Genomic DNA, 46,116 nt, shown 5'->3' with positions numbered 1-46,116 from the left:
ACTTATATTCATTACTACAATCACAAAAGAATTAAAACAAAACTAAAAGGATTGTCCCCTGTGCAATACAGAGTTCAATCCTTAGTAGCTGCTTAATATATTTGTCTAATTTTTTGGGTTCAGTTCATTACTGGCAGTCCTTTTTTGGTAGTTTTAGAAATTAAATTATAACATATTAATATACAAATTATAAATATACTTTTACAAAAGATACTATAAGTTTTTTATAATTCTTGATTTCTCAATTTCCATTGCATACTGAATTTTCCTGTAAGTATTAATAACTACCATTAAAATTATCAATCCACTAGATTATTAGAAAAAACTGGTTATCTACATAATTGTTTGGTAAAATATAGATATAATTTAAGAGGGTAAAGTTAATATAGATCAACTAAGTAATGCTAAGAAAATGTTTTATTGCATAAAAAAAGGCTCCATTGCTGGAGCACTCAAAATAAACAAACGAATTAAAACAAGAAACAGACAATTTAACTATATAGATAAAACATAAATAAATCTATATATATGTAAAAATGCATATAAAAACTCTATTTATTGATGCTATAATAGATTTACTCGATGATTGTTATATTTTTTTATGGTTTTTAAGCAATAAATACCTTCTTAACACCAAGTGTACAAGAAAAGAAGACATCTTAAGTGATGTCTTCTTTTCTTATATAATAACAACACAATAAAATTAAGATGGTTCAAGTGGGAGGAAGGCACCTTTGGGTATCTTTTCTTTGTCAAATTTGCCTAATAGGTGCAGCACCACATTGCTATCAAGTTAAAAATTTTTTCACCCAAAACAAAAAAACGAGCTGAATTCACATAAATAACTATGGAAGAAAACAAAAACTTGGGATTAAAGAACTTGTGATGTATGACTATATTGGCTGTTTTTATCCAGAAGGATACATGAATCCTGATTATACATTTGTATTTAATCATGAGGATATTGAAGGAATTATATTTGTAGGTTTTATAGATGAGGAAGAAGAGGCATTTGTAGGATTGCTTAATTGAATAGGATCTAGAAACAGGTAATCTTCAAATTTTGATAAAACTAGCAATCTCCACGCCGAAATTGGTTAAATTATAAGGGGGAAAAGCTGGTCACGAAAATGATGAAGAGATTACTATTTTCAAATCAGTTGGTTTGGCTGTAGTAGATATTATCGTTGCGAATTATTTGTATGAGAAAGTAGTGGAGCGCGGGACGGGATTGAGTTTTGAGGGACTGCCTTTTGGTGGTCTTTTTTGCATAAAATCTTGTAAAGTAAGAAAAAGTTGAATATTAATATTCTAATATTCAATAGAAAGATAAAATGTTTTAAAGTTCAAAATAATACGTTATAATATATTTAGTAAAATTAACCAATTTATATTTTGCTCATTATGTATTAAAGGGGAAATGAAAATGGCTGGACAAATTCGTATGTCACCAGAGGAGCTTAAATCAAAAGCAGCTCAATATGGACAAGGTGCAAATCAAATTGAGGACATTTTAAGTCAACTACAAAATTTACAAAATGAATTAAGAGGAGAATGGGAAGGTCGTGCTTTCGAAGGTTTTGATCAACAGTTCAATCAATTAAAGCCGAAAGTACAAAACTTCGCACAGCTATTACAAGAAATTAATATGCAGCTTAATAAAACTGCAGAAGCTGTTGCTTCTCATGATGAAGAATTATCACGTAATTTCGGTTTGAAATAAAAATTGTCATACTCTATATAACAGGCATTTCAAATGAGCCATACAGCTTATAGTGTATGGCTCATTTGATTGCATGCCCAACTTAGCTGGACACATGTTTAAAAAGAGTGATATTAATAGGGAATTTTCATATATTTATTGGGATTTCTTTGGCATCTTCTGAAAATTAGAGAAAGGATTTGAGTGATGGGACAATTTCAAAGTAATTTTCAAACGGCACAACAAATTGCTACGCAGATGAGAACAGCTTCGAATATAATCCAAAGTGCAACAAATCGTTCTATAACAAAGGCGACGCATACAACACTATCTGTTAATTCCAAAGCACAAGAAGCGAATCAACAAATGTTAGATTTTACGAAACAATTTTCCACTGCCTTTCAACAAGCGGTCGATAATATTCATTCAGTAGCCCAAGAGTTTGAGAGAATGGATAACGAACTTCACAACACTTTTCGCTAATGTGACAACCTACGTAAAGGTAAAATAGTAGGAGGAATATAATGAGTCAAGATATTGAAAAACAAATCAATCAAGTAAATCAAAAGTTAAGAAGTGTATTTGAAGAACAAGACCGAAATCAATCCGCGATTCACATTCAGGAGCAAGCGGAAGCAGATTTTTATGAATGGAGAGGTCGAAACCATCGTTTGTTTGATCGAATTTTAGGAACTTGGCATGGTGATAGAGAAATGTCTCAGTTTTTTATGAATACATATCAAGAGGCACAACATATTGAACGAAAAGTCACATTTGAATTAGAAAACCAAAAAGAAACGTTGCTTAAAGAAAGACGAAACCTTAGTGATTTAGAAAACGACCTTTCCTATCAACAACAACAATTAGCGAGGGAGGTCAATGCATGAGCTTAAATATGTATTTAGGAGAAGTACAAGGCCAAACTCAAAGTATGAATGCTGTATGTAACGCTACTATTCAAGGTATGGAACAAGTCATTCAGTCAATTGATGCCTTTGCAATTGATACTGTTCTACAAGGACAAACTTATAGCAGTGCAAAATCATTTTTTGTACAAACCTTTCGTCCTTTAGCGCAAGGAATCATTTATCTGTGTGAAGAGTTAATTCGCCAGAACGATGCTTTTCCAAGTCAATTTCAATCACAAGTCGCTTCCACAGATGTAATTGAACAAGAAATATTAGAACAAATTCGAGAAATTGACCGAATGAAAGCAAGTATGGAAGCCATCAGTCAAGCTATGCCAATCCCAGGTATGGACGCTATGGCGAATCTTTTTACTGTGATGAGGAAAAAACTGCAAGAAAAGCTGGATCATTTGTATCAATTCAATCAGACCTCTAGTAATAATTATAGTACAGCCCTTCAATTAGCAGCTAGTATTGCTGCAGGTCTTGCGGAAGTTCAAAGTGGGAAAGGGTTTAGTCCTGCAAGTGGTACATTTAGTACGCAAGGGTTGAATATGGAATGGACAACTTCAATTCAAGGGATTACAGAAGAGAGGGCACGACAAGCTACCAATTCAATTGAAGAAGGTGAAATGTGTGGTAAGCTACCTGAAAAATCTACTGGTGAAAAAATTTGGGACGGTATTGTAGATGGTACGGGACAAGCAGTTAGCGATACAATAGACGGAATAAAAGCTTTAGGAGATTGGGAAACGTGGGAAAACATGGGGAACGCTGCTTTGCACCCTATTGATACCCTCAGTACGATGTATAATGTATTGTCAGATTCATTTATTAATGATGTAATAAATGGAGATGCTGAAAGTCGTGCTAAATGGGGAAGTTATGCTTTAACACAAGTTGGATTAGGACTTATTGGTGATAAAGGATTAAGTAAAGTATCGAAGGTAGCAACTACTGCAAATCTAACAAAAGGTATGTCCAGAGTAACTAATTCTGCTACATATAGAAATGCAATAAACGTATTAAATAATTTTAATTTAAACATTGGAAACCGTTTTGCTTATGCTGGTATTGGGGGAAGTTCTTTAAAATCTAGCTTTATTGATACTTATCAAACAGCTAAGGATAAGCTATCACCTTATCAATATACTAAAAGGACTACGGATGGTGACATTTTTGTTGGTAAATTATATGGAGAAGATGTAATTCTTAAAGATGTTAAAGTTGATGAAATTACTTACTCTAAGAGAACTCGAGAAGAAGCTGAACAACTTCGAAAGGAATTTGATAGGAGTGTGAGAAAAGATTTTCTTAAATCCTTAGTTAATGACCCTGCTAAGCTTGCTGAACTTAAGAATGCTGGTATATTAGATGGGGATATAGAATTGATGAAAAGAGGAAAGCCTCCAATAGGGTGGCAAGTACATCATAATCTTCCATTAGATGATGGAGGGACAAATGCATTTGAAAATTTAACTTTAATACAAAATCACCCATATCATAAAGCTATAACTAATACACAACGTACATTAACTAAAGGCTTACAACCTGGAGATAGTGTAGACATAAGCTGGCCTATACCAAAATACAATATCTACCCTAAAGGGGAATAAATTTAGAAAGAGGTTTTTATATGTGGAAAAATATGATTTTGGAAATTGGAGATATATTGAAAAGTGTTAATTATAAGCTGAATACACCCGCAACGGATACTGAAGTTCAAAGATTAAGAGAACATGTAAAAGAGAAATTTAATGTTGATTTACCGAGGGAATACGAAGAGTTTCTTAAAACTGTAAATGGTTTAGACTTTGATGGACTGGTACTTTACGGAGTTGATTCTTCTTTACTAGAAACAAAAAAAGATGAACATATTTGCGGCTTTATAGACACGAATGAGATTTGGTATGAAAATGAATTTCAAAAAGAGTATCTTTTCTTTGGCGATTCAAATATTGCGTGGTTTTGTAAGAGCTTATCAGACGGTACTTATTTAGAACTTGATAAACCATCAGGTACGGTAATGAACACATATAATAATTTTAATACAATGCTTGAGGAAGCGTTAAAAATAACCCTTCTTTAATAGGGGGTATTAAAAATTATGTTTAATTTTTTAAAAGAATATGTTGTAGCAGACAGAAGTGTCCGTTCTAAACAAAAACCTATTTTCTATCCTATATATCAAGATGAGATAGATGAGGCAGAAAGCTTATTACAAATGGAACTTCCAAAAGAACTGAAACGCTTTTATCAAGAAATAGGTTGTGGTTTTTTAAAGTCTGATACAAGAACGTTTTTCAACAGATTTATGGACCCGATTTCAGTTGCAGATTTCCGTTTAAGGCAAGATATTTATGAATATAATCCAAACCTAGATGATGATGATTCATTAGTGTTTTTTGAAGTAACAGAACTTAACTTTTTAACAATTAAATTTAAAGAGGAAAATGAATTAGGTCAATGTCCCACTTACTCTGAAGATGAGAAAATAGCGGATTCTTTAGAAGAATTTTTAATTAAAATGGATGAAAATCCTGACTATTATATTTAACCTTTTTAAGACTTGCTTTAAGGTGTAGCATTTGAAAAATATCTAATCATGAGTAAAAAAGCTTATGTATAACCTGCATAAGCTTTTTTAATGTCCATAATAGGTAAAAAGTATCAAAAACATTCACCATTAAATTACTAGAAAGTTTAAAGCGAAGAAAAAAGAAATCGATAATACCTTTAAAACGACTTCTAAATTAGAAAATCATATTAAAAACATAGATCCCTCTGTTCCAAGAAGGAGAGGTATTGATGGAGCACACAACAGTGAAGAGTTCTTTAAAAACAATATTAAAAATAGTCAGTGAATCACCTTCAAAAATTCTAGGTGTAAAAACAGTAGAATACAATATGCCTAAGTTAAATATGGATGGCACCCCTACAGGAGAGTATGGAAATAAAGTATTCACAAACAACATTTATGATCCTAAAATTATAAGTGATAAGGAATTTATTAACCGTGGAATTGAAGCAGCTAATGACGCTAAATTAAAAACCAGTGATGGAGTTCTTTCGAGAGAAGGGGCAGGTGTTGACGGTAAAGAAATAACTTGGAGAGGATACCATAAAGGTGGAGAAATCTCTTCTTTTTTTCCAGAATAAATTAAAGATATACGAGGAGAGATATGTATGCAAAGAGAATTTAGATTAAAAGATGAGGATTTACTAGATTTAACCCATTTTCCTATACAAGCAGTGTTTAATATGGTAGATGATGAAAGATTTTTAAAGGTAATCAATTCAGTTTGTGAAGGAGTAGGATTTGGAGAGGAATATGGCGCATGTACTTTTCCAGGAGATTTGGATGAGTATGATATTGCCAATGGAGATTCATTTGAAGGGGTAGAATTTGTATTATACAGTGGTGATGAGGTAATAATTAATTATCAAACACTTTATCATTATTTTAAAAAAATGTGCGAGGGTTATTCAAAAAAGTATCCAAACACAATTAAGAGATTAGAAGACAGTCTTAACAAATTTATTGAATTATACAATATTAATAGGTAGAGGCTATTTATAACTTATCCAAAATCATTATAAAAGGTAGAATGTTTCATGATTAGAATTGATTATATGCTAATATTCAATAGAAGATTAGAAGTTTGAAAATTCACAATAAAATCTTATGATGCGTTCGGTAAAATCAACCAATATATATTTTGCTCATTATGTATTAAAGGGGAAATGAAAAAAACTTGGTTAACAGTAGCGGGGTGGTTTAATTAACATGAAAAAAAATACAGATTTTAATAAAAAAGCTTTTGAATATTATATGGCTCTTTATGCTGTAAATGATATAAGATCGACTATAATTACTCTTGTGATTGGGTGCAATAGGTTTGAAAGGTAGCGTTGGAAAAGAAACTGGTATAACAGTTTCTGTTTTAGAGGGGTTTACTATGGGAAGTAGTTTTAAATTTGAAAAACCTGAGGAGAAAAAATGATATGAAAACTCCATCGTATAAACCATTATATATTTTAGTTTATGTCGTAATATCTGTATCTATTATAGGATTAATGATTACTCCATCCAACAATTGGTGGGAAAAATTGTTAGGAACTATCGTTCTCATTCTTTTGGGAGCAGGTTTAATATGTTTTTTAAAATTCGGAAGGTGGGCGCAAGAGAAATTTTATGATAAATTTACAAAAAAACGGGATTAATATAAGACTGGAGTAATTAAGATATGCGTACAATAAATAGAATTCTGACTTTTACTGTATGTATTATGTTTATATTGTTAATTGGGGTTTCTTCTACTATACGGTTAGAAGATAAACTTTTACTTATAGGTCTGTCACTAATTTGCAATGTTATTGCATACTTTACAGTAGAGTATATCTATAAACGTATAGACAATAAGAAAAAGAATTGGATTTATAATTCGCAAAATTCATTTAATATTTAGAAGGCAAAAGTATCAATGAAACTATTACCAAATGGTTGGTTTTACAGTAGCCCAAGCCGGAATAGAACTAGAGAATATTAAAGGATTTGGAATAGGAGCTGAGGCTAAAGTAGCTCTTGCTACTGTAGATTTAGGTGCTCATGTGGAAAATGGAAATTTACATATAGGAGCTGAAGCTACTCTAGTAAAATATGAGAGTGTTATAAAAATTCCTATTCCATTTATGGATAAAAAGTTACAAACTGGGGGATCAGCATCGCTTGGAACACTCGGGGGGTCTTTTGAAGCTGGAAAAAGTGGATTCAAATTCCATGCACCATTTGGTCCTGATGTAGGTTTATAGGGATTTGGTTTAGAAGTTAATGTTAAGGAATAAAGGAGATAAGTAGCATGAATAAAAAAGTGAAACAATTTAAATATTTTATGATTATATTAGCTTGTATTGCAATTTTTGGTACAATTTTACCTAATGCATTGGATCCAAATGAAACATTAGCAGGTAACATTTCGGTTGCAGTTTTTGGTACAATTGGTACTTGTTTGTTGTTTTCTATCACTTATTTCCTTATAAAAAAGGCTATTTTAAGAAGGGGAAACTAAGATGGTACAAAATTTAGAGTTAGAACTACTTCCAATAGGTTCGGTTGTGAAATTTAAAACATGGGAGCAACCTTTGGTGATATATGGTAGAAAACAGGAAGATCCAAAAACTAAGGAAACTTGGGATTATGTGGCATGTTATTATCCTATTGGAAATGTTTCAACTGAATATAATATATTTTTTAACCATGAATACATATCAGAAGTTATTTTTACTGGTTACATAAATGAGGATGAAATTAAGTTGCGTGAAGATTTGAAATAATAATTTGGAATTTATAACTATAATAAAATATATATATCTTAATGGATATAATTTTTTATTATAGTTATTTTTATAAGTTTAATGGTGAAAATTTTATTGGGAATAGAAGGGGTAATGATAGTGGGAATTTTTAAAAATACAATTTTATTTGTTTTGTGTTTAGTAATTCTTAGTGGTTGTTTTACAAGAGAGGGAACTATTGTTGGTGGTAAAGTTCATGGTTCTTCAGATAGTGTATCAGGTAGTATCTCTGGAGATTATAGAAAATTTACTGGATCTGCAACTCAAGATAGGAAAGTTAAAAAAGGTGAGAATTGGATTTTTTCTTTTGATGATAAAACTAAACAAGGAACTATAATTGCTTATGTTGTGGATTCAAATGATAATACAATACTAGAGTTTAATAGTGGCGAAGGCGAAAAAAATATTAAAGTGCCTAAGGATGATACATATAAGGTTAAAATTAAAACGGAAGAACATGGTGGGGAATTTCGAATATCATGGAAAAAAGAAAAATAGTTTTTGGATTGAAAAAAGCATCTAAAGATAGATGCTTTTTTTAGTCTTTAATTAAATAGTTTTGAATCTGTATTCTGGTGAAATATATAGTAATCATGTTTTTTAAGTAGAGAATCAGCTCCAATTTAATTCAAAGAATTATTAAGTAATGTTTTTAAATCTGATTGTATATCAAATTTTTCTTTATGTTGATCATATATGATTAGATATAGAAATTATCTAGTATATTATCTTTTTCTTCCTTATTGATACCAATATATTTCAGTGTAATTTATAGAGTGCTATAATTGAGTATTTCTTGTAACATAGCGACATCTTTTGTTTATAGAACCAATAGCCGAAGCTTTTGCGCATGGTGCGAGTCCCAATAGATTCGATAACAGCAAAATCTTTGGCTTTTTGAAATTTTTGATAAGCCTAGATTTTATTAATGGGTTGATCTTCTTTTCGAGAAGGGAATAATATTTCACAGAAGGTGTAAAATGGGATGTTGATTTAGATGGTGATGGTGAAGATAATAGTATTAAGGATAGGGTGAAAACGGGTTCGAAAAAAGCTTGGTTAACAGTAGCGGGGGTGGTTTAATTAACATGAAAAAAAATACAGATTTTAATAAAAAAGTTTTTGAATATTATATGGCTCTTTATGCTGTAAATGATATAAGATCGACTATAATTACTCTTGTGATTGGGATAGCAGATATATTTGTGCTTTTACCTGCTTTTGCGAATCCTGTTCAACCGATATATATGTACATAATAGTTCCACCAGTTGCTTTTTTAAATGTATGGGCAATATGGATTGTTATAAATCCTAGGAAGCGACAATTACAATACACTCTATTTCGTGGGGTATTTGGCATCGTATGTTCAGTAGGATTATTAGTTATAACCCAAAAGTTTGCATATGGAATGTTAGGATTACAAACACCTATCTATTTTATTTTTTCGGTTGGTTTGTATATTTTTGCTTTGCATTATTATTATAAAAATCATATTAAAAAACTTCAGGAATCAATCAAAAAATCAAAATCATCGAAAAAAAACTCTAGTTTTGGAGTAGTGGCTTTTGTAGGATTGGGTCAACTCATTGCTAATATCAGTCTTGGTTTTGCAACACAAAAGATGGTAGCAATTGTATTAATGTGTGTATACTCCATGCTTTCGTTTATGTTGTTTCATTTCATTATGGAACTCCATAGGTACTATTATTTAAGGAAGCATATAGAAGATGGGGGTAGAACACATGAAACCTTTTAAAGAGGTTTATTGAATTTTAAGTATTGTGATTTATGGAAGGAAACAAAAACTTATGGTTAAAGAACCTGTGATGTATGACTATATTGGCTGTTTTTATCCAGAAGGAGGAAAGCTGATATGCAAGCATTTAAAGTTGGGAAATTAGTCACATTCGTTGCAATTATAATACTTCTTGTAGTTGCTATTTTATCTCCTTACAACTTATTTAAAAAGATTTATTTTATTATTGGTGTTCTTATTATTGGCGCAATTTCACTTGGTACAAATAAATTCTTTGAACTGATACACAGTAAATTTAATAAGAAATGATATTACTTATGTCATAAAGAAATTCCCCTCTAAATCCTTAATGATTTAGAGGGGAATTTCTACAATATGATTTTACTGGATTACGTGGAACTAAATTAGTCCATCACCATATTGGTGGTGGTCAAGCTGTTGGTGTTCCGCTGCCACTACATCCTGGTTTTGGAGGGATTCATAACGCAGAAAAATCGATTGGAGCATGGGGGAAAAGATGCAGGATATGTAGAAATGCTTCAGAAATTTATTGAACATCATACATTAGGCGGTAAATAAAAAAATGAAAAATGAAATGAAAAATTGTTTTGATAAAATAATTAGAGAGTGGCAAGATTGTAATAATTCATTGCCAAAATCTTTATGGATAGAAGAAGCAGAGGCTTTTATCTATGAAGGAGAACCAGATATAGAGGGATACGTATTCTGGAAACCGTTAGAAAAAAATATAATTCATGATTTTTCTAATATAGAAAAAGATTTGGGGATACAATTATATAATTCAATTAAAGAATATTATAATTCTTATTGGTTTTTAGACTTAGGAGGTAATTATTTAGGTTATGATTTTGAATTAAATTCTGTTATACCAGGAATTGAACTGCATGATTTTTATGTATCTTTACAAGGGTACCAAGGCGCACATGATAATCAACTGAATAATATTCCTATTGGTATGGAATTCAATGGTCTCTTGGTAGTTGTAGATAATGAAAATGGACAAGTGAAATTAGAAGATTATGAAAGCGGAAGCTTCGAAGTTATTTGTGATAGTTTAGCAGAATTAATTTTAAATCTTTCATAATGTATATTAAAAAATAAAAAGTAAAAGTTGGCATTTATGAGTCCGCTTTTATTTTTTTAAATATATAGTTTGGATTTGTTTTTAAAAATTAGATAAGGAATGTATAAAGGACATCTGAAACGTTGATAGTATTGCAAACATATGAAGCGGAAATTACTAAAATTAAGATACCTAATTATATACCTGTATTAGGTGATTATGATATAAGTTCCAAAGGTGAGATTGTAATAGGTGGGTATGGTTATAGATTCCGCAGGAGTTTCATTTAAGTTTGAGAAGGAAGCGAGATAATAGAATGCGAAAATTTTCAAAAATAGTTATATGTGTTGGTGCGTTAATAATGATTATACTAGGCATGATTGTACATGATACATGGAAGGATAGGATTTATTTTTCTTTAGCTGTACTTTTTGTTACCGTACTTTCTTTACTATGGAATATAGTTGCTCATAATATTATGGATAAATTTAGGGGGAGAGAATGAATAGTTATGAAACTTTTACTGATTGGAACAGTAACGGGGTGGTCTAATTAACATGAAAAAAAGTATAGATTTTAATAAGAAAGCTTTTGCACATTATATGGCTCTTTATCCTGTAAATGAAATAAGAGTCCACGTAATTGTTCTTGTCCTTTTGGGGGCAGACGTGTTTGTTCTTTTGCCTGCGTTTGCGAATCCTTTTCGATTACTCTATGTATATATAGTAACTCCTCCAGTTGTTTTTTTAAATTTGTGGGCGATATGGATTGCTATCAATCCTCGGAAACGACAGTTACAATACACTCTATTTCGAGGAGTATATGGCGCCATATGTTCAGTCGGATTATTAGTTATAACTCAAAAATATGCTTATGAAGTGTTACAATTACAAACTCCCATCTATTTTATTCTTTCATTTGGTTTGTATAGTTTCGCTTTGTATCATTTTTATAAAAATCATATTGAAAAACTTCAGGAACCAAGAAAAAAATCAAAATCATCGAAAGGAACTGGTGGTGTAAAAGTAGCAGCTATTGCAGCTGGATCGGGGCAGTTAATTGCTAATATAATTCTTAGCATTGCAACACAACAGATGGGGGCAATTGTATTTATGTCTGCATGCACAGTGTTTTCGTTTGCTTTGTTTTATATGATTATAGAACTCCATAAGTATTATTATTTACGTAAGCATATAGACGATGGAGGGAAAATACGTATAGGCTTTTAAAGAGGATTTGTTGCATTTCAAGTGTATAATTGCATTCTTCTTATGGAAGCCATTTACGAGGCTTATAGCAATAAAAGATGTATAAGTGGAAGATTATATTGTGGTAAAACATCTGAAGGAATGGAAATTAGGTTTGTTCTTATTGATGATAAGATTATAGCTGTTTATCCCGTGTATTAAAGAATGTGAGGTACTCAAAAATGAAAGTAACTAATCAGCCCATAGTTAAAAATGTAAGAAAATATAGAGGTAATTGCTAAGAAGCACTCCCCCTAAGTTTCAGATGAAATTAAATAATCGACTATTTATGCTTTAATATTTATATGTACATAATTGGGATAATTAGGGATTTGCATTTAATATGTTTTAAGAAAGGGGAATGTTTTTTATATGGAAACTCCAGAAAATCAATTTAAACGTGCGCTTAATCCTTGGTTCTCCATTTGGACAAAACCACGTGATACAATGAAAGAAATTTTTATATCCAAACCAAAGAATGTGTTTTTACTCATTTTACTAGGCTCATTCGTACAGACTTTAGATCGAGCATCTTCTAAAAATATGGGGGATTCAATAAGTAGTCCAGTTTCAATAATCTCAATGGTTATATTCGGTACCTTCGTTGCTTTCTTAATTTATTATTTTTTGCTACCAGCGTTATTTAATTGGGTGGCAAAAAAACTTGGTGGACAAGGTACCTTTGAGAAAACACGTTACTCAGTTGCCTATTCTTATATCCCTTACGTTTACTCTCTTATATTAGTTTGGGTGCCTTCATTTTTCTTGTTTGGGATAGAAAACTTTACGAGTGAGACACCGAAAATGGAGAGTAGCATAACTTTAACGATTTTGTTTCTTATTTTTGCCATAATTGATATAGTTATTGGAATTTGGACAATCATTATTTCCTTAAAATGTTTAGGAGAAGCACACCAATTTTCAGCATGGAAAGCATTATTAACAATAATAATATCCTTTATGATTATCATTCTTCCTTTAGTAATAATAGTATTTCTTATAGTAGGGGTTACAACTTTTTAATCATTTATTTGCCTCTTATTTATCCAAATGTTTTCTACGCGCTGTTAGTAATTGTTACAGGGTGAACAACCACATGATTCGGATGTTCCACTTGGCGAAGCGTATGACCTTTATGATCAAATTGATCGCCCGTTACGGCCTGTTTTTCTTATTATCAGTGTTAACAGGAATTTGTGAAGGCAAACTTGAAAATCAAAATATTAAACCATTAAAATCTTAGGGTAGCTAAGTAGATTGTCCTTGTTTGTCCCTTATTTTCCAATTGGAGGCTAATTATTACCAATTGGTTCTGTAGCTCTTATAGAAGAAATTAATCAACCTCTTATGATTTATGGAAGAAAGCAACAACAAGCTGATAATAAATTATGCGATTATGTTTCTTGTCCATATCCTCATGGTAATTTATCAAAAGAATATAATGTGTTTTTTAATCATAATCAAATAATTCATTTATTATTTAAGGGTTTCGAAACAGAGGATGAATTAGAATTAAGAAGTAAATTATCTGAGTTTTAGTGAAAATGGAGAAAATATAATATGGTTTTAGGAATTTCATATTCTGATATTTTTCGTATCATAATTATTGTTTTGGTTCTTTTCATTTTTTGGAGATTGAATACTTGGTATAATAAAAAATATAATGTTCCTAAGGTTTTTCAATGGTTTCCTAGAAGATGGGGAAAAAGAAAAGTTTCAGAGCATTTGTCTCAACTAGATAAAAAGTTAGAAGCTGAAGGTAAAGGTATCTGGGTTACAATCTATGCTATTGATTTGTACATTGTAACTATTCCTTGTACAGTAAAAAAATATAAATCTTAATACATATATGTTTATAAAAAAGACCTTTTATTTTAAAATAAAAGGTCTTTTTTATGATGATTGAAATAGTAATTTTAAGTGAATTAAATTTGAAATGTATCAAGAATATTATCTTTTTCTTCTTTATTAATTCCAATATATTTCAGGGGGATGTGTGGTGTGCTATGGTTAAGAATTTCTTGTAACATAGCAACATCTTTTATTTGTTTATAGAACCAATAGCCGAAGGTTTTTCGCATGGTGTGAGTACCAATGGATTCTACATTGGCAAAATCTCCGGCTTTTTGCAATTGTCGATAATACGTGTTTTTTCGTCATACAAAACCCCCTACATATAAGTAGAGGTTTTTAAATTATATCTTAATGAATTATGCCTTCTTAGATAAAGTAAATCGAGTTCAGATAAACGAAGATTATAGAATACATCATTTTAACTAGACTTATTATTAGCTAGTTTATCTCCACCACCAAGCTCCGCCTCAATCTGCGAAGTCTTCGATGACTCAGCCATACGCCAATACGTAATAAAGCTAATCGCGATACATCCAGCTACGTAGAAGTAGAATAGTGATTCCATTCCGATACTCTTTAGCCATAATGCGATGAACTCAGCTGTTCCGCCAAATATCGCAACTGTTAGTGCATATGGTAAACCTACGCCAAGTGCGCGAATTTCAGTTGGGAAGAGTTCTGCTTTTACAATTGCGTTAATCGAAGTGTAACCAGTAACGATAATGAGACCGACCATCATGAGTAAAAATGCTACGATTGGTTCTGTCGTTTTTTCCATGAAGAAGAAGATCGGTGCTGTTAGTAATGTTCCAAGAATACCGAATGCCATTAATAATGGGCGGCGTCCGATTTTATCGGATAGTAGTCCTGCAATTGGTTGAAGTACGACGAAAATAAGTAGTGCGACAAAGTTAATCCAGCTTACAACTTCTTTCGGAAGACCGACTGTGTTTACCATGAACTTTTGTAAATATGTTGTGTACGTATAAAATGCGACAGTGCCTCCTAGTGTTAGGCCGACTACTGTTAATACTGCTTTCGGGTGCTTCATAAGCGCGCGAACGGTTCCTGCGCTTTCGCGTTTTTGTGATTTTATGTTTGCGAATTGCTCCGATTCATCCATCGTGCGGCGAAGCCATAATACAGCTACTGCGCCCATCGCTCCAATAATAAATGGAATGCGCCAGCCCCAAGATTTCATATCTGGTTCGCTTAGTAATTGCTGAAGAACAATTTGAACGCCTAACGCAACCATTTGCCCAGCAACGAGCGTGACATATTGGAAACTTGAATAAAAGCCACGGCGACCACTACTAGCCATTTCAGATAAATACGTTGCGGAAGTTCCGTACTCTCCGCCGAGTGATAATCCTTGTAGTAAACGGGCAAGAACTAAAATAATGGGTGCCATAATACCGATGCTTTCGTAACTAGGGGTACAGGCGATAATTAAAGAACCACCGGCCATAACCGTAATCGAAAGTGTTAATGCTGCCCGGCGTCCGTGCCGATCGGCATAGCGTCCCATTAATAAACTTCCGATAGGACGCATTAAAAACCCAACTGCGAAAATAGCCGCTGTGTTTAGTAACTGACTCGTTGGATCGCCTTTAGGAAAGAACTCTGCTGAAAAATAAACGGCGAAAGCAGAGTAAACGTACCAGTCGTACCATTCAATTAAATTACCGACGGAACCTTTAAAGATATTGCCGGCGACTCGGTTTGATTTTACTTGAGCCATACTAATTCCTCCTCTTGCTTATAAATAAAATGATAATTATGAAAGCGTGTTCATCATAGTTGGATTGTACTGTCTGCGAAATAAAATCTCAATGTTATGACAATTTTATTCTTTTTGTACTTTATGTACACGGAGAATTTTAATAGTTGCTTCATTTTCAGTTTTGTCATAATAATAGAAAAGGAGATTGATAGTTTTGAATATTTCATCAAAGGATATGGGGTATGAAAAAATCACGCAAAGTGTCATTACAAACGAAAATAGTAAGCTTAATTATTGCGTTAATTTTATTTGTTGTTCTCCTATTAGCGGGAATATTTGTTTACATTCAGTCCGTTGATACGAAGCGCCAAGTGGAGCAGCTAGCACTGCAAACGGCTAAATCTCTTTCTTTTATGCCAGCTGTCAACTACCCCCACTGAGATGAGGCGTTTCAGTGGGGGCTTGAGTTCAAACACTAGGTCTTTTCGTCTATCTCTAGACAGTTTGACGCTCTAGCACTCATGCCTCCTTATGGTAACACCCCAAGTATGTTTTTGGTTGGTACTGGCAACGAACGATTGCTTTCCCACTTGCACCACCCTTTCGAAAAAGAGCAGTTCTTCCTTGCAGAAGAAGCCACCACTCAGATGAATCCGGCGTGTGCTACAAGCCCCGACAAGTCGAGTACACATGGATGGTTGACACACCCACTAAGCTATGCGCGAAGCAACAGCCTTACGTTTTTGCACTTTTAATAGAATCGGCGTTTTCACTTTCAGATTGTCATCCCATTCTACAATTCTTGATTTTTGCAATGTATTCAACGCGCCATTAATATCAGCGTGGATACATGTTCCTGCTTTACTTTGGTACAGACCACGAGTGATTCGTTTTCCGCTAAAAAGATAATGAGTCTTATCGCCATTAGACCAAACTGGAACCGGATCTTTATCCAGAAAACTAGCTTTTGAAGTATAGCTTTCTTCTTGTTTTACAAATCGGATGCCTTCTTTTATACATTTATTCTCAATTGCTACAATCAGTTTATGAAAGGGGATTTGCACAAACTTTTGATTATTCTTTTTTCCCATATCAGATTTTTGTTTCCAACCAGCGTTATACCCTACGACAATCGTATCTATGCCAAATGCTTTCACTTTTTTGAACAACAGGCCTACAGTTTGTGAAATGTAACCATGTATTTGTCGTTCTCGTTTATGCCAAAGTGCAGCCATTTGATTCGTTACAACTCGTTTCGAAAGTCCATTCTCCATATTTTTCTGTTGTAGATTACGTATCACTTTGTTGAAGTATTGGTTAATGGATTTTAGTTTTTTTCCATCAATTAAGAAGGTATCACCTGTAGTTGTTACGCAACTTACTAATCTGTCTACACCTAAATCGCAACTCAAAGCGTTACTCGTAGTCGTGGGTTGTTTCTTCATTTGAGAGACGTGCATTTCATATGTATAATGCACCTCAAAGAACCGACCTTTTTGCTTCGGTACAATCTCAATGTAGGAGATTTTTTTATTTCTTAAGTTTTTCGGCATACGTATTTTAATGGAACCGAATTTTTTTCTGAATGCAACATTCATTGGAATGATCCAATACCCGTTCTCATCCACTTTTGGCACTTGATAGATTTCAATGATTCGTTTGTCAGTGGAACGAGAATAATTCGGAAACTTCGGACGACCTGTGAACTTATCAGGATGTTTCTTCCACTGTTCCAACGCTTTAAAAAAGCTCTTCATTTCTGTAAATAAGGCTCTACGAATCGCTTGAACAGAGTTTGATTGAACGCCCGAGTAGTTCATATCAGCCTGCATGGCATTGTCCACTTCTTTTACAGTAGCCATTTTATTATCGTTCAAATAACTTTGTTTTATCGTGTACAACCCAACATTTCGCAGTGCTTTTGAACTATGCGCCATGCGCTGAAGTAAACGAAATTCTTTTGCAGTAAGGCAAGCTCGTCCGATATTCTGTTTCTGCGTGAACCGTTGCATGGTTTCTCTTTTCTTTTGTTTCCGTAATACTTTCACTGCCTTCTTTCTAGCCATTGTTTTCACCACCTTTCTTAGAAAGTTCATTAAGCGTATTCATTACTTTTGGCTTAAGTAGCTGAATGATAATCATTATCTAATTTCGTTGCCTTACAATCTATTCCCTTCTTATCTACATAATATCGTAGGACAAAAAGAAACAAACATTCGCCCTCAAAAATTGTTATGAACGAAACAAAAGCGTTCAGCCTACCTGCTGACGGCAATTCATCTCCACCTGAATTGTTAGGTTTCACCCGTAACACAAATCAGATGGAGTCTTCTTGCCGGAAGAGATAAAAGATGCTTTTCAAAATAACGAACATAAAAGCACGATCCAATCTATTGCGGAACAAGTTCGTGAGCAAGCTGGTGCAGATTATGTAATTATAGAAGATCGTTATGGGGTTATGTATTCCCATTCTAATTCTGAGTTGATTGGAACAAAGAGTAACAACCCGTATAACTATGAGGCACTCACTTTTGGAGGGTACTATACGCTTGAAGGAAATGGTGTAAGTGGTCCAGCCTTAATGGCAAAGGCACCTATTATTGTTCATAACGAAGACTACGATCAAGTAGTAGGCGTTGTAACAGTAGAGTTTTCAATAAAAGGTATCGAATCTAACATATTAAGCAGAACGAAAGAAATTATCCTCTTTTCCTTAGGTGTATTACTAGCTGGAATCATTGGTGGCATTCTTTTAGCACGTAGTATTCGTAAAGATACACTCGGTTTAGAGCCGAATGAAATCGCAGCGCTATACCGGGAACGAAGTGCAATACTACTATCTATAAAAGAAGGAATTATCGCTATTGATCAAAACGGTTTGATTACGATGATGAACACGTCTGCAGAAGAGATGCTACATGTAAATGATGATTATATGCAGCAACACATTTCAAAAGTTTTACCGGAATTTAATATGGAGAGAGCGTTAGAAAGCGATCAAGAAATCGCGTTTCAAGATAAAGTGTTTATTTTAAACAGGACACCGATACTTGAAAATAACAGTACGGTAGGAATTGTATGTAGTTTTAGAGATAAAACAGAACTGCAAAACCTTGTGAACACAATATCTGAGGTAAGAAAGTATTCTGAGGACTTACGCGCTCAAACACATGAATTTACAAATAAGCTTTTCGTCTTATCAGGATTACTTCAGTTAGGGCATTACAAAGAAGCGATTGAATTTATCCAACAAGAATCTAATATTCATCAAAGCCAAAACCATATTTTATTCCATCAAATTCACGATGCGAAAGTACAAGCTATTTTATTAGGGAAACTCGGAAAAGCGTCTGAGAAGAAAATTGATTTTCATATTGAAGGGGATAGTGCACTTCATCCGTTACCAGACCATATAAAAGTGTCCCACCTCATTACGATCCTTGGAAACATAATCGATAATGCGTTTGATGCGGTGAGTGAACGAGAGGAAAAGAGTGTTTCCTTCTTCGTTACGGATATTGGGCACGATATTGTATTTGAAGTAATAGATAGCGGGATAGGAATACCAGCAGAAAAAATCACGACCATTTTTCAAAAAGGGTTTTCAACGAAAGGAAATGATCGTGGTTACGGACTACCAAACGTGAAAGAAATGGTAGATGTACTAGAAGGAACGATTGAAATTCAAAACGAGAAAAATGGGGGAGCTATTTTTACAATTTACCTTCCAAAAAACATTGAGAGAAAGTACATGACAAACAGGGGGATGGACATATGTTGAAGGTTGCAATTGCAGAAGATGATTTCCGCGTCGCGCAAATTCAGGAAGAGTTTTTATCAAAAATAAAGGACGTAAAAGTGATTGGAAAAGCATTAAATGCAAAAGAAACGATGGAACTACTACAAAAGGAAGAAATCGATTTACTTCTATTAGATAACTATTTACCAGATGGAATTGGTACAGACTTATTGCCGAAAATCCATGCTGACTTTCCAAACGTTGACGTCATTATGGTAACAGCAGCGAATGAAAACCATATGTTAGAAAAAGCAATTCGAAACGGCGTAAGTAACTACCTTATAAAACCGGTCACGTTAGAAAAATTTGTTCGCACAATTGAAGACTATAAAAGAAAGAAGCAACTATTACATAGTAACAATGAAGTAAATCAAGCGCTAATCGATAACTTTTTCGGTACTTCACAAACACAAGAAATGAAAAACTTACCGACAGGTGTTGATCCGCTAACACTGCAAAAAGTGAAAGGAATTATAAAAGGATTTGAAGAGGGCATTACAATAGAAGAAATGGGAGAGCAAATGGGTGCCTCCAGAACAACCGCAAGAAGATATTTAGAATACTTAGTAGTGACAAACGAATGCACAGTAGAGTACACATACGGCATTATCGGACGACCAGAACGAAAATATCGCATAGGACGAGGACTATGAAGAAGCGATTATTACTATGTATATGGATCATGACAGGAGTAATAGCTGGTTGTTCCTCGGAAAAATCCCATACGAATACAGTGAACATCGACAAAGTTGAAATCGTTGCGCCAAACGTTCAAGGAGCAGGATGGGACTTAACGGCACGAGCGATGCAAAAAACACTAACAGAAGAAAAGATCTTCACAAAACCAATCAAAGTCACAAACAAAGTAGGCGGCAGCGGTGACGTCGGATGGAAATATACGAAACAAAAAGGCGGTCACGTAATCGCGATTAACTCAAGCTTACTCATAACGAACAACCTACTAGGCCACAGTAAACTAACATATAAAGACTTCACGCCGCTCGCAACCCTCGCATCGGACTGGGAAGTCGTTGTCGTATCAAAAGACTCAAACATAGAAAACGCAAACGAATTGATGGAACAACTAAAACAAAACAAGAAAAACTTCAAAATCGGCGTTGCACCAGGCCTAGGAAACGACGATCACCTATCATTTGTACAAGTAAGCAAAGCATTCGGCATAAACCCTGCCGAACTACAATTCTTCGTCTACGAAAACAAAGAAAAAATCATAAACGCCCTAACGAATAAACAAATTAACGCCGCAACCATGACCCTATCCGAAGCCGAAAAACAATACAAAGCCGGCAAAATAAAAATATTAGCCGTATCCGCACCAAAACGCCTAGACCGACTACCAGAAATCCCAACCTGGAAAGAACAAGGCATCAACGTCATCTTCCAACACTGGAAAGGAATTATGGGCCCGAAAGATATGACAGAGGAAGAGGTTGCTTATTGGGATGGTGTGATTAAGAGGATGGTGGAGAGTGATAGTTGGAAGGGGATTTTGAGGGAGCGGGGTTGGAATTCTTATTATAAGGATAGTGGGGAGAGTAGGATGTTGTTGGAGCAATGTGATTTTAGGTATGAGGAAATGTTGAAAAAAGAGGCGTAAGAGGGAAGTATTCAATCAGGCTTTATTTTTGTAGTTACTTCTATATAATATAAAAGAGATGAGAGTGTTAGGCTAATTGCATTAAAAGGGCTAGATAGGGATAGATAAAATCTAGCTTACTGATTAAAAATATATTAGTCGTTTAAAGATATAAAAGGCATTTTTCAGTCTATAAAGTGTGGAAACATAAAGTATAGAGTTTCTGTGAGATTTAAGGAGGATATAATGAAGAAAAATATTTATGTTGTTGGAGCAGTAATTGTTCAAGATGAGAAAATTTTATGTGCACAAAGAGGACCATCTAAATCGCTACCTCTTATGTGGGAATTTCCAGGTGGGAAAATAGAAGAGGGAGAAACACCTCAAGAGGCGTTAAAGCGTGAAATTGATGAAGAAATGCATTGTAGCGTGCAGATTGGTGAGCAAATTGATTATACAGCCTATGAGTATGATTTTGGTATTGTTCATTTGAAAACTTTCTATTGTAAACTTGTTGAAGGAAGTCCAGTTCTAACTGAGCACGTAGCAATTAAATGGTTATATCCGAATGAACTAGCAGCTTTAGAATGGGCACCTGCGGATATCCCAACTATTGAGAAATTATCAAAAGAATCGATTGTAAAGTAATTTGATTAAAAACTATTCGTTTTATGCGGATAGTTTTTTTATTGTAATAAATTTGCACTTTAAATCAGTGAGTAATACAATTAGTATAAAAATTTGTCATAAATGGTGATCATATGGAGAATTTCATTCAAAAGTTAGAAGGGTCTTTATATAAAGGATTTATTAATCAAAAACATAATCATCCTGGAATATATAAGCCTAAATTATTAGTAAACAATACGAAGAAAAATGAAAATGTTTTAAGCTCATTGTTGGAAGAGCTTGAAAATAGTACAGCCTTTATTTTCTCAGTAGCTTTTATTACGGAAAGTGGGCTGGCGACTTTAAAATCGCATTTCCTTGATCTTAAACAAAAAGGAGTTAAAGGACGTATATTAACATCTACATTCTTAAATTTTAATACACCAAAAGTGTTTAGAGAATTAATGAAACTTGAAAATGTAGAAGTAAGATTAACAAACTTATCTGGTTTTCATTCAAAGGGATACATATTTGATAATCAAACACATTGTTCATTAATAGTTGGTAGTTCAAATCTGACTGCACATGCTTTGAAGGTAAACTATGAATGGAACGTCAAGTTAACATCGCATGAAGATGGAGAGATTGTTCAACATTTTAAAAATCAATTTGAAGAAGTCTGGGAGCATTCTCAAGTATTAACTGAAGAGTTGATTGCAAATTACGAAACAATATATGAACAAGTTGCAGAAACTAAGTTGCTAGATCGAGTTATAGAATTACCGGGTCAATATCATAATGCAATTGAAGAAGCGTTGAAAATTACGCCAAATAAAATGCAACAAGCTGCATTAAAAGAAATACAAGCTATTCGAGAAGCTGGAGAAGAAAAAGGCTTAGTTATTTCCACAACAGGAACGGGTAAGACATATCTTTCAGCATTTGATGTCAGAAATTTTGCGCCTAAACGGATGTTATTTATTGTTCATCGAGAGCAAATATTAAATAAAGCGAAATCAGATTTTCAAAAAGTTCTTGGTGGAGCCGATGAGGATTTTGGGATTTTATCAGGATCAAATAAGCAAGTACATGCTAAATATTTATTTGCGACGATCCAAACTATTTCAAAAGAGGACACTTTACACCAATTTGAACCTGAGCTATTCGATTATATTTTAATAGATGAAGTTCATAAAGCTGGTGCTAGTTCTTATCATAGGGTTATTGATTATTTTAAACCGAAATTTTTAATGGGAATGACTGCTACGCCTGAACGTACAGACAATTTTAATATTTATGAGCTATTTGATTACAATATTGCTTATGAAATTCGATTGCAAGAAGCACTTGAAGAAGATATGCTTTGTCCTTTTCATTATTTTGGAGTAACTGATTTTGAATATAATGGTGAAAAGATAGATGACACTACTGCTTTATCTAAACTTGTTACGGAAGAGCGAGTGGATCATGTAGTTGAAAAAGTAAAATACTATGGTTATTCTGGTGAGAAAGTAACAGGATTAATGTTTTGCAGCCGAAAAGATGAGGCAGAAAAATTATCATATGCCTTAAATAATAGAGGTTTTCGCACATTTGCATTAACCGGCGATCATTCCCAAGAGGAAAGAGAACTGCGGGTGAATCAATTAGAAAATGGCATACTGGATTATATTTTAACAGTAGATATTTTTAATGAAGGAATTGATATTCCAAGTGTTAATCAAGTTGTCATGTTAAGACAAACTCAATCAAGTATTATCTTTATACAGCAACTGGGGCGTGGACTTCGAAAACACGATTCGAAAGATTTTGTTACGATTATTGATTTTATTGGAAACTATAAAAATAACTATTTAATTCCGATTGCCCTTTCAGGAGATAGATCACAAAATAAAGATAATATACGTAGATATACAAATGACACGAGTTATATTAAAGGTATTTCAACAGTTAACTTTGAAGAGATAGCGAAAAAGCAGATCTTTAGAGCGATTAATAATAGCAATTTAACAGCTATGAAAGTATTGAAGGAAGCTTTTGCTGAGTTGAAAAATAGAATAGGAAGAACTCCATATCTATATGACTTTATAGTAAACCACTCTATTGATCCAGTTGTACTTGCAGAAGGATATGCGAACTATCATCAGTTCTTATTGAAAATGAAAGAAGATGTCCCTGCATTAACAGAGTACGAAAATAAAGTTTTAACGATGTTTTCATTGGAAGTATTGAATGGAAAACGTAAAAACGAAATCGTTTTGTTAGACTTATTATTAAAGCAAGAAAAAGTTGATAAGGATGAGTATATAAAACAACTTGAAGAATCTAATTGCTTAACAGATGATGCTACGATTACTTCTGTGCAGCGGGTTTTTGAGTTATCGTTTTTCACACAGAATAACCAGAAAAAATATGGTGAAAAGCCAATTCTCGCGTTACAAGAAGATAATAAGTACATGTTTAATGATCTAATCCGAGAAAGTTTAGAACAGAATGAATACTTCAAGTACATGGTAATGGACATCATTAAAAGTGCGAAAGAAAAGAACAAAAACTATGAGTGTGATAGTAACCTTACTATATATAAAAAATACTCAAGAAAAGATGCATGTAAACTTTTAAATTGGCACATTGATGAGACTTCAACTATGTATGGCTATAAAACCAAATACGGTACTTGCCCAATATTTGTCACATATCATAAAAACGATGAGGTAGAATCGAGTGTGAATTATGGTGATGAATTCCTTAATCAAGATGTTCTTAAATGGTATACAAGAAGTAATAGAACATTAAAATCAAAGGAAGTTCAAACAATTATTGATGCTAAACAAAATAATATTGATGTCCATATTTTTGTGAAAAAAGATGATGACGAGGGAAGCGACTTTTACTATTTAGGAAAAGCGAAACCTGATAAAGCAAGTGTAGAACAAACTGAAATGCAAGATAAAAATGGAAAAGAATTGCCGGTCGTTACGATGAATATGATTATGGAGAAATCAATTGATAATAAGATCTATGATTATATAAAGGAAGGTAATGTTTTGTAGGTATATTAATTTTTTAATATCTTTATGTTTCTAAAATTATTAAGCGAATATAGATGGGGCTGTATCAAAATGACATCGGAGTATGCTTTTAATATGGTCTTTTTTATTGGAATTTAATATGTTTTTTATTAGATTTGTGGATTCATTTAATTGGATTAAGCAGAATGTGGAGAGGGGTCTTTCTAATCGAAGTAACCGATAACTAGCCCCTCCTAAGCCCCTTACAAGCCCCTACCAAGTAATAAATCACTAAGAAAAAACATAACAAAACAAAAACACCAACAAACACCGTAGTAGGAGTCGAAAAAAATTTTGAAATAACACGCCAAAAACCCGGCCCTCCTTCCTATATATAGTACAAAGAGGGAATTTTCATTTTTGAATTAGGACGGGAGGAATTGGGATGGCGGTGTATCGTACTGTGCAGGTGAATTTTTGGCAGGATGATTTTGTTTTGGATTTGACGCCGGAGGAGCGGTATTTTTATGTGTATTTGTTAACTTGTTCGAAGACGACGCAGTGTGGGATTTTTCCTTTTCCGAAGCGGTTAGCTGAGATGGAGACGGGTTATAATCGGGAGACTGTTGATAAGCTTGTGCAGCGCTTCATTGATTATGGGAAGATTCTTTATGATGCGGAGACGCGGGAGTTATTCGTTTTAAATTGGCTTCGTTATAATCCGGTGACGAATACGAATGTGGAGAAGTGTGTGCTTCGTGAGCTGAAGGGTGTGAAGAATAAGGAGTTTGTACATATGTTTCTTCAGAAGTGCGTAGAGGAGGAGCTGAATGTTCCGATGCTTTTAGCGCATTTCGGTATGCCGAGTGATTTGGCTGTGGATGATGTTGAGCCAGTTTGTGAGGAGACAGAGGCGGAAGAAGAGGTTATAGAGGAAGAGACGGGAAGTCGCGTGTTTTCTTTTTATGAGCAACATTTCGGTAGTTTGTCTCCTCATACTGTAGAGGAACTGAGTGCGTGGATGGAAGATTTGTCAGAGGAGCTTGTGCTGAAGGCTCTTCAAATTGCGTTTGAGAATAATAAGCGGACGGTTGCTTATGTGAAGGGGATTTTGAGAGGGTGGCACGGGAAAGGATTTACGAAAGTATGTGAGGTTGAGGCGGATACGGTGAGTTTTAGAAAGAAGGAGTCGTCTGTTAGTACGGGGGAGACGGAGGAGTTTTTGGCGAGGTGTGAGGAGTGGGAGAAGAATGCGCCGTCTGAGGAAGAGTTGCAGCGCTTTTTAGCGGAGCGCGGGTGGCGTCCATGAGTATTCAAAATGTGGAGGCAGAAAAGACGGTATTAGGTTCTCTATTACTGGATGGAGAGCTTATTAAGGAGTGCCGTTTGACGGAGCAGTATTTTTCGCTGTCGGTGCATAAGTCTATATTTCAGTTAATGCGGAAAATGGAAGAAGAGGGGCAACCGATTGATCTTGTGACGTTCATTTCTAGGGTAGATCCGAAGTTTTTAGAGGGGATCGGGGGAATGGAGTATTTTATAGGGTTAATGGATGGTGTGCCTACAACTGCCAACTTCTCTTATTATGAGGGGCTTGTTCGAGGTGCCTGGAAAATGTATCAGGCGGGTGTTCTCGGGCACAAGATGGGAGAGCGTCTTATTGCGGAGAAGAATGAGAGAATTATTGGTGAGACGATTACGGCACTTTGTGAATTAGAGGAAAAGGACTGTGTATGTGAGTTTGATTTGAAGGATGCGCTAGTTGATTTATATGAGGAGCTTCATCAAGATGTGAAAGAGATTACTGGTATTGAGACTGGTTATACATCGTTAAATAAAATGACGTGCGGATTGCAGGAAGGTGACTTTGTCGTCCTTGGTGCGCGTCCTTCTATGGGGAAGACTGCGTTTGCGCTAAATGTTGGATTGCATGCGGCGAAGTCTGGAGTGGCGGTTGGATTGTTTTCGTTAGAGATGAGTAGTAAGCAATTGTTAAAAAGGATGGCTTCTTGCATAGGTGAAGTGTCAGGAGGTAGGCTGAAAAATCCGAAGCATCGTTTTGCGATGGAAGATTGGGAGAAGGTAAGTAAAGCGTTTGCGGAGATTGGTGAGTTGCCATTTGAGATTTACGACAATGCAGGCGTTACAGTGCAAGATATTTGGATGCAAACTCGTAAGTTAAAGAGGAAGCACGGTGATAAAAAGATTTTAATTATTGTAGATTACTTGCAGCTTATTACGGGCGATCCGAAGCATAAGGGCAATCGATTTCAAGAAATTAGTGAGATTTCTCGTAAGCTTAAGTTATTAGCACGTGAATTAAATGTTTGTGTAGTAGCGTTATCACAGTTATCTCGTTCTGTAGAGTCACGACAAGATAAGCGTCCGCTATTATCTGATTTAAGAGAGACCGGACAAATTGAGCAAGATGCGGATGTCATTATGCTTATGTATCGCGAGGATTATTACGATAAGGAAACGATGCAGAAAGAGATGACGGAGATTCATGTGGCAAAGCATCGGAATGGACCTGTGGGGAGTTTTAAGCTGAGATTTTTGAAAGAGTTTGGGCGGTTTGTAGAGGGGAAATAGTGAAAAGGCTGGAGCATCACTTTGCAAATAAAATAAAGCATAAGTGTTCTATTTCAGTCACTTATGCTTTATTTTTTGATTCTTTCAATATGCTTCTTATTTCCCCATAAAGAAAGACTTTCTCTCTGCAGTAATCCATTGCTGCAAGTCGTCTTGGCTACGTCGGACAAGTCGATTTACTAAAACATCATGCCATACATAATCTTCTAGTAAGTATATATGAACGGGATCATCTGTATAAAAAGCAATATTACGCTCTTCAATTGATGGTCCGTAAATCATCTCTTTAGAATCTATGGATAAAATAAACCAATGTTCTGTAGACAGAGTTTCTGTATAAGGTGTGATACGATGAGCTTCTAGATTTTTAATTGGATTTTCAACATGCAGGGTAATACCTTGTATTGTAACTTTATCAGCTACTTCAGATAGATCTTCTTTTAACGCTTCATACATCTCATCCCACATTGAAATGACAATACGTCGTTCTGCTTTTTTTATTAATGCCTGACAATAGCTAATGATTGCTTGATTGTCTTTTAAAGTAATTACTCGATTATCCGTTTTTTCCTCGGAAGTTTCTAGTTTTTTTAATGAATCACTTATTCCTTCATAAGTAGACTGCCATTCTGATTGAGCTTTCTGTAAAAAGATTTCAACAGGTAGAGGTGAATAGCGAGTGGTGTCATTTATTTCTTCCTTCATGACAATTCCTTTTTCTACAAGGTTACCTAAAATCTCATAAATTCGCGCTCTTGGGACCCCTGAATCCTTACTCACTTGGTAGGCTGTAGCAGGCCCCTGTTTCACAAGAGATACATAAGATTTAGCTTCATATTCATTAAAACCAATTTTTTTAAGCTGTTGTACTATGTAGTCCACTTTTTCGTCCTCCGATGTTTGCTGTTATATTTCAACGTTACAATAACTCTTTACATTTAGCAAATTGGTAGTTACTATTACAATAGTGACTAAAGGGGAGGCTACTAGTATGGATTTGTATTTAGACCCATCTATATTAATTATTTTGATTGTTTTTGGATTTGTAGCTGCATTTATTGATTCAGTTGTAGGCGGTGGTGGACTCATTGCTTTACCAGCTTTATTATTTACAGGACTGAATCCAGCAAGTGCAGTAGCTACGAATAAACTAGCATCGACAATGGGAAGTGCAACTAGTAATATTGTGTTTTACCGTTCTGGTAATCTTGATTTGAAATCGGCGTTTAAATTAGTTCCGCTCACTTTCATAGGTTCCATAATAGGGGCATGGACTGTTCATTTAATGAATCCAGAAGTACTGAAGCCATTGATGTTAATTATGCTTGGTGCGGTCGCTATTTATACGATATTCAAAAAGGATTGGGGTAGTATTTCTACTCATAAGAAATTGTCTGGTCGACACGTCATTATTTTTACTTTCATTGTTTTTGCTATTGGTTTTTATGATGGATTTCTAGGTCCTGGAACAGGTTCATTTTTAATGTTTTCTCTTTTATTTATTGGGTATGATTTTTTAAAAGCAGCAGGTAATGCGAAGCTTCTTAATTTAGGAAGTAATGTTGGTGCATTGTTGATGTTTATGTATGTAGGGCAAGTAAACTATGTGTATGGCTTCATAATGGGGATTGCTCAAATTGCTGGAGGAGTCGTTGGCTCCAAATTTGCTATAAAAAAAGGAAGTGGGTATGTTCGTGCCCTTTTCATTACAGTGACTTGTTTGTTGTTAGCGAAAAATCTGTATGACTATGTGCAGTAAGTAATGTAGAAAAGGTTAACCATGCAAGCTACATAAATATAATAATTCCTTGTAACATGTTTTAGATGCTAACTTATTCGAAGGCAGCATCTAAAACAATTAAGGTAAGAGGGTGAAAATAATACAAACGAATATTTTCGGGGTATGTTTATGTACTTTAGCAAAATAACTATTCCATATTCTTCTTATAATTAAGCCTCAACAACCCCTTAAAATCCACCTCCGCAATCAACACACTCACTAATATAAGTGTCGCACCCAAGTATCCTTTCCCGGTAAGTGTTTCCCCTGTAAAAACGAAAGCAAAACCAGCTGAAAAGACAGGTTCTAATGAAAAAATAAGCCCGGTATGTGTAGGCGTCGTATATTGCTGGGCGATTACTTGCACGATGAATGCGACTGCGGTGCAAAATATGCTTAAGGCTAAGATGATGAGCCATGAGTTGGTTGTGCTAGGCAGTTTTGGTGTTTCGATAATGAATGAAAAAATAAGACTAAATAGGCCGACGAAGCCGAGTTGTATGACTCCAAGTGCAATGGAGTTCACATGTTTCGTTACGCTGCCAGTAATGATGACGTGAATCGCATAAAATAAGGCTGACAGTATGCAAAATATATCGCCATTACCGATCTTGAATTCGCTCGTTAATGTTAATAAGCCGATTCCTATTATCGTTAAAAAGATTCCTACTATCACTTTCTTTTCCGGAATGTGTTTTAAAAATATAGCTGATAAGATCGGAATGAAAATGACTGTGAGACATAGTAAGAAACCAGCGTTAGAAACACTCGTGTACTTTGTACCGAAAGTCGCGAAAATGTAAACGATAAATAAGACAGAAGCGAGTATAAATGCATATTTTACAGTTTTAAAATCGATTTTGAATAAATGTTTGTAAAATATTAAACCTGATAAAAGAAAGGCAATAATAAATCGTAATGCGATTAAGTTGTATTCTTCTATGCCTTCAAGTCCAACCTTCGTAAGTAAGATGGATGCACCCCAAAAGAATGTAACTAGTAGTAGCCCTAAATCCGCTTTTAATTGTAGTTTCATTTCTATTCCCTCGTTATGTATAAATTTTAGAATCCCATACCCCTATCCCCATTTTACATTTTAATATTAATTCTGAATATTTTTAATTTAAATTTATCGACGTTTTACTGCATAAGAAAGAGGCTGTTTATAAAACAGCCTCTATGTATCTGAAAATCTTAACCTTGACTAAAGATTATGTAGTATTTCTAAACCTTTTCTTGTTAGAGTAATCCCTGCTCTACCTCTTTTTATTTCCACATACCCTTTCATTTTTAGGAAGTTCAATCGGTGTCTCACTTGTGCTTCAGATAAGTTTATTTCGACTTCTTGGCTCTTTTCAGAAATAATTCTTCTTCCGATTGCTTTTCCTTTTTCTTCATAATTCATGATGAGGGTAAGGATGAAAAGTGATTCTTGATCAAGAGCGTTTGAACTTGAAGAAAAGGGTGTTATACTCTCGGCTTGGTCGCTATTTGTTTTCTTATGTGGAGGCTTTTGAAAATAATGTTGATTAGGCAAATCATTTTTTGTTATTTGGTTTCCGGTACGGACAGCAAGCATGTAATCTATCGTATTTTTAAGTTCTCTTACATTTCCGTACCATGGATATCCTTGAAGTTCTTCAATTAGTTCTTGTTCGATTTTGACTTTAGGGTCCGATAGTGAGACAAAATGTTTAGCTAATAATTCAATGTCATTTCGGCGCGCTCTTAATTCGGGAAGGTGTATAAAGAGTACTTTAAGCCGATGGTATAAGTCTTCTCTAAACATATTTTCTTGAATCATTTTCAGTAGATCCTTATTGGTTGCTGCAATAATCCTTACGTCTATCGGGATAATTTGGCTTCCACCAACACGCATAATCTCTTTTTCCTGCAATACTCGAAGGAGTCGTGCTTGGAGTTTCAGGCTAATATCTCCAATCTCATCTAAAAAAATAGTGCCACCATTTGCTTGTTCAAATAGTCCCATTTTCCCGCCCTTTTTTGCTCCGGTAAATGCTCCGTCTTCATAACCAAATAATTCACTCTCGACTAAATCATCCGATAAAGCACTAAAGTTAACGGCAAGAAAAGGGCCACTATTTCGCTGGGAAGCATTATGAATAGCACTTGCAAACAACTCTTTCCCAGTCCCACTTTCACCCTCAATTAATACAGTTAAATCAGTCTTAGCTAACCTTTTGGCAATTTGTTTCGTGTCTTGGATCGTAGAGCTAATCCCAACGATATTATGAAAGTTGTATTTTGCTACATAACCTTTTTTGACAAATTCTTTTCTTAATTTACGTTCAAACCCGATAGTCTTAAGGGCATTTCTAAAAGTAACAATAATCGATTGATCATTTATATGTAGACGTTCCACTATTACATCCAAGCCGTTTACAACAAATATTCCGCTTTCTTGTTGTTTATTTGAAAGGATGAAGTTTACTAAATCAATATTATCAATAATGGCATCAATCGGATGACCAATAGCGTTTTTACTTTTTATTTTCAGCATGTTTTCCAGAAATTCATTAAAGACAACAATTCTTCCCTCATAATCAATAGCTAGTATGCCATCACCAACACCATCAATTACTTGATGCAGTTGTTGATGAGCTTTAGCTAAATTTTTTGTTAAATCTACTATTTTTCGATAGTATCTTTCAGAAACGTGGTTACCTGATTCCTCCATTAAATGAAATCGATCTAGAATGGACATGATTGTAGTAATATCTATTAATCTATGGCCAATATTAATTACTTTTTCTACAAAGTCAGGGATAATTTCAAGTTCGCCAGGTGTGATTGCGAGCTTGATCATTTGTATATTCGTTTTTCCAGGATAGTATGGAAAATATTCAATGTGGTTCAGCCCTAATTGACGCATCGTTTCAATTGATTCGTATACTGTTTCATGATTATCATTCACATATAGGGCTTGTGTTCCTTCTGGTAAAAATAAAAGCTGGTCCACGTTTTCATAATTTAATGTTCGTTTTGCTATTATTACTTCGCAGTTTTCCCCAATAAAGTCTTTCACCGTTTCTATCGTAAATGTATTCGGTAATACAATTAATGTAGAATGAAATACTTTTGGAATACTTTCTTCTACAGAAAAACTTTCGATATCTATGAGATCACCTACCATCTCTGTTAGTTGTTGATGTAGGGCTTTTCGTGTTTCTTTTAAAACGGTGATCAATACAATGTGGTTAGTTTCAAATTTGTTCATAGAGCACCTCTTTAGTTGAATGGAATTGGTCTAAAGTTGGTTATTAATTGGTTATTATGAAACCAATTAATAACCAATTATAATACATTTCAACACAGTAAACATCGATAAAGTGACAAAATATTTAAATATGTGTAAATAATCGTTTAAATTTTAATGTTGGCACGATATTTGCTTATATCAATGGTGTGTAAAGAAATAGGGAAATGAGTAGAGTCATAATTTACATATTTAATTCTTTACCACTTGCTAGAAAAGGGAGGTTAAGAGTATACAATTTCAACAGAGAAAGACAACGAAACCATTTAAATTATGAGGTGAGAGAAAATGAAACCACTAATTGGTGTTACTGGGTATTATGTTGATCATAGTGAAATAGGGAAGGAGGGCTTGCGAGGGCTACCAGGTCAAGATATGGCTCTCTTTTCTTATGACTACATCCGCTCCCTTCAAAGGGCAGGTGCAACGGTTGTTCTACTTCCAATTGAGGAAGTGGATCAAATTGAGTCCACACTTAATCAATTAGATGGATTGTTATTGGCTGGTGGCGCGGACATCAATCCAATTTATTACGGTGATACTCCAAAATCATATATAGGCACTGTAGAGGAAGAACGAGATAATTTTGAATTAAATCTGGCAAAGCAGGCTTTAGAAAAAGATATTCCTATTCTAGGAATTTGCCGAGGATTACAGGTGTTAAATGTTGCAGCTGGTGGATCTCTTTATCAAGACTTAGAGCACGAGATGGGGCCAGAATATTTCCATGTTCGAGAACAGTTCCGTAAATGGCAAGGCTCTCATTCTGTAGATCTTCTGGAAGAGGGAAAAATTTATGAGGCTATTGGCCAAAAATCTTTAATGGTTAATTCTTTTCACCATCAAGCAGTGAAAACATTAGGGAAAGATTTTGAGGTGAGTGCATGGTCCTTTGATGGTGTAATAGAGGCTATTGAATCGAAGGCTCATCGTTATGTAGCAGCGGTTCAATGGCATCCAGAAATGATGTCGGAAAGGGATGTCTTGCAGCAACGTTTATTTAACCAATTTGTAAATGAAATTAGTAAAAAGGTAGTTAAATCCTAGCGTGTTATAAATAAAAGAATTGGTGGATGGCTTGGTACGTCATGGTAGTGGGGAAACCAGACTGCTGGCTGCCCGTAAAAGTAATAATCATTGGGGGAAGAACACCCCCAATGATTAAAGTTCCACTCTATTGCAAAGGGGATTGGTATATGAGTCAAGTATCAGAAAAGGCGGTTTCATTCGAGCCAGAAGAAAAAAAGGAAAAAAAAGAATGGAAAATAAACGTATTTGCAATGTTACTTGTCTTGTTAGTCATTGCGGCTGTTATTACACATATATTGCCGGCCGGAAAATATGAGCAGATTGAAAAAAATGGGTATACAACAGTAGATCCAAATTCATTTAAATGGATTGAATCAACGCCACTTGGATTTTTTGATACGGTAAAATCTATTCCTACAGGGATGGTAGAAGCTGCTAATATTATCTTTTTCATTCTTATTATTGGAGGATTTTTTGGTGTATTAAAGGCATCGGGCACAGTTGAGGCTCTTGTTTCAACGATAGCAAAAAAACTTGCTAACCGTGAAAAGTTAATGATTCCTATTATCATGCTGTTCTTTGCACTTGGCGGGTCATTAATGGGAATGGCTGAGGAAGCTTTAGTGTATGTACCTCTATTTATTCCGCTAGCTCTTGCGGTTGGATTTGATACGATAACAGGAACTGTGATGGTACTAGTAGGAGCGTCCGTCGGATTTACAACGGCAATTATGAATCCGTTTACAGTTGGGCTTGCGCAAGGAATAGCGGGTCTTCCGATGTATTCGGGGATGGGATTCCGCCTCATTTTATTTGTAGTCATATATGTAATTGCGGTTACATTCGTCTATCGTCATGCTATGAAAGTAAAGAGGGATCCTGCAAGTGGAATTTACGGAAAATTCGATACAAATAAGCAAGACAGCTTACTAACAGCGAAAGTAGAGTTAACAAAAAGACATAAATGGATATTAACGGCCTTTTTAATCAATTATATTATTCTTGTATTTGGTGTTATTAAGTACGAGTGGTATATAAAAGAAATAGCAGCCTTATTTATTATTTTAACTATAATCATCGCAATCCTCGGCAAGATATCTCTTGATGATACTGTAGAATCTTTTACACAAGGATCGGCATCTTTAATCGGTGGCGCTTTAATCATTGGTATATCACGCGCTATTTTAGTTGTATTGAATCAAGGGCATATTATAGATCCACTACTGTATCAAGTGTCGGAAGAAATGAAACATGTTTCTCCTTTTTTAAGTGTTGTTGGAATGTACAACTTCCAAGTAGCGATTCATTTTATTTTAGCATCAGGTAGTGGTCATGCGATGTTGACAATGCCTATCATGGCGCCACTTGCAGATTTATTGGACATTACACGCCAAACAGCCGTCTTATCCTTTTCATTCGCGGATGGTATTGGAAATATTATTTTTCCAACAGGTGGTACGCTAATGGCTGGATTAGCAATTGCAGGAATTTCATGGACAAGGTGGGCAAGGTGGATTCTTCCTTTAATTCTAATTGAATACTCAATCGGTTTACTAGCAGTTATAATTGCTCATCTTATTGGTTATGGTCCGTCTTAATAAAAGGTGGATATGCTTTCAGTTATAGAAAGTTCGGATTTGAAGAAGATCGCTAAATAATGGTGATAGAAAAGCCCGGTTTAGAAGGGCTTTTTTTCTATGTAAAATTTCATTTGTTTGGTTTACATAATATCTTTACAATCATTTGATGAAATATATGTAACTGCATATTGTGAGGGTGGGTGGTTATCCCTTCTTTCCATTTGGAAGGAAAGGGGATGATAATATGGAGTTTTTGTTTGTCCTTGTAAAAGAATTTGTAAAAGCGACTGTACGTGAAGTTTCAGCGTGTTTTTTGCGGAAGCAACTTCTGGGTAAGGACAACAAAAAAACCACTCCGCGCCGTAGGAAGCAAAAGGGTGGGTTTCGTAAAAAATAGTAACGTGTAATAACCACCACCCTATACGGTAGCAGTTAAGGAAGAGATGTTAGCGCATCTCTTCTTTTTATTATATGCCAATTTATTCGCTGTCACACTTATATAGTATTCTACCGAAAATATATCATACTCCTATTTTGTGGTCAATTTGATCCCGCTTTAACGGGCAGTAAGACCCCCATCTCAAAATTCAGTGGAAGCAAAGAAGTTAGGTGGGGGTCGGGCTGTCCGTAAAAGTCCGATTGGTGAGGGCTGATAATCAGCGGGGGATGAACAAACCCCCCACTGATTAAAGTTTCACTTTATTGCATGATTGAAAAGGTATAGTCTTATTCCTCTTCAAACTGAAAAATATCCCTGTTAATAAGTTGGTGGAGATACTTATCCATTTCAGCCGCAGAAACGCTTCTTTCATTTTTAAACCACCATGCGCTTAATGAGGTGATTGCCCCTGAATAAAACTCAATGATTAAATCGTTTGGCATCGTATGATTTTTGCGCAGTTGATGTAACGCTTCTATTTCTTGTTTTCTCGTTTCGTGACTTAAATACTGTGTCCGGTTAATAAATTGTTCATCAGACATTTGCGTTTCTAATATTTTACCGATTTCTTCATGGTGTAGAAATTGTTCCATTACTTGAAATGGTTTACTTAATCGATCTGAAACGGGTATTCCCGCAATCATCTTGCTGTATCGTTTAAATCCAAATGCTAATAAAGCATCTTTATCTTCGAAGTGTTTATAAAAGGTTGTTCGGTGTACCATCGCACGGTCACATATTTGGTTAATCGTGATCGTACTATATTTCTGTTTTGATTGCGTCATTAATTCAAATAAGGAATCCCACAGTAATTTATGTGTACGTCTAATGCGTAAATCAAGTTGTTTTTCATTATCGTTCATCTACAATTCTCCTTTTTTGTAGATTAAATATACAGTGGCTGAAAATTGATTCTCCCTTTTTAATCTACATATGTATATTATATTACATGTGTTTAGGTATATTTAAAGTTTTTTTAGTAAGAAACAGGAGGAGAATTTGTAAATGAATATGACAACTAAGAGCCCTGCAAGTGGCAAAGTTGATACTTCTAATTTGAAACATACCCCCATTTTAATTGCATTACTTCTAGGGGCAATGGTTGCATTATTAAACGAAACGTTACTTGGTAATGCGTTAACCGTATTAATGAAAGAATTTGGCGTAACAGCTTCAACGATTCAATGGCTTTCTACAGCTTACATGTTAGTAGTTGGGGTTTTAGTCCCGATTACAGCGTTACTTCAACAATGGCTCACAACGAGGCAAATGTTTTTAATCGCTATGGTAACGTTTTTAGCTGGTACATTAATTGCGGGATTTGCGCCGACATTTTCCGTTTTATTAGTCGGCCGTATCGTCCAAGCGGTAGCGACAGGGTTAATTTCACCGTTATTAATGAATACGATTTTAATTATTTGTCCGCCTGAAAAACGTGGTGCAACAATGGGATTAATCGCACTTGTAATGATGGCAGCTCCAGCAATTGGCCCTACATTATCTGGAGTAATCGTAGACTCACTAAATTGGCGCTGGTTATTCTATATTGTTATTCCGATCGTGATCATTTCCATTATGATTGGGATGAGGTACATTCAAAATGTTTCAGAGTTAACAAGGCCAAAAGTAGATTACCCATCTATCCTTTTATCGACACTCGGATTTGGCGGGCTTGTGTATAGCTTTAGTGCATCAGGTGATTTAGGATGGTCCGATGCAAAAGTGTATGGCACTTTAATTGTTGGGCTTATCTCATTATGTATTTTTGTCGTTCGACAATTGAAAATTGAGAATCCAATTTTAGAATTACGAGCATTTAAAGTTCCGATGTTTACATTATCAGTTGGATTAATTGTCATTGTGATGATGTCGTTATTTTCAACGATGACTTTATTACCGATGTTCCTGCAAACCGTTTTACTCGTTACAGCTTTTAAATCAGGAATTATCATGCTTCCGGGAAGTGTTATTAGCGCCATAATGGGACCAATCGCAGGTAAACTATTTGATAAATTTAGTCCGAAAGTTATTATCGTTCCCGGCATTGTCTTAGTAGGAATTGCAATGTTCTTATTTAAAGGCATTACTCCTGATACATCAATGGTACAAATTATTGTCATGCATAGCGTATTAATGGTTGGACTCATGTTTGTCATGACAGCACAAACATACGGTTTAAATCAATTAACACCAGATTTATATCCGCACGGAACAGCACTGTTTAGTACACTGCAACAAGTAGCTGGCGCAATTGGTACGGCTATCTTTATTTCGAAAATGTCTTCAGGAACAGCTAGCTATATGGAAAGCTCCGCAAATCCAATGGACCGAGTAGAGAAGTTAAATGGTTTAACGTCTGGATTCCAAGGTGCATTTGCACTAGGGTTAGTCTTTATCATTGTTGCTTTTATCGTATCGTTGTTTTTAAAAGAAGAGAAAGAGGGAGTAAAGGCAGCGAGGGTTTTACAGAACGAGAATTAAGATTTAAATAAAAAAGACATCTTTAAGAGGTAAAGATGTCTTTTTATATTTCTTTCGTAACACTTGTTTTTGATGTCTTAATACATAAGAATTGGTATGTAAAATATTTGTATTTTTTGAATATGAATAATTATTGAGAATAACGATGCAAAGCTGTGCTAATAACTAAAAGTCCAATAATGAGAGAAAGTGTTCTTATAATAAGTTCTGCCACTAATAGTTCACCAAATGATTTAGTGACATCGTATATAGATCCTGTTATGAGAATAGGTGCAATCATAATTATAATTCCAATTATTATTTGAAGAAGTAGATTGATGTTTTTATTCAAGACAATCACCTCCAAAAAAATAGGGAATGGGAATATGATTTTTTTTGTATTATAAAATGATTATATCGTATTACATTAGACGATGAGAATATTTTTAAATAGTAGAAATTAGAGACTCTTCAATAAAAAGGAATTAAATATGGTATTCTTTAGTTAAGATATGTAAACGAAGACGGGGGAAATGAAGATGGATAAGAAGCTAAAGTATTGGCTAGCATCTATTATAGGGGGAGTAGTACTTGCAACTGGTATGACTTATGGAATATTACAGTTTGCTGAAGTCCCGCTTAAGGGGGAGGACCATGTTTTTGCAGAGGTTAATAAAGAAGACATACTATCGAATGAAGCAGAAGTGAAAGGTTCAAATGCACAACTTCACATTACAGTAACTTCTACTGAAGAAGAAGTTATTTCAGCTATGCATAGCATGACTCATCAAAAAGTAAAAGCGTGTGAAGGAAAGGGAGCAACCCCTATGTCCAAAAAGAATGCAGAGAAAGTAAGAAATATTCTAAACGGAAACAATTTCAAGAACAAAGAAGAGCTATTAGCAATTACTGAAAGATGGGCAAATAGAGATTTTAGTAAAATTGTAGAAGAACATAACTATTTTATTAAACTTCAAGGTGGCAAGATAGGTGAAGCTACAGTGATGGATAAGGTAGACGAGCAAGTATTCTGTCTCAATACTTTCGGTGATGATGTAACGGCCGCATTAATTAAATCAGGAGATCTTCAAGCGCTGTAAGGTGTTTTTTCTCTGATATAAAGAAAGCCTCAAGTATTCATATACTTGAGGCTTTTCCAATGGAAAGATAGGAATGGTCCGAATTCTTTACATTAAGAACAAAGTGGAATTACTCCTAAACCAATTAATAAAGCTGCAGCAACTGCTGGAATTGGTACAGGAATTTGAATACCTTCTACAAATAAGAAATATTGACCACTTACTATTTTAAAACAAACTAATTGCATGGCTATTCCTCCCTTCTTTTAGGGTTAATACATTATATTAATTTATCTATCTATTGATATAGTTAAATTATTTATTTTTAAAAATATAGTTAATATGTGAATAGTTTTCGAAAGGACCTGCTCAATCAATGCGGAAAAACATAAGATGAAACGAATCCATTAAAATACATGAGTGAACCTTAGTTTTCCCCTCTTATCTAAAGGAGGAACTATTATGGGTTATGGTGGTAGTTGTGGCGGTTGTGGCTTTTCTGGAGGCTTTGCTTTATTAGTTGTGTTATTCATTTTATTAATCATCGTTGGAGCTTCTTGCTTCTGCTAAAAACTATTAGAAAAGACACTCATATAGAGTGTCTTTTCTTTCGTGCAAAATGATTCCTGACAATAGCCAACTGTATAAAGTATACGGTATACTTTTGCCTCATTAGACATATAAAAATGTTGGAGGGATGTTATGAAACTAGTAGGGAAGCACATTTATATTCGGCTTTATAAAACTGATGATGCCAACGAGTTAGCTAACTTACATATTAGAAATCGCGAATTTTTTCAACGAGTTTGTCCGTTGCTCCCAGAAGTTTTTTATACAGAAGAACATCAAAAAATACGTCTTGAACAAGCTCTAAAAAAGACAGCTGAAGGGCAAGTATACCCTTTTGGAATCTTTTTAAGAGAAAATGATAAACTGATTGGAGACATTTCATTAACTCAAATTGTTAGGGGAGACCTCCAAAGCTGTTATACGGGATTCACTTTAGATAAGGAGCATAATGCAAGGGGCTATACAACAGAGGCTCTTCAACTTGTTGTAGATTTTGCTTTTAGGGAATTAAAGCTACATAGAATTGAAGCAGGAGTGATGCTTGATAATATAGCATCTATTCGTGTATTAGAAAAAGTGGGGTTTAAAAAAGAAGGTATAGCGAAAGAAAATATAAGGATTAATGGCAAATGGACAGATCATCAAATATTAGCTATTATCAATAGTTTGGATGTGTAAGCTTATTTTGATTCCAATAACGATAATTATGTAAATACGAAACCCCTTCAGCAAGTAAACTGAAGAGGTTTTTTCTAGATACATTGAATCCCGATAAGTGATGTTATGGTAACTAAGTCTTTGTAAGTATTGTCACTATGGTATAATATGGTTAATTATGTTTGTAAAAAGGAGAAATGTTTAATGGGAGTTTTTACAGCATTGTTAGCAACTAGCTCAATTTTATTAGTAGCTTGGGTTGTAGGTGAAAGAGAAAAACAAAATCAATAATAATATTTTATATTTATGGATGAATTAATTATAAAATTAAGAGGGGTTTGGGTATGGGAGACGCATATGGGGGACTAAAATATTTTGGTTTTTTACTTGTATTAGTATTTAGTGCGGGATTTATTATACGTTGGATTTTTCGTGATGTAATTTCGTTAGATCAATTACTTGGTTTAGGTATAGGAATTATTACGTTAATAATGGCGTTTTTTATAAAGAAATACAGTAAAGAGCTAAATACTAATAGTTAATTTATGTTTTCTTTGGATGAGTATCTCGATAGTGAGGAGATACTCATCTTTTCTTATGAGGGATTCAACTTCTTTGTTTATAATACTTCGAATGTATACTTTTATTTTATATTTTGAGAGTATCAGAAGATTTGGTGTGAACTCAATGTTTAAGGTAATTTAAAAGTTTACTTTCAGGAATAACAAAAAAAGAGTCCTATATTAAGAAGACTTTTTTTCTATTTCCCTTATTTTTTTCCGCAACTGTTTGCCAAGTGAACATGCTCATTAAAAATGTTGTTGTTAATTTGTTTTTCATATTTCTTTAATTCTTCATTGATTTTACTGCCAGTTTTACTTTCAAAACTTTTCTCTAATTCTGCTGCTATATCTCTTAGACTTGTTTGTAATTCATGAAATGCCCCTATGTTTTTTTGAAGAGCATATGTATCTTCTTTTATAATATCTATTGATTTAAACCCTACTTCTGTTTTTAACATCATACGTTGCATTTCTCTTTCAATCTGTTTTTTAGCAGCTTGTAACTCCTCAACAACCTGATTCGCTAAATCTCCTGTAACACTTTCGATTTGCTTTTCTATCTTTTTAATTTCCCCCATAAAATCCATCATATAATTATCTCCTTATCTAAACTGAAAATTCCCCGCTAATTGATTATCTTTATCCCTAAGTGAATTTGCTGCATCACTAATTTCATCCCCAAATCTACTTAAACTTTTTTGTTCTTTTCTTAAAAGATGAATTAATTCTTCTGCTATGTGTACATCGTGAAAATAGTCATTTCCACCTTCTTTCGTTTTGGCAATTCGTGAGATGGCTTCATCTATTTCGTATGCTTCTAATAGATGATATTTCCCACCTGGTCCTGTTTCATATTTTAATTGACTTTTCAACTTTTGAACCGCTTCAGCTTCTCTTCTTTGAAACTCTTCTATATTTTTTGCTATATCTAATAATCGATTACTGAGCATTTGAATTTTTTGTGCTTGTCTTATAATATCTTCAGGTTCTAATTTTAATAGGGGGCTTCCATTTGAATGAAAGGATCCCTTAAATGTATCTCTGCCGTGTCCGTCCATAGTTAAACGTGTAAAAAAATCTTCTTTTGTATCATTCTGTCTCACTGTAAATTGCTTACCAATTAGAGGTGCACCGAATTGAGTATGGTTACCAATTGGGTCATTCTCATGTGTATAATCCGTAGCTTTGTTTTCCATTTCCCCTCTATCTACTCGTTTTTTCGCTTCAGGACTTAGCAAACGATAAGGGTTTGGTGCAGCCCATGTAGTTGCATAAAAATTCCGTTCCGAAGCAACATAATCAGCTTCTGCGCCTCCTTTACTATGCCCTGTAGCATGCACATAAGTTGGCTGATATGTTTCATTTACTTTATCTACCCATTCCAATCCGGTATTAAAAGATGTTGCAAAATCTGGTTTTACTGTTTGACTATTACTTGGAGTAATTACTTTAGAATGTGTTTTAATTCCAAACGTAATTTGATCGATATCTGTTTCGAAATCTGCTAATTGCTTAGGCTCTGTTCCACGAAATGCAAATACTATAGTTTCATAGTGAGTTTTATTCTCTTTATAATCATTTTTCGGTACCACTGCAATAGCTTGTAATCCATTTTTCACTTTTTGACAATCTGCATCTATTGATTCTATAACAACCCATTTTTTACCATTAACACCTTTTATTTCTACACCTTTGTGCAAAAATTTATCATCATACACTTTATCTGATAGTTCGAAGTAATCTTCATCTGTCGCAATTGAATTCTTTTTAAATTCACTCATATCTTTCAACTCATTTCATGGTATATTTTAACTATATTCAAATACAAGGGGATTTTTTATGAAGAAAAAATTAGTAATTATTTTATCCATTATTTGTATTATAGCAGGAGGATATTTTACAATGGAATACTTAAAACATAAAGAAAAAGAAGAATTTTTTTGGAAAACACAAGAAACAAGAGTAGAAAAGTATATTCATTATAATGTTAAAGATGTTAAATCGATTACATTTATAGAACATAAAATAAGTCCAATGGGAATTCCGTCTATAGAAGGATATATAAATGATGATAAAGATCTATGGTTTGATGCTAGTATCAGTACTACAGAAAACTTCGAAGATAAATTTTCACGTTCTGGAGAACTAGGAAAACTTATAAAAGACCCTGAAAAATCCGTATCCGAAATTGAAAAGGAAGAGAAAGAAAAGAAAAAAGAATAGTCTCTGCACTATTCTTGTCTATCCCATTTTAAAAAGAATGTAATGGTAAGTTTTTTATAAGGGGCATTTCTAATGAAGAAAGTAGTTATTTTAATTGTATCTGCTTTGTTACTCATAGCAGGAGGATTTTTTACTTTGGAATACTTAAAACATAAAGAAGAAGAGGAAAAGTTTTGGAAAGTACAAGAAGCACGAGTAGAAAAGTATATTCGTTATAATATTCAGGATGTAAAATCTATTACGTTTACAGAAAAGAGTGTAAGTCCTATGGGAGTCCCAAGATTAAAAGGTTATATAAATAATAATAAAGAATTAGATTTCATAGCTCGTATAAGTACAACTGAAAACTTTGAAGATAAGTTTACATGTTCTGGAGAACTATATGATAACTACATGAAAAAACCAGCAAAGTCCGTATCTGAAATTGAAAAAGAGGAGAAGGAAAAGAAACAAGATTAGTTTTTGCACTACTCTTATTTTCTGTATCCCATTTTAAGAAGAATACATTGGTAGACTTTTTATAAGGAGATTTCCAATGAAGAAAGTAATGATTTTGGTTGTATCTGCTATAGTGCTCATAGCAGGAGGATATTTTACTATGGAATACTTAAAACAAAAAGAAAAAGAAGAAAAGTTTTGGAAGGCACAAGAGGCACGAGTAGAAAAGTATATTCATTACAATATTCAAGATGTAAAATCGATTACATTTAAAGAACACAGTGTAAGTCCAATGGGTGTTCCCAGATTAAAAGGTTATATAAATAATAATGAAGAATTGGATTTTATAGCTTATATTAGTACTACAGAAAATTTCGAAGATGATTTCACACGTTCTGGAGAACTTGGAAAACTTATAAAAGACCCTGAAAAGTCGGTATCTGAAATTGAAAAAGAAGAGAAGGAAAAGAAACAAGAGTAGTCTTTGTGATTACTCTTGTTTTTTATTATAGAAAAATAAAATATTTGAAAGTTTTTAACAATGCATTATAATATATTTAGTAAAATTAACCAAATGCGCATTTTACTCATTATGTACTAAAGGGGAGATGAAAATGGCTGGACAAATTCGTATGTCACCAGAGGAGCTTAAATCGAAAGCGACTCGATATGGACAAAGTGCAAATCAAATTGAGGACATTTTACGTCAACTACAAAACTTACAAAATGAATTAAGAGGAGAATGGGAAGGCCGTGCATTTGAAGGTTTTGACCAACAGTTCAATGAATTAAAGCCAAAAGTACTAAACTTTGCACAGCTATTACAAGAAATTAATATGCAGCTTAATAAAACTGCAGAGGCTGTTGCTTCTCATGATGAAGAATTATCACGTAATTTCGGTTTGAAATAAGAAATGTTGTAATTTCTACATAAAATTCTTGGAAAATGATAGAAAGTAGACTAGTATTCAAAAGTTTACATTCGAAGATACATAATAAAAAACAGTAGTGAATTTTATACACTACTGTTTTTTTATTGTTTCTTGCAAGTGAATTATTTATATTCCTGTCTATATAATTTAAACGAATAAATAGCTCCAATAAAAAATACAAAAGCTTCAAATAATATAAAGATTTGACGGAAATTCTCAATATCTTTACCAACTAAAGAAATAAATATAGCATTCATTAGAATTTGAGTAGTAAACATACGAGAAGTAATTTTTAAATAAATAGCATTTGTTCTTTCATCTGGTTTACCAATTTTTTTGTAAATAATAATAAGTGCAATTACTGAACCCAAAAATAGAAGTGCTGTAAGTCCTACAACGATATTAAAATTAGCTGTACTTTCTAGCATCCATTTATTTAATAGATCAATCATTATTATCTTCCTTTCCTACATAAGAGAATATTTCGTTCTTCTTTTTCACTATAATAAAAAAAGAAAAAGGAAAACATCGAACTTTCTTACAAACATTCGTGTATTCTTACAGTTTTGTCATTTTGTAAATGTATTCATCGCCTTGCCTTTCACTATTTTCTTTGGAAAACATAGTGAATTACGAGAAAGAGCGCTACAAGATCAACTTCCAAGAAGTAGTGCACTAAAACTCTTAATTAATGCAATTAGTTTGTTTTAAAGTAGTAAGTGGACAATACTTCTTAGTTGTAGAAAGTATCGAGATCCCTGTGCCAATTCCAGCGTTTGCTGCAGCTCTATTAATTGGTTTAGGAATAATCCCGCTTTGTTCTTAATTTAAGGAATTACAAACAGTTCTACCTTTCAATTGATAAGCCCTCAAGTGTATGAATGCTTGGAGGTTTCTTATAAAAAAAAGACGCCATAAGGCGCCCCCACAATTGGGTAGATAAGACTTTAGTTTTCCAATCTAAAGAAGTTTTGTATCAGCACTTTGAGAGTATATCATAATATTCGGTTCATTTATTATGCATTTTTACATACCTATTAAAATACCTCTATTTTCCATTTGATAAAATGCAATCCCAATATTGTTAATAATTAGATAAATATTTCTACAAATTGAAAATATTTACAAAAGATACAAAAGTGATACATTTAAGGTGCAAGTTATAAAAAATATTTAAGGGGGATTTATTATGTTTAAGAAATTAGTAGTAGGAACATTAACAACTGGTATCGTATTAACTGGAGGGATTGGAGCAACATCAGCAAGTACAGAAGGTGTAGATCATACTAAAAATTCTGCACCAATTGTCCAACGTACCCAAATACTTAAAGATGATTTCAGTCTGATGAATGGTGAAAGAGAAGTACCGTTCGAGCATGTAAAAAAAGCAGATATGAGAGTTCATATGACAAACAATACTAAAGGTACACTTGATTGGTCTTTAAAAGACTCAAAAGGTAATGTTATTGGTTCTGGATCGTTAGCAGCAGGAAAGGGTTTTACAAATACGTACAATACTCTTCCAAAAGGTAAATATAAGCTTAAAGTTACTCACAGAAATGGTGGTTCTGGATCATTCTATGCAGCTGCTCGTACTTTAGACTAATATACATAGAATCATCTTAAGTATATTAAAGAAGAACAATCGGGGAGTTTGAGGATTAAGGAGTTTTGTTATAATATCATCGCGCTAATGCAAAATCAAAAAAGGCCTACCTAGGAAATGAAGTGCACCCCAATTGTTAGACACATAACTAACAATTGGAGGTGCATTTTTTATGGCTAAATTTTCTTCAAAAGATAAAATAAAAGCAGTAAAACGATATCTAGAAGGTACGGAAGGCGGAAAAA

52 protein-coding genes and 9 pseudogenes are annotated in these 46,116 nt (G+C 34.0%); 48 read left to right on the top strand and 13 right to left on the bottom strand.

The genetic code is table 11. The features are described 5' to 3' along the window. The 16 genes and pseudogenes from EBQ15_RS29170 to EBQ15_RS29090 all read left to right on the top strand — a co-directional run. Positions 1 to 96: IS3 family transposase (locus tag EBQ15_RS29170; protein ID WP_130055901.1), on the top strand; the 96-nt coding region annotated here is incomplete at its 5' end. 750 nt (positions 97 to 846) lie between these two features. Next, positions 847 to 1,032: pseudogene (locus EBQ15_RS29165) on the top strand (DUF4176 domain-containing protein); the annotation flags it as partial. A 76-nt stretch (positions 1,033 to 1,108) separates the two neighbouring features. After that, positions 1,109 to 1,300: pseudogene (locus EBQ15_RS29160) on the top strand (hypothetical protein); the annotation flags it as partial. 126 nt (positions 1,301 to 1,426) lie between these two features. Further along, the gene (locus EBQ15_RS29155; RefSeq protein WP_000918587.1) at positions 1,427 to 1,723 is read left to right on the top strand and encodes a WXG100 family type VII secretion target; all 297 of its coding nucleotides are present in this window, start codon (positions 1,427 to 1,429) and stop codon (positions 1,721 to 1,723) included. A 186-nt stretch (positions 1,724 to 1,909) separates the two neighbouring features. Next, on the top strand, positions 1,910 to 2,185 hold the full coding sequence (locus EBQ15_RS29150) for a TIGR04197 family type VII secretion effector (protein WP_000529652.1): 276 nt from the start codon (positions 1,910 to 1,912) through the stop codon (positions 2,183 to 2,185). A gap of 41 nt (positions 2,186 to 2,226) precedes the next feature. Further along, the gene (locus tag EBQ15_RS29145) at positions 2,227 to 2,589 is read left to right on the top strand and encodes a DUF3958 family protein (RefSeq protein ID WP_000076120.1); all 363 of its coding nucleotides are present in this window, start codon (positions 2,227 to 2,229) and stop codon (positions 2,587 to 2,589) included. After that, positions 2,586 to 4,226, top strand: coding sequence for a T7SS effector LXG polymorphic toxin (locus EBQ15_RS29140; protein ID WP_000056053.1), 1,641 nt, complete (start codon positions 2,586 to 2,588; stop codon positions 4,224 to 4,226). Before EBQ15_RS29145 ends, EBQ15_RS29140 begins: the two co-directional genes overlap by 4 nt. A 20-nt stretch (positions 4,227 to 4,246) precedes the next feature. Continuing rightward, entirely contained in the window at positions 4,247 to 4,699 is a 453-nt protein-coding gene (locus EBQ15_RS29135) for a YrhA family protein (protein ID WP_000265802.1), read from the top strand. A gap of 18 nt (positions 4,700 to 4,717) precedes the next feature. Further along, entirely contained in the window at positions 4,718 to 5,167 is a 450-nt protein-coding gene (locus EBQ15_RS29130) for an SMI1/KNR4 family protein (RefSeq protein ID WP_000481681.1), read from the top strand. A gap of 251 nt (positions 5,168 to 5,418) precedes the next feature. Continuing rightward, positions 5,419 to 5,769 carry a CdiA family toxin C-terminal domain-containing protein gene (locus EBQ15_RS29125; RefSeq protein ID WP_001999206.1) on the top strand — a complete coding sequence of 117 codons (351 nt, stop codon included), beginning with the start codon at positions 5,419 to 5,421 and terminating at the stop codon, positions 5,767 to 5,769. Between the two features lie 27 nt (positions 5,770 to 5,796). After that, positions 5,797 to 6,177: a ribonuclease toxin immunity protein CdiI gene (gene cdiI / locus EBQ15_RS29120; protein WP_001188530.1), complete on the top strand. Its 381-nt coding sequence runs from the start codon at positions 5,797 to 5,799 to the stop codon at positions 6,175 to 6,177. 438 nt (positions 6,178 to 6,615) lie between these two features. Further along, a complete protein-coding gene (locus tag EBQ15_RS29115; protein WP_000856866.1) occupies positions 6,616 to 6,834 on the top strand; it encodes a hypothetical protein in 219 nt (72 codons plus the stop codon). Between the two features lie 276 nt (positions 6,835 to 7,110). Beyond that, entirely contained in the window at positions 7,111 to 7,422 is a 312-nt protein-coding gene (locus EBQ15_RS29105) for a hypothetical protein (RefSeq protein ID WP_001999202.1), read from the top strand. A gap of 47 nt (positions 7,423 to 7,469) precedes the next feature. Then, the gene (locus EBQ15_RS29100; protein WP_001036924.1) at positions 7,470 to 7,679 is read left to right on the top strand and encodes a hypothetical protein; all 210 of its coding nucleotides are present in this window, start codon (positions 7,470 to 7,472) and stop codon (positions 7,677 to 7,679) included. A gap of 1 nt (position 7,680) precedes the next feature. Next, entirely contained in the window at positions 7,681 to 7,944 is a 264-nt protein-coding gene (locus tag EBQ15_RS29095; protein ID WP_000250497.1) for a DUF4176 domain-containing protein, read from the top strand. A gap of 81 nt (positions 7,945 to 8,025) precedes the next feature. Continuing rightward, positions 8,026 to 8,463: a hypothetical protein gene (locus tag EBQ15_RS29090; RefSeq protein WP_001999201.1), complete on the top strand. Its 438-nt coding sequence runs from the start codon at positions 8,026 to 8,028 to the stop codon at positions 8,461 to 8,463. Between the two features lie 202 nt (positions 8,464 to 8,665). Here EBQ15_RS29090 and EBQ15_RS31725 read toward each other — a convergent pair. Continuing rightward, a pseudogene (locus EBQ15_RS31725) lies at positions 8,666 to 8,925 on the bottom strand (site-specific integrase); the annotation flags it as partial. Between the two features lie 128 nt (positions 8,926 to 9,053). On the opposite strand from EBQ15_RS31725, the gene EBQ15_RS29080 reads away from it, so the two are divergent. The 9 genes and pseudogenes from EBQ15_RS29080 (at position 9,054) to EBQ15_RS29035 (ending at position 13,895) form a co-directional block, all read left to right on the top strand. Next, positions 9,054 to 9,722 (top strand): hypothetical protein, encoded by a 669-nt coding sequence (locus EBQ15_RS29080; protein WP_000742396.1) that lies wholly within the window; start codon positions 9,054 to 9,056, stop codon positions 9,720 to 9,722. 13 nt (positions 9,723 to 9,735) lie between these two features. Next, positions 9,736 to 9,828, top strand: a pseudogene (locus tag EBQ15_RS29075) (DUF4176 domain-containing protein); the annotation flags it as partial. Positions 9,829 to 9,839: 11 nt separating this feature from the next. Beyond that, positions 9,840 to 10,031 (top strand): hypothetical protein, encoded by a 192-nt coding sequence (locus tag EBQ15_RS29070; RefSeq protein WP_001147554.1) that lies wholly within the window; start codon positions 9,840 to 9,842, stop codon positions 10,029 to 10,031. 107 nt (positions 10,032 to 10,138) lie between these two features. After that, positions 10,139 to 10,276 (top strand): annotated as a pseudogene (locus EBQ15_RS31720) (hypothetical protein); the annotation flags it as partial. Positions 10,277 to 10,305: 29 nt separating this feature from the next. Next, positions 10,306 to 10,827, top strand: coding sequence for a SecY-interacting protein Syd (locus EBQ15_RS29065; RefSeq protein ID WP_000787239.1), 522 nt, complete (start codon positions 10,306 to 10,308; stop codon positions 10,825 to 10,827). A 536-nt stretch (positions 10,828 to 11,363) separates the two neighbouring features. Further along, the gene (locus EBQ15_RS29055; RefSeq protein ID WP_000748167.1) at positions 11,364 to 12,035 is read left to right on the top strand and encodes a hypothetical protein; all 672 of its coding nucleotides are present in this window, start codon (positions 11,364 to 11,366) and stop codon (positions 12,033 to 12,035) included. Positions 12,036 to 12,425: 390 nt separating this feature from the next. Then, entirely contained in the window at positions 12,426 to 13,076 is a 651-nt protein-coding gene (locus tag EBQ15_RS29045; protein WP_000449726.1) for a Yip1 family protein, read from the top strand. 324 nt (positions 13,077 to 13,400) lie between these two features. Further along, entirely contained in the window at positions 13,401 to 13,592 is a 192-nt protein-coding gene (locus tag EBQ15_RS29040; RefSeq protein ID WP_000639126.1) for a DUF4176 domain-containing protein, read from the top strand. 21 nt (positions 13,593 to 13,613) lie between these two features. Continuing rightward, complete coding sequence (locus EBQ15_RS29035) at positions 13,614 to 13,895, top strand: hypothetical protein (RefSeq protein ID WP_000242741.1); 282 nt, start codon at positions 13,614 to 13,616, stop codon at positions 13,893 to 13,895. A gap of 83 nt (positions 13,896 to 13,978) precedes the next feature. On the opposite strand, the pseudogene EBQ15_RS29030 reads toward EBQ15_RS29035, so the two are convergent. After that, a pseudogene (locus tag EBQ15_RS29030) lies at positions 13,979 to 14,194 on the bottom strand (site-specific integrase); the annotation flags it as partial. 131 nt (positions 14,195 to 14,325) lie between these two features. Continuing rightward, complete coding sequence (locus EBQ15_RS29025; protein WP_000079872.1) at positions 14,326 to 15,648, bottom strand: MFS transporter; 1,323 nt, start codon at positions 15,646 to 15,648, stop codon at positions 14,326 to 14,328. A gap of 224 nt (positions 15,649 to 15,872) precedes the next feature. On the opposite strand from EBQ15_RS29025, the pseudogene EBQ15_RS29020 reads away from it, so the two are divergent. Then, a pseudogene (locus EBQ15_RS29020) lies at positions 15,873 to 16,055 on the top strand (sensor histidine kinase); the annotation flags it as partial. A 285-nt stretch (positions 16,056 to 16,340) separates the two neighbouring features. Here EBQ15_RS29020 and EBQ15_RS29010 read toward each other — a convergent pair. After that, positions 16,341 to 17,696, bottom strand: a complete 1,356-nt coding sequence (locus tag EBQ15_RS29010) for an RNA-guided endonuclease TnpB family protein (RefSeq protein WP_000101447.1) — start codon at positions 17,694 to 17,696, stop codon at positions 16,341 to 16,343. Between the two features lie 263 nt (positions 17,697 to 17,959). On the opposite strand from EBQ15_RS29010, the pseudogene EBQ15_RS29000 reads away from it, so the two are divergent. The 7 genes and pseudogenes from EBQ15_RS29000 to dnaB form a co-directional block, all read left to right on the top strand. Continuing rightward, positions 17,960 to 19,385, top strand: a pseudogene (locus EBQ15_RS29000) (ATP-binding protein); the annotation flags it as partial. Positions 19,386 to 19,404: 19 nt separating this feature from the next. Beyond that, entirely contained in the window at positions 19,405 to 20,082 is a 678-nt protein-coding gene (locus tag EBQ15_RS28995) for a response regulator (RefSeq protein ID WP_000921540.1), read from the top strand. Then, entirely contained in the window at positions 20,079 to 21,047 is a 969-nt protein-coding gene (locus tag EBQ15_RS28990) for a tripartite tricarboxylate transporter substrate binding protein (RefSeq protein WP_000746636.1), read from the top strand. Before EBQ15_RS28995 ends, EBQ15_RS28990 begins: the two co-directional genes overlap by 4 nt. Before the next feature lie 225 nt (positions 21,048 to 21,272). Next, positions 21,273 to 21,674, top strand: coding sequence for a (deoxy)nucleoside triphosphate pyrophosphohydrolase (locus EBQ15_RS28985; RefSeq protein ID WP_000739608.1), 402 nt, complete (start codon positions 21,273 to 21,275; stop codon positions 21,672 to 21,674). Positions 21,675 to 21,787: 113 nt separating this feature from the next. Continuing rightward, positions 21,788 to 24,688: a DEAD/DEAH box helicase gene (locus tag EBQ15_RS28980; protein ID WP_000427039.1), complete on the top strand. Its 2,901-nt coding sequence runs from the start codon at positions 21,788 to 21,790 to the stop codon at positions 24,686 to 24,688. A 403-nt stretch (positions 24,689 to 25,091) separates the two neighbouring features. After that, positions 25,092 to 25,955 carry a DnaD domain-containing protein gene (locus tag EBQ15_RS28975; protein ID WP_000312192.1) on the top strand — a complete coding sequence of 288 codons (864 nt, stop codon included), beginning with the start codon at positions 25,092 to 25,094 and terminating at the stop codon, positions 25,953 to 25,955. Next, on the top strand, positions 25,952 to 27,238 hold the full coding sequence (dnaB, locus tag EBQ15_RS28970; RefSeq protein WP_000027323.1) for a replicative DNA helicase: 1,287 nt from the start codon (positions 25,952 to 25,954) through the stop codon (positions 27,236 to 27,238). Before EBQ15_RS28975 ends, dnaB begins: the two co-directional genes overlap by 4 nt. 96 nt (positions 27,239 to 27,334) lie before the next feature. Here the strand turns inward: dnaB and EBQ15_RS28965 are convergent, their stop codons facing one another. Next, complete coding sequence (locus tag EBQ15_RS28965) at positions 27,335 to 28,120, bottom strand: TrmB family transcriptional regulator (RefSeq protein ID WP_000384575.1); 786 nt, start codon at positions 28,118 to 28,120, stop codon at positions 27,335 to 27,337. A 109-nt stretch (positions 28,121 to 28,229) separates the two neighbouring features. On the opposite strand from EBQ15_RS28965, the gene EBQ15_RS28960 reads away from it, so the two are divergent. Then, positions 28,230 to 28,997: a TSUP family transporter gene (locus tag EBQ15_RS28960; RefSeq protein ID WP_000366892.1), complete on the top strand. Its 768-nt coding sequence runs from the start codon at positions 28,230 to 28,232 to the stop codon at positions 28,995 to 28,997. 169 nt (positions 28,998 to 29,166) lie between these two features. Here the strand turns inward: EBQ15_RS28960 and EBQ15_RS28955 are convergent, their stop codons facing one another. Together EBQ15_RS28955 and EBQ15_RS28950 are read right to left on the bottom strand one after the other, a co-directional pair. Continuing rightward, the gene (locus EBQ15_RS28955; RefSeq protein WP_000776040.1) at positions 29,167 to 30,054 is read right to left on the bottom strand and encodes a DMT family transporter; all 888 of its coding nucleotides are present in this window, start codon (positions 30,052 to 30,054) and stop codon (positions 29,167 to 29,169) included. 168 nt (positions 30,055 to 30,222) lie between these two features. Then, on the bottom strand, positions 30,223 to 32,256 hold the full coding sequence (locus EBQ15_RS28950) for a sigma 54-interacting transcriptional regulator (RefSeq protein WP_001031771.1): 2,034 nt from the start codon (positions 32,254 to 32,256) through the stop codon (positions 30,223 to 30,225). A 327-nt stretch (positions 32,257 to 32,583) separates the two neighbouring features. Here EBQ15_RS28950 and EBQ15_RS28945 point away from each other — a divergent pair, with 327 nt between their 5' ends. The 3 genes from EBQ15_RS28945 (at position 32,584) to EBQ15_RS31330 (ending at position 35,301) form a co-directional block, all read left to right on the top strand. Further along, positions 32,584 to 33,342, top strand: coding sequence for a gamma-glutamyl-gamma-aminobutyrate hydrolase family protein (locus EBQ15_RS28945; protein ID WP_000803242.1), 759 nt, complete (start codon positions 32,584 to 32,586; stop codon positions 33,340 to 33,342). A 149-nt stretch (positions 33,343 to 33,491) separates the two neighbouring features. After that, complete coding sequence (locus EBQ15_RS28940) at positions 33,492 to 34,922, top strand: YfcC family protein (RefSeq protein WP_000084610.1); 1,431 nt, start codon at positions 33,492 to 33,494, stop codon at positions 34,920 to 34,922. Between the two features lie 226 nt (positions 34,923 to 35,148). Then, positions 35,149 to 35,301: a hypothetical protein gene (locus tag EBQ15_RS31330; protein ID WP_000394793.1), complete on the top strand. Its 153-nt coding sequence runs from the start codon at positions 35,149 to 35,151 to the stop codon at positions 35,299 to 35,301. 329 nt (positions 35,302 to 35,630) lie between these two features. Here the strand turns inward: EBQ15_RS31330 and EBQ15_RS28935 are convergent, their stop codons facing one another. Further along, positions 35,631 to 36,206 carry a TetR/AcrR family transcriptional regulator gene (locus EBQ15_RS28935; RefSeq protein ID WP_000999310.1) on the bottom strand — a complete coding sequence of 192 codons (576 nt, stop codon included), beginning with the start codon at positions 36,204 to 36,206 and terminating at the stop codon, positions 35,631 to 35,633. 142 nt (positions 36,207 to 36,348) lie between these two features. Between EBQ15_RS28935 and EBQ15_RS28930 the strand changes: the two genes are divergently transcribed. Beyond that, entirely contained in the window at positions 36,349 to 37,824 is a 1,476-nt protein-coding gene (locus EBQ15_RS28930; RefSeq protein WP_001057526.1) for an MDR family MFS transporter, read from the top strand. Between the two features lie 130 nt (positions 37,825 to 37,954). On the opposite strand, the gene EBQ15_RS28925 is transcribed toward EBQ15_RS28930, so the two are convergent. After that, positions 37,955 to 38,155, bottom strand: coding sequence for a hypothetical protein (locus EBQ15_RS28925; RefSeq protein WP_001038824.1), 201 nt, complete (start codon positions 38,153 to 38,155; stop codon positions 37,955 to 37,957). A gap of 187 nt (positions 38,156 to 38,342) precedes the next feature. On the opposite strand from EBQ15_RS28925, the gene EBQ15_RS28920 reads away from it, so the two are divergent. Continuing rightward, positions 38,343 to 38,903, top strand: a complete 561-nt coding sequence (locus tag EBQ15_RS28920; protein ID WP_000358637.1) for a PRK06770 family protein — start codon at positions 38,343 to 38,345, stop codon at positions 38,901 to 38,903. Positions 38,904 to 38,995: 92 nt separating this feature from the next. Here EBQ15_RS28920 and EBQ15_RS31845 read toward each other — a convergent pair whose 3' ends face one another. After that, positions 38,996 to 39,130, bottom strand: a complete 135-nt coding sequence (locus EBQ15_RS31845) for a hypothetical protein (protein ID WP_001177693.1) — start codon at positions 39,128 to 39,130, stop codon at positions 38,996 to 38,998. A gap of 214 nt (positions 39,131 to 39,344) precedes the next feature. Between EBQ15_RS31845 and EBQ15_RS28915 the strand changes: the two genes are divergently transcribed. The 3 genes from EBQ15_RS28915 to EBQ15_RS28905 all read left to right on the top strand — a co-directional run bounded on the left by EBQ15_RS28915 (position 39,345) and on the right by EBQ15_RS28905 (position 40,651). Further along, positions 39,345 to 39,452 (top strand): YjcZ family sporulation protein, encoded by a 108-nt coding sequence (locus EBQ15_RS28915; RefSeq protein ID WP_000540375.1) that lies wholly within the window; start codon positions 39,345 to 39,347, stop codon positions 39,450 to 39,452. Between the two features lie 132 nt (positions 39,453 to 39,584). Then, a complete protein-coding gene (locus EBQ15_RS28910; protein WP_000779773.1) occupies positions 39,585 to 40,130 on the top strand; it encodes a GNAT family N-acetyltransferase in 546 nt (181 codons plus the stop codon). A gap of 323 nt (positions 40,131 to 40,453) precedes the next feature. Then, complete coding sequence (locus EBQ15_RS28905) at positions 40,454 to 40,651, top strand: hypothetical protein (RefSeq protein ID WP_000502022.1); 198 nt, start codon at positions 40,454 to 40,456, stop codon at positions 40,649 to 40,651. Between the two features lie 227 nt (positions 40,652 to 40,878). Here EBQ15_RS28905 and EBQ15_RS28900 read toward each other — a convergent pair whose 3' ends face one another. Together EBQ15_RS28900 and EBQ15_RS28895 are read right to left on the bottom strand one after the other, a co-directional pair. Beyond that, positions 40,879 to 41,262, bottom strand: a complete 384-nt coding sequence (locus tag EBQ15_RS28900; protein ID WP_000968641.1) for a hypothetical protein — start codon at positions 41,260 to 41,262, stop codon at positions 40,879 to 40,881. A 12-nt stretch (positions 41,263 to 41,274) separates the two neighbouring features. Then, entirely contained in the window at positions 41,275 to 42,453 is a 1,179-nt protein-coding gene (locus EBQ15_RS28895; protein WP_001288654.1) for an alpha/beta hydrolase family protein, read from the bottom strand. A gap of 58 nt (positions 42,454 to 42,511) precedes the next feature. On the opposite strand from EBQ15_RS28895, the gene EBQ15_RS28890 reads away from it, so the two are divergent. The 4 genes from EBQ15_RS28890 (at position 42,512) to EBQ15_RS28875 (ending at position 44,244) form a co-directional block, all read left to right on the top strand. Next, the gene (locus EBQ15_RS28890) at positions 42,512 to 42,895 is read left to right on the top strand and encodes a DUF1433 domain-containing protein (protein WP_000728330.1); all 384 of its coding nucleotides are present in this window, start codon (positions 42,512 to 42,514) and stop codon (positions 42,893 to 42,895) included. A 72-nt stretch (positions 42,896 to 42,967) separates the two neighbouring features. After that, positions 42,968 to 43,354 (top strand): DUF1433 domain-containing protein, encoded by a 387-nt coding sequence (locus EBQ15_RS28885; protein ID WP_000758184.1) that lies wholly within the window; start codon positions 42,968 to 42,970, stop codon positions 43,352 to 43,354. A gap of 76 nt (positions 43,355 to 43,430) precedes the next feature. Continuing rightward, positions 43,431 to 43,814 (top strand): DUF1433 domain-containing protein, encoded by a 384-nt coding sequence (locus EBQ15_RS28880; RefSeq protein WP_000757421.1) that lies wholly within the window; start codon positions 43,431 to 43,433, stop codon positions 43,812 to 43,814. Positions 43,815 to 43,947: 133 nt separating this feature from the next. Then, positions 43,948 to 44,244, top strand: a complete 297-nt coding sequence (locus EBQ15_RS28875) for a WXG100 family type VII secretion target (protein ID WP_033693069.1) — start codon at positions 43,948 to 43,950, stop codon at positions 44,242 to 44,244. A gap of 143 nt (positions 44,245 to 44,387) precedes the next feature. On the opposite strand, the gene EBQ15_RS28870 is transcribed toward EBQ15_RS28875, so the two are convergent. Continuing rightward, positions 44,388 to 44,717, bottom strand: a complete 330-nt coding sequence (locus EBQ15_RS28870) for a hypothetical protein (RefSeq protein WP_000566270.1) — start codon at positions 44,715 to 44,717, stop codon at positions 44,388 to 44,390. A 139-nt stretch (positions 44,718 to 44,856) separates the two neighbouring features. Here EBQ15_RS28870 and EBQ15_RS32145 point away from each other — a divergent pair. Both EBQ15_RS32145 and EBQ15_RS28860 read left to right on the top strand, forming a co-directional pair. Further along, positions 44,857 to 44,973: pseudogene (locus EBQ15_RS32145) on the top strand (transposase); the annotation flags it as partial. 481 nt (positions 44,974 to 45,454) lie between these two features. Then, positions 45,455 to 45,871, top strand: a complete 417-nt coding sequence (locus tag EBQ15_RS28860; RefSeq protein ID WP_000473853.1) for a hypothetical protein — start codon at positions 45,455 to 45,457, stop codon at positions 45,869 to 45,871. The last annotated feature ends 245 nt before the right edge of the window (positions 45,872 to 46,116 follow it).

Origin of the sequence: Bacillus sp. 2D03, assembly GCF_003946765.1 — a bacterium.
Lineage (GTDB): Bacteria > Bacillota > Bacilli > Bacillales > Bacillaceae_G > Bacillus_A > Bacillus_A cereus.
This window is presented reverse-complemented; position numbering and strand designations above follow the sequence as displayed.

Bases quoted from the DNA above. Each gene is read 5' to 3' on its own strand.
- EBQ15_RS29155 (WP_000918587.1), top strand. From the start codon at position 1,427: ATGGCTGGACAAATTCGTATGTCACCAGAGGAGCTTAAATCAAAAGCA.
- EBQ15_RS29150 (WP_000529652.1), top strand. From the start codon at position 1,910: ATGGGACAATTTCAAAGTAATTTTCAAACGGCACAACAAATTGCTACG.
- EBQ15_RS29145 (WP_000076120.1), top strand. From the start codon at position 2,227: ATGAGTCAAGATATTGAAAAACAAATCAATCAAGTAAATCAAAAGTTA.
- EBQ15_RS29140 (WP_000056053.1), top strand. From the start codon at position 2,586: ATGAGCTTAAATATGTATTTAGGAGAAGTACAAGGCCAAACTCAAAGT.
- EBQ15_RS29135 (WP_000265802.1), top strand. From the start codon at position 4,247: ATGTGGAAAAATATGATTTTGGAAATTGGAGATATATTGAAAAGTGTT.
- EBQ15_RS29130 (WP_000481681.1), top strand. From the start codon at position 4,718: ATGTTTAATTTTTTAAAAGAATATGTTGTAGCAGACAGAAGTGTCCGT.
- EBQ15_RS29125 (WP_001999206.1), top strand. From the start codon at position 5,419: ATGGAGCACACAACAGTGAAGAGTTCTTTAAAAACAATATTAAAAATA.
- cdiI (WP_001188530.1), top strand. From the start codon at position 5,797: ATGCAAAGAGAATTTAGATTAAAAGATGAGGATTTACTAGATTTAACC.
- EBQ15_RS29115 (WP_000856866.1), top strand. From the start codon at position 6,616: ATGAAAACTCCATCGTATAAACCATTATATATTTTAGTTTATGTCGTA.
- EBQ15_RS29105 (WP_001999202.1), top strand. From the start codon at position 7,111: ATGGTTGGTTTTACAGTAGCCCAAGCCGGAATAGAACTAGAGAATATT.
- EBQ15_RS29100 (WP_001036924.1), top strand. From the start codon at position 7,470: ATGAATAAAAAAGTGAAACAATTTAAATATTTTATGATTATATTAGCT.
- EBQ15_RS29095 (WP_000250497.1), top strand. From the start codon at position 7,681: ATGGTACAAAATTTAGAGTTAGAACTACTTCCAATAGGTTCGGTTGTG.
- EBQ15_RS29090 (WP_001999201.1), top strand. From the start codon at position 8,026: ATGGTGAAAATTTTATTGGGAATAGAAGGGGTAATGATAGTGGGAATT.
- EBQ15_RS29080 (WP_000742396.1), top strand. From the start codon at position 9,054: ATGAAAAAAAATACAGATTTTAATAAAAAAGTTTTTGAATATTATATG.
- EBQ15_RS29070 (WP_001147554.1), top strand. From the start codon at position 9,840: ATGCAAGCATTTAAAGTTGGGAAATTAGTCACATTCGTTGCAATTATA.
- EBQ15_RS29065 (WP_000787239.1), top strand. From the start codon at position 10,306: ATGAAAAATGAAATGAAAAATTGTTTTGATAAAATAATTAGAGAGTGG.
- EBQ15_RS29055 (WP_000748167.1), top strand. From the start codon at position 11,364: ATGAAAAAAAGTATAGATTTTAATAAGAAAGCTTTTGCACATTATATG.
- EBQ15_RS29045 (WP_000449726.1), top strand. From the start codon at position 12,426: ATGGAAACTCCAGAAAATCAATTTAAACGTGCGCTTAATCCTTGGTTC.
- EBQ15_RS29040 (WP_000639126.1), top strand. From the start codon at position 13,401: ATGATTTATGGAAGAAAGCAACAACAAGCTGATAATAAATTATGCGAT.
- EBQ15_RS29035 (WP_000242741.1), top strand. From the start codon at position 13,614: ATGGTTTTAGGAATTTCATATTCTGATATTTTTCGTATCATAATTATT.
- EBQ15_RS29025 (WP_000079872.1), bottom strand. From the start codon at position 15,648: ATGGCTCAAGTAAAATCAAACCGAGTCGCCGGCAATATCTTTAAAGGT.
- EBQ15_RS29010 (WP_000101447.1), bottom strand. From the start codon at position 17,696: ATGGCTAGAAAGAAGGCAGTGAAAGTATTACGGAAACAAAAGAAAAGA.
- EBQ15_RS28995 (WP_000921540.1), top strand. From the start codon at position 19,405: ATGTTGAAGGTTGCAATTGCAGAAGATGATTTCCGCGTCGCGCAAATT.
- EBQ15_RS28990 (WP_000746636.1), top strand. From the start codon at position 20,079: ATGAAGAAGCGATTATTACTATGTATATGGATCATGACAGGAGTAATA.
- EBQ15_RS28985 (WP_000739608.1), top strand. From the start codon at position 21,273: ATGAAGAAAAATATTTATGTTGTTGGAGCAGTAATTGTTCAAGATGAG.
- EBQ15_RS28980 (WP_000427039.1), top strand. From the start codon at position 21,788: ATGGAGAATTTCATTCAAAAGTTAGAAGGGTCTTTATATAAAGGATTT.
- EBQ15_RS28975 (WP_000312192.1), top strand. From the start codon at position 25,092: ATGGCGGTGTATCGTACTGTGCAGGTGAATTTTTGGCAGGATGATTTT.
- dnaB (WP_000027323.1), top strand. From the start codon at position 25,952: ATGAGTATTCAAAATGTGGAGGCAGAAAAGACGGTATTAGGTTCTCTA.
- EBQ15_RS28960 (WP_000366892.1), top strand. From the start codon at position 28,230: ATGGATTTGTATTTAGACCCATCTATATTAATTATTTTGATTGTTTTT.
- EBQ15_RS28955 (WP_000776040.1), bottom strand. From the start codon at position 30,054: ATGAAACTACAATTAAAAGCGGATTTAGGGCTACTACTAGTTACATTC.
- EBQ15_RS28950 (WP_001031771.1), bottom strand. From the start codon at position 32,256: ATGAACAAATTTGAAACTAACCACATTGTATTGATCACCGTTTTAAAA.
- EBQ15_RS28945 (WP_000803242.1), top strand. From the start codon at position 32,584: ATGAAACCACTAATTGGTGTTACTGGGTATTATGTTGATCATAGTGAA.
- EBQ15_RS28940 (WP_000084610.1), top strand. From the start codon at position 33,492: ATGAGTCAAGTATCAGAAAAGGCGGTTTCATTCGAGCCAGAAGAAAAA.
- EBQ15_RS31330 (WP_000394793.1), top strand. From the start codon at position 35,149: ATGGAGTTTTTGTTTGTCCTTGTAAAAGAATTTGTAAAAGCGACTGTA.
- EBQ15_RS28935 (WP_000999310.1), bottom strand. From the start codon at position 36,206: ATGAACGATAATGAAAAACAACTTGATTTACGCATTAGACGTACACAT.
- EBQ15_RS28930 (WP_001057526.1), top strand. From the start codon at position 36,349: ATGAATATGACAACTAAGAGCCCTGCAAGTGGCAAAGTTGATACTTCT.
- EBQ15_RS28920 (WP_000358637.1), top strand. From the start codon at position 38,343: ATGGATAAGAAGCTAAAGTATTGGCTAGCATCTATTATAGGGGGAGTA.
- EBQ15_RS31845 (WP_001177693.1), bottom strand. From the start codon at position 39,130: ATGCAATTAGTTTGTTTTAAAATAGTAAGTGGTCAATATTTCTTATTT.
- EBQ15_RS28915 (WP_000540375.1), top strand. From the start codon at position 39,345: ATGGGTTATGGTGGTAGTTGTGGCGGTTGTGGCTTTTCTGGAGGCTTT.
- EBQ15_RS28910 (WP_000779773.1), top strand. From the start codon at position 39,585: ATGAAACTAGTAGGGAAGCACATTTATATTCGGCTTTATAAAACTGAT.
- EBQ15_RS28905 (WP_000502022.1), top strand. From the start codon at position 40,454: ATGGGAGACGCATATGGGGGACTAAAATATTTTGGTTTTTTACTTGTA.
- EBQ15_RS28900 (WP_000968641.1), bottom strand. From the start codon at position 41,262: ATGATGGATTTTATGGGGGAAATTAAAAAGATAGAAAAGCAAATCGAA.
- EBQ15_RS28895 (WP_001288654.1), bottom strand. From the start codon at position 42,453: ATGAGTGAATTTAAAAAGAATTCAATTGCGACAGATGAAGATTACTTC.
- EBQ15_RS28890 (WP_000728330.1), top strand. From the start codon at position 42,512: ATGAAGAAAAAATTAGTAATTATTTTATCCATTATTTGTATTATAGCA.
- EBQ15_RS28885 (WP_000758184.1), top strand. From the start codon at position 42,968: ATGAAGAAAGTAGTTATTTTAATTGTATCTGCTTTGTTACTCATAGCA.
- EBQ15_RS28880 (WP_000757421.1), top strand. From the start codon at position 43,431: ATGAAGAAAGTAATGATTTTGGTTGTATCTGCTATAGTGCTCATAGCA.
- EBQ15_RS28875 (WP_033693069.1), top strand. From the start codon at position 43,948: ATGGCTGGACAAATTCGTATGTCACCAGAGGAGCTTAAATCGAAAGCG.
- EBQ15_RS28870 (WP_000566270.1), bottom strand. From the start codon at position 44,717: ATGATTGATCTATTAAATAAATGGATGCTAGAAAGTACAGCTAATTTT.
- EBQ15_RS28860 (WP_000473853.1), top strand. From the start codon at position 45,455: ATGTTTAAGAAATTAGTAGTAGGAACATTAACAACTGGTATCGTATTA.